We start from the raw sequence: 57671 nt of genomic DNA, 5'->3' as shown, positions 1-57671 counted from the left end.
AAAAGACCTTCTCGAGCGCCGCCTCGCTCGCGCCAACAGCGCGCGCCAGCAGGCCGAGCAGCTGCTGGAAGAAAAAAGCCTGGCGCTTTACGAAGAGGCGCAGCGCCGCGAGCAGGCTGTCGTCGATCTCCAGGAGAGCGAGGAGCGCTATCGCCTGCTGGTGCAGCTGTCGCCCGACGCGATCCTGATCGAGTCGGGGGGCGAGATCGTCTATGCGAACCCCGCTGCCTGCCGGATGTTCATCGGCTGTGCCGAGGAAAGCGGCTGGCCGCACGGCAAGGACATCGTGTCGCTGGCCACGCCGGATTACCGCACGCGGGCGCAGGTCGCGATGGCGCTGCTCGACGACGGCGAAACGGTCATCGGCGGCGAAGAGGAGGTCAGCGGACACGACGGCAGGATCATCGACGTGGCAGTGACGCGCATCGCCTTCAGCTACCGCGGCAAGGCTGCGATACAGATGGTGGCGCGCGACATCTCGCATCGCAAGGAGCTGGAGAACAAACTGCTCGACCAGGCCACGCACGACGCGCTGACCCGTCTGCCGAACCGTACGCTCTTGCGCGAGCGTCTGGCCGCGGAGGTCGCGACCGCCCGGCGACACGGCCACGCGGTGTGGGTGGTGTTCATCGACCTCGACCGGTTCAAGTTCATCAACGACAGCCTCGGCCACGGCGTCGGCGACATGGTGCTGAAGCTCGTCGCCGACCGGCTGAGCGCCGCGACCGGGCCGAAAGATACGGTCGCGCGGCTCGGCGGCGACGAGTTCGTGCTGGTCGTGCCGGACCGCAATCACGATTCCGATCCGGGCCGGTTCCTCGACTGCGTCATGGCGCAGCTGGTGCGTCCGATGGATGTCGCGGGCCGCACGCTGTCGCTCACTTCCAGCGTCGGAATGTCGCGTTTTCCGGACGACAGCAGCGTGCTCGAAGACCTGGTGGAGAAAGCCGACATCGCGATGTACCGTGCCAAGCAGCAGGGCCGCAACAACTGGCAGCTCTTCACTGCGGCGATGCAGGAAGAACTGCAAGACAGGGTCCAGGTGGAGACGGCGCTGCACACGGCACTGGCCCACAACGAAATGTTTCTGCATTTCCAGCCGCAATTCGACGGCAACGGAAGCAGCGTCGTGGGAGTGGAGGCGCTACTGCGCTGGCGGCATCCGAAGCTCGGCAACATCGTGCCCGACCGCTTCATCCCGCTGGCGGAGGAAAACGGCCTGATCGTGCCGATCGGCGCCTGGGTTCTGCGCACCGCATGCATGCAGTGCAAGGCCTGGCAGGAGTCCGGGTTCCCGACGCTGCGCCTTTCGGTCAACCTGTCGCCGCGCCAGTTCGCGCAGGCCGGCTTCGTCGATTCGGTGGCTGCGGTGCTTCGGGACAGCGGGCTGGACGCACGCTGGCTGACGCTCGAACTGACGGAAAACCTGGTGATGGCCGATGTGGAAGCCACCATCGTGAAGCTCGGCGAGCTGAAGCTGCTCGGCATCCAGCTCTCCATCGACGATTTCGGCACCGGCTATTCGGGCCTCTCCTACCTCAAGCGGTTCCCGATCGACGAGCTCAAGATCGACCGCTCTTTCGTGCGCGACATCGCGGCCGACGGCGAAAGCGAAGCCATCGTCCAGGCGATCCTCTCGCTCGGCCGCAACCTCAACCTGCGAGTCATCGCCGAGGGCGTCGAGACGGTGGAGCAGATGGCCTACCTCCAGGACAACGGCTGCGACGAACTGCAGGGCTACCTCTTCAGCCGCCCGCTGCCTGCACTGGAATGCAGGTCGTTCCTGGGTGTCGGCGCGCAGGCGGCGCAGCACGCGGCCGAAGCAGCCCGGCGTGCGCTGGACGACAGCTACGGGAAAGAGCTGATCCTGATTCCCGCCGTCGGGCTGCGCGACCCGGAGCGTCAGAGAACGCCGTCGGCCTTCAACGCCGACAGCTTTTCGTCGGACAGGCCGAGCAGCGACTTCAGCACCTCGTGATTGCCTTCGCCCAGAACCGGCGGAGCACTGCGCACCGGCAGGCGCTCGCCGTCGAACCGGTACGGAGGCGCAAGCACATCCACCGTGCCCGCCACCGGGTGCGGCTGCTTCGTGACCAGACCCGCGTCGGTCGCGCGTTTCGACTGCAGTGCTTCGAGCAGGCCAAGCACCTCCCCGCACGGAATGCCTGCCGCCGCAAGCCTAGATAGCAGCAGATCGCGCTTGCGCCGTCCGAGTTCGAGGTTGATCTCGACCATCAGCGCGACCCGGTTCGTCGCACGGGCCAGGTTGGTCGTGAAGCGCTCGTCGGCGGCCAGATCGGGCCGCTCGATGACCTCGGTGCAGAAGCGCGAGAACTGCTTGTTGTTGCCCACGGTGATGACCAGCGGCCCGTCTTCGGCATCGAATACGCCATACGGCACGATGGACGGATGCTCGTTGCCGTAACGCGGCGGATCGTCGTTCATCAGCAGCGCCTCGAGGCCGTAATAGGCGGTGATCATCAGCCCGCAGTCGAACAACGCCATCTCGATGTGGCGGCCGATGCCGGTCTTCTCGCGCTGGTAGAGCGCGGCCAGCACGGCCTGCGCCGAGTACATGCCGGTGAACAGGTCGACCACCGCGACGCCGAACTTCAGCGGCGGCTGCGTCTTTTCGCCGTTGATCGCCATCAGGCCGGCTTCGCCCTGCACCACCAGGTCGTAGCCGGGACGCGCGGCTTCGGGGCCGCTGCTGTCGTAGCCGGTGATGGAGCAATAGATGAGACCGGGCTGGTCCTTCTTCAGCTGTTCGTAGCCCAGGCCGAGCTTGTCGATGCCGCCGAACTTGAAGTTCTGGATCACGACGTCGCACTGCTTCGCGAGATCGCGCGCGATCTGCTGGCCTTCGGGCGTCTGCAGGTCGAGCGTGACCGAGCGCTTGTTGCGATTGACGCTGTTGAAGTAAGCGGTCTCGGTCTTGCCGACACGCAGACCCCAGTCGCGCGTGTCGTCGCCGCGGCCGGGATGCTCGACCTTGATGACTTCGGCACCCATGTCGGCCAGCACCATGCCGCACCAGGGGCCCGCCAGCACGCGGGACAGATCGAGGACGCGCACGCCGGCTAGCGGCAGCGCTGAATGGAACGAAGGCATTCGGGTTTCCTGTCGGGTCGATGAGAGAGCTTCAGGCAGAAGCGAGATGAAGATCGCGCAGTTCGCGCTTGAGCACTTTGCCGATCGCGCTGCGCGGCAGTTCGCCGAGCGTGCGCAGGTCGGCCAGCCGTTGCGTCTTGCCGGCGCGTGCGTTGTACCAGGCCATGATCTCCGGGGCGGTCTCTCCGGCGCCTTCATGCATCACGACATAAGCCACCGGCGTCTCGCCCCACTGTTCGGACGGCACGCCGATCACGGCCGCATCGTGCACCGCCGGATGCCCGCGCAACTCGGTCTCGATATCGCTCGGATAGATGTTGAAGCCGCCGCTGATGATCATGTCCTTGCGGCGGTCGATCAGCGTGAGGAAGCCGTCGGCGTCGAACACACCGACATCGCCGGTGCGGATGAAACGCTTGCCGTCGGCGTCGAACCATTCGGCTTCGCGCGTCTTCTCCGGCTGGTTGCGGTAGCCGGTCATCATGCCGGGCGAGTGGCCGACGACCTCGCCGACGACACCGGGCTCGCCGGCCAGTTCCCGGCCGTCTTCGTCGATCAGGCGGATGTCGCTGGTCGCTGCAGGCCGGCCGACGGTGTGCAGCTTGCCGGGAAATTCGTGCGCTTCGAGGATGCAGGTTCCCCCACCTTCGGTCATCCCGTAGAACTCGACGAGACCGCCCGGCCAGCGCGCGAGCACGTCGGCCTTGAGCGCGGCGCGGAACGGAGCGCTGGTGCAGAACTTGAACCGGAAGCTCGACAGGTCGAAGCCGTCGAACTGCGGACTCGCCATGATCCGCTGGTACTGCACCGGCACCAGCATCGTATGCGTGGCGCGTGCGCGTTCTGCGGCCTGCAGATAGCCGAGCGCGTCGAATTTCGGCATCAGCCAGACGCAGCCGCCCGCACCCATCGCCGGCACGAACGAGACGAGCGTTGTGTTCGAATAGAGCGGCGTCGCGAGCAGCATGACGCTGTCCGTTCCGTAGTCATAGGCCGCGCCGCGCAGGATGTGCGCCCAGCGCATGCCGTGCGATTGCACGATGCCCTTGGGCGTGCCGGTGGTGCCCGACGAATAGATGATGTTGAACGGATCCTCGGGTGCTATGGCGACAGGCATCGGGCTTGTGCCTTCAGGCACGAGCCAGTCGTCGAAGCGCTGCCCGGGCGATGCTTCGTCGAGCGCGATGCAGGTTGGTGCGTCCGGGCCTCCGGGCAGCAGGCCGTCCGCCGCGCCGTCGATGAAGAAGAGGCGCGCATCGGCGTCCTTCAGCATCGCCGCCATGCTCGTCGCGTTGGACGAAGGCGCAAGCGGCGCGGGCACGACACCGGCGCGCAACGCACCCAGGAAGATCGCCGCGTAGCGTGCCGACGGCACTGCACACATCGCGATCACGTCGCCGGACTTCAATCCGTCGCGCTGCAGGGAAGCGGCGATGCGGTCCATGAGTGCGTCGAGCGCGGCGTAGTCGAGGACTTCGGCGCTGCCGGCATCGCGCAGCGCAGCGGCGGTCGGCCGAAGCTGTGCGTGCTCGCGCACCAGATCGGGAAGCGTGCGGAACGTCGACATGGTCAGGCCGTCGCCGCTTTACCCAGCGCGATGTAGCGCTGCAGATGGTGGTCTTCGTCGCCGAACTGGTGATCGATCATCACCAGCCGCTTGGCATAGTGCGGCAGCGGAAGCTCCCAGGTCATGCCGATGCCGCCGTGCAGCTGGATGGTTTCCTCGGCGACCAGCGCACCGATGCGACCGATGCTGAACTTCGCGGCCGACAGCGCGCGCTCGCGCGTCGTGCGATCCGCGTCGATGGCGGCAGCGGCGTTGATGACGGCCGAGCGCGCCTGCTCGATCTCCAGCAGCAGATCGGCCATGCGGTGCTGCAGTGCCTGGAAGCTGCCGATCGGCAGGCCGAACTGCTTGCGCGTGCGCAGGTAGTCGAGCGTCGCTTCCTTGGCTGCTTCCATCGCGCCGAGCGCCTCGGCGCACAGTGCGAGCAGGCCACGGCCGACCGCGCGTTCGAGCGTGGCATGGCCCTCGCCTTCCGCACCGAGCAGTGCATCGGCGCCGAGCTTCACGCCGTCGAACGTGAGCTCCGCGACGCGGCCGCCGTCGATGGCCAGGCCACCGCGCACGGTAAGCCCCGGCGTACTCGCAGGCACCAGGAAGAGTGAGATGCCGGCTTCGTCTTCCATGTTGCCGGACGTGCGCGCCGACACCAGGAACAGGTCGGCCTGTTCGCCCTGCACGACGGCCACCTTGGCGCCGTTCAGCACCCAGCCGTCGCCAGCGCGCTCCGCCCTGGTCTGCACATGCGCCAGCTCGTAGAACGCTTCCGCCTCGTCGTGCGCGAGCGCCGCGACGACGGTGCCGCCGATGATGTCCGGGAGGGCTTCCTTCTGCATTTCGCTGCCGGCCGCGCAGAGCGCCTCGCCGACCGTCACGGCGCCGAGCAGCGGCTCGACGACCAGTCCGCGTCCCAGCGCCTCGAAGACGACGGCGATGTCGAAACCGCCGCCGCCGAAGCCGCCATCGGCTTCGGTGAACAGCGCGCCGATCACGCCGAGTTCGGCGAACTGCCGGAACATCTCCTTGCTGAATCCGTGGGCCGATTTCGCGATGCGGTCGCGCGCATCGAAGGCGTACTGCTCGGCGATGAAGCGGTTCAGGCTGTCGGCGAGCATGCGCCGGTCTTCGGTGTGTTCGAAGTTCATTGCATGTTTCCTCAGAGGCCCAGGATCATCTTGCTGATGATGTTCTTCTGGATTTCATTCGAGCCGCCGAAGATCGACAGCTTCCGGTTGTTGAAGTAGCGCGCCGCAGCGGAATTGGCGAAGGCGGGTCCGAAGGTCTCGCCTTCGAAGCCGTCCTGCAGCGCTTCGGCGACGAACGGTCGCGCATGGACGCCCGCCGCGCGACGTGTGAGCGACGAGATTTCCTGGCGGATCTCGGTGCCGCGAATCTTCAGCATCGAGCTCTCCGCGCCCGGCACGCCGCCGCCGGCCACCGCTGCGATCACGCGCAGATTGGTGGTCTTCATGTTCTCCAGATCGATCTCGACACGCGCCAGGCGTGCGGCGAAGCCCGGGTCTTCGGCCAGCGGCCTGCCGTGCCTGGTCCGCGTCGCGGCGATCTCTTTCAGCTGCTCCAGCGCGGCCACCGAGAAGCCGACGCCGGCGATGTTGGTGCGCTCATAGGTCAGCAGGTACTTGGCGCATGTCCAGCCCTTGTTCTCCTCGCCGACCAGGTTCCCGGCCGGCACGCGCACGTCGGAGAAGAACACCTCGTTGACCTCGTGCTCGCCGTCCAGCGTGATGATCGGGCGCACGTCGACGCCGGGCGACGTCATGTCGATCAGCAGGAAGCTGATGCCCTGCTGCTTCTTGGCTTCGCGGTCGGTGCGGACCAGGCAAAAGATCATGTTTGCATGCTGGCCGAGCGTGGTCCAGGTCTTCTGGCCGTTGACGATGTAGTGGTCGCCCTCGGCATCGACGCCGCGCACGGCCGATGTCTTGACCGCCGCCAGATCGGAGCCGGCACCCGGTTCCGAATAACCCTGGCACCACCAGTCGGCGCCGCTCAGGATGCGCGGCAGCCAGTGGTCTTTCTGCGCTTCGTTGCCGTACTTGATCAGCACCGGTCCGAGCATGTTCAGTCCGAAAGGCACGACGCGCGGCGCGAAAGCCAGAGCGCATTCGTGCTCGAAGATGAACTTTTCGACCGCAGTCCAGCCCGGCCCGCCGTACTGCTCGGGCCAGTGGTTGGCGAGCCAGCCGCGCTCGTTGACGATGGCGTGCCATTCCTCCATGTCGCCCTTGGCCAGAATCTGCCCGCCCCTGACTTTGCTGGAGAGCCGCAGCGGCAGCTTGTCGGCGAGGAAGGCGCGCACTTCGGCGCGGAAGGCTTCTTCTTCGGTAGTGAAATTCAGGTCCATGCGAAGGCTTTCTTATTCGGATCGATTGAGGCTGGCGAAATCGGCGCCGCGTTCGACCAGGTCGACCAGCAGAGGCGACGGTTGCCAGAACAGCGGGTCCTGCTTCGCGAACTCGCGGATGTCGGCCAGCACCTTCGGCAGCCCGACCGTGGCGGCGTACTTCATCGGCCCGCCGCGATGGCGCGGAAAACCGTAGCCGTAGAGGAAGGTCACGTCGACGTCGAGCGGTCGCAGCGCGATGCCCTGATGCACGACGTTCGCGCCTTCGTTGACCATCGCCGCCATGTAGCGGCGCACGATTTCCTCTTCGGTGAAGGTGCGCGGCACGATGCCGGCGCGTACGCGTTCCGCATCGACGATGGCCAGCACTTCCGGGTCGGGCACGCCGGTACGGGCGCCCTCGGGATACAGGTAGTAGCCGCGCTGCGTCTTCTGGCCAAACCAGCCGCGCTCGCAGAGGCGGTCGGCGATCTGCACGTAGCGCGTCTTCGGATCGCGCGTGGCCGACTTGCGCTTGCGCGTGGCCCAGCCGATATCGCCGCCGGCCAGGTCGGACACCTGGAACGGCCCCATCGGATAACCGAAGTTGCGCAGCGCGGCATCGATCTCGTACGGCGAAGCGCCGTCTTCCATCATGTGGTCGGCGGCCTGGCGGTACACGGCGAGGATACGGTTGCCGATGAAGCCGTCGCACACGCCTGCGCGTACCGGCACCTTCCTCAGCTTTTTCGCCAGCTCGAAGCCGGTCGCGACCACGTCGGCGTCGACCTTGGCCGGCACCACGATTTCCAGCAGCTTCATGATGTTGGCCGGCGAGAAGAAGTGCAGGCCGAGCACGTCGCCGGGGCGCGAGATACTGGCTGCGATCTCGTCGATGTCGAGGTACGAGGTATTGGTCGCGAGCACAGCGCCCTGCTTGCAGACGCGGTCGAGTTCGGCGAAGACGGCCTTCTTGACGCCCATCTCCTCGAACACCGCTTCCACCACGATGTCGACCGAAGCCAGTGCGTCGTACGAGGTGGCGCCGGTGAAGCGGGCCATCACGGCCGCTTTGGCTTCGGGCGTCATGCGACCTTTTGCGACGAGGCCGTCGTACACCTTTTCGACATGCGCACGGCCGCGCGCGAGGCTGGGCTCGTCGCGCTCGATCATGGTCACCGGCAGACCAGCGTCGAGCATCGCGACGGCAATGCCCGCGCCCATCGTTCCGCCGCCGACGATCCCGGCGGACGCCAGCGCGCGCGGCTTGGCGGCTTTGGTCTCAGGCGCCTTGAGCACTTCGCGCTCGGCGAAGAAGGCGTGGATCAGGCCGGCGCGCTGCGGGCTTTCCATGCACTGCAGGAACAGCTTTCGCTCCAGCGCCATGCCCTCGTCGAACGGCAGCGTAAGCGCGCCTTCGACGGCTTCGACGATCTTCATCGGCGAGAAAAGACCGCGGCTTTTCCTTGCGGTGTCGGCGCGCGCGGCTTCGAGCGCGGCGCGGCCGGCTTCGACATCTGCAAGCGCAACGGCTTCGCGCGTGCGGCGCACGGCCGCCTTGGCTGCGATCAGTTCTTCTGCGTAGGCGATGCCATCGGCGAGCGCGTCGGTACCGTCGCCGAGCTTGTCAACCAGTCCGATCGACAGCGCTTCTTTCGCGTCGACATGACGACCGCTCAGCATCAGTTCAAGCGCGGGCTTCACGCCGATCAACCGCGGCGTGCGCTGCGTGCCGCCCGCACCGGGCAGCAGGCCGAGCGTCACTTCGGGCAGACCCAGCTTCGCGGACGGCGCAGCCATTCGGTAATGCGCCGACATCGCGATCTCAAGCCCGCCACCCAGCGCAGCGCCCTGGATGGCGGCGACCACCGGTTTGCTGCAGTTCTCGATCCGCAGGCAGACATCGGGCAGCGATGGCGGCTGCGGCGGCTGGCCGAACTCGCGGATGTCGGCGCCCGCAACGAAGTTGCGGCCGGCGCCGACGATCAATACCGCAGCGGCATCGACATCCGCTTCGGCTGCTTCGATGGCAGCGACGAGACCGCGCCGGACATCGACGCCGAGCGCGTTGACGGGCGGGTTGTCGATCGTGACGACGAACACGCCGCCGGGCTGCGGCGATTTCCGGAACGTGACGGGACCGTCGGACCCATGAGCGGGTGTGGCGGGTGTGGCGTCTGTGGCCATGAATTTGTCTCCAATTCTTCTACAACCGAGCATTCTTGAGCCGCGTCGGCGCTTTGACAATTGCACAGCCGATTGACAGACTGTCAAAGAATTTTTGACAAAATCGACGGATGGACATTTCTTCGCTGACGCTGCTCGTCGAAATCCTCGATGCCGGCAACCTGAGCGCCGCCGCTCGCCGACTCAAGATGAGCCGCGCCAACGTCAGCTACCACCTGAACCAGCTCGAGCGCTCGGTCGGCGCGCAACTGGTGCGCCGCACCACCCGGCGGGCCGAGGCCACGGAGATCGGGCTACGGCTGTATCAGCATGGCGTCGCCATCCAGAGCGAATTGCTGGCCGCGCGCGAATCGGTCACGACGCTCGGCGAGGGCCTGCAGGGCCGCGTGCGCCTGAGCGTGCCCAGCGGCTACGGCCAGCTCGTGATGGCGGACTGGCTGATCGACTTCAAGCGGCTCTATCCGAAGATCGTGCTCGACGTGCTGTTCGAGAACCGCATCGCCGACCTGCTTCGCGAAGAAGTAGACATCGCGATCCGCGTGATGCCGGAACCGCCACAGAACCTGGTCGCGCGCGACCTCGGTCCGGTGCGCTACGTCGCCTGCGCATCGCGCGCCTATGCGCAGACACAGCCGTTGCCGGCGCAGCTCGACGAACTGCACGGCGCGCCGGTCGTGACTGCGGCGGTCATCGGGCGGCAGCTGCGGGTGTCGGCTTACCAAGGCGAGACACGCCGGGAAGTGGTTCTGGAGCCGACGCTGATCTCCGAGAACTTTCTGTTCCTGCGCCAGGCCATCCTCGCCGGACTGGGCATCGGACTGGTGCCGGATTACGTGGTGAACGCCGATATCCGGCGCGGCGACATCGTGACGACGCTCGACGACTGGCGGCTGTCGATCTTCGGAACGCAGATGTACATGCTGTACATGCCGAACCGGCTGCATACGGGGGCGATCCGGACGTTCATCGACTTCATCCTCGAGCGGGTACGGGGCCGCATGAACGAAAGCGTCGCAGCACCTTTCCCCACAGACGCTCACTTGTTCCGCTGACCGCCGGAGCGGCGGTTTGCACATACGATGCCTGCCGTTCGAAAACCGAGTCCGAGGCGCCGATGAATTCCACTTCTTCCAAACCAAACAGTTCCTTCAAACCGTTTTCCCGTCTCATCGACGGCGTGGAAAACTTCCGCAGCAAGCAGTTCAAGGAAAACCGCGAACTGTTCCAGCAACTGGCGACGCAGCAACAGCCGAAGACGCTGTTCATCTGCTGCGCCGACAGCCGCGTCGTGCCGGAGCTGATGACGCAGACCGATCCCGGCGAGCTTTTCCTTTGCCGGAACATCGGCAACGTGGTTCCCGCCTACGGCGAAATGATGGGCGGCGTTTCTGCCGTCGTCGAGTACGCCTGCACGGCGCTCGAAGTGACCGACGTGGTGGTCTGCGGCCATTCGGACTGCGGCGCGATGAAGGCGCTGCTCGATCCGAACGATCCGGTGTTGCGGAAGATGCCGACCGTGGCTTCCTGGCTGCGCAACGCCGAAGCCGCGCGCAGCGTCGTCGAGGCCACGCTTCCCGACCTGGAAGGCGCCGACAAGGTGGCCGCGCTCGTGGTGCAGAACGTGCGTACCCAGCTGGGGCACCTTCGCACCCATCCCGCCGTCGCCGCGCGACTCGCCACGCAGCAGCTCACGTTGCACGGCTGGGTGTATGACATCGAATCCGGCGACGTTCGGGCCGTCGATGAACTCAGCGGCGAACTGCGGCCGCTGCGCAACCTTCCGGATGCACTGGACACACTGTACAGCGCTGCCGAATGATCGTTCAGCGCAGTTTGAACGTGCGGCGGCTGTTGTCGGCCGTCGGGCCGCAGCTGCTCGTGCTCCTGATCTACGACATCGCGGTCACGTATCTGTATATGGTCGAGGGCTGGACGCGCATCGGGCAGGACAACCTGCCGTTGCCGCTGGTCGGCACCGCTGTCGCGCTCGTCGTGACGCTGCGCAACAACGCGGCTTACGCGCGTTGGTGGGAGGGCCGACTGCTGTGGGGCCAGATCGTCAACGATTCGCGCAGCTTCGTTCGCGGCCTGATCGCCATGACGCGCGACACGCAACTCCAGGTCCGCCTGACGCGGCATCAGGTCGCTTATACCCAGGCGTTGCGCCTGCATCTGCTGCGTGTGCAACCGTGGGACGACATCGAGCGTCTGCTTCCGCCCGAAACGCTGGAACGCGTCCGCGGACTTGCGAACGTGCCGCTGGCGCTGCAAACCGATATCGCGGACCGTCTGGGCGATGCGCGGGACGCTGGTCTTGTCGATGCGATCAGCCTGGCTGCGCTGAACGGCAGTCTTTCTGCGCTCGCCAGCGCTCAGGGTGGCTTGGAACGAATCAAGAACACGCCTTTGCCGAGGCAGTACAGCCAGTTTCCGCGCATCTTCGTGCGTGTTTTCTGCCTGTTGCTGCCGTTAGGGCTTGTGCATGACCTCGGTTATCTGACGCCGCTGGGCTCGGCGCTGGTGGGGTTCATGTTCCTCGCGCTCGATCAGGTCGGGATCGATCTGGAGGATCCGTTCGAAGGGAAACTGCACGATGTGCCGATGCAGGCCATCACGCGAGCGATCGAGCTTGATCTGCATCAGATGATCGGGCATCGGTCGAATCCGCCGCCGGTGGAGGTGAGGGACGGGGTTTTGAATTGAGATGACGTAAAAACGCCCCAGGGCCCGAAAAGGGCGCTGGGGCGCATGAATACTGGTGGCCTGGGTCGGAATCGAACCAACGACACGCGGATTTTCAATCGAAATCCGCGTGCGCAGCCAACTGCCGTCCAAACGCAATTCTCAACAAAATCAAGTGCTTAGAGCGCATTTGACAGAAGCCACTGTCTGTCAAAACGCAGTCATTCACACCCGTTCCCAATCATCATTGACAGAAAAACTGCCAGAGATTTGATGACGTCTGCATTGTAGTCACGAGCGCAAATTTCCGCCGCCCTGCGTCAGCCAAGACAACCACGACGGAGCACGGCGCCGTAGGCAGTTGGATGCATGCGCCGGCGGAAGTCAGTCATCCCTTATCCTTCGCTCATGGCGACTCAAGCACTCATCAACCCGGCGCAGTTGCGCTGGGCACGCGAGCGCGTGGGCTTGACGCTCGAGGACGCCGCGCAAGGCGCCAGCGTCAAGCCAGAGCAGCTTTCGGCGTGGGAGAGCGGAGATAGCCGGCCCACGTTCCGGCAGGCGCAGAATCTGGCGCACTCTTTCCACGCGCCGTTCGGCTACCTGTTTCTGAACGCGCCGCCTGAGGAGGCTCTCCCCCTGCCCGACCTGAGAACGGTCGCCGGCGCACCGGTCCCGCGGCCTAGCGTCGACCTCATGGAAACCGTGCGCATCGCGTTGCAACGGCAGGAGTGGTATCTCGAGTACCAACGAGACCACGGCCTCGAGCCCTTGCCATTCGTCGGTCGTTTCACCATTGCTGCGGACCCACGACGCGTCGCTGCGGATATCCGTTCGGTTCTCGCCGTCGAACTTGAGCAAGGTCAGCGGACGTGGGAGGTGTACTTCCGGGAACTCGTAGAGGCGGCGGAGCGAGTGGGCATTCTGGTGATGCGAAGCGGTGTTGTGGGGAACAACACCCATCGCAAACTGGATGTGAGCGAGTTCCGCGGATTTGCCATCAGCGACCCACTGGCACCCGTTGTGTTCATCAACTCCGCGGACGCCCCAGCCGCAAGACTATTTACGCTGCTCCATGAGTTGGCGCATATCTGGGTTGGTGCAAGCGGGATATCGAATGTCGCTCCGGGCAATAGCCGCCGCGAGGAAACGTTCTGCAACGCCGTCGCTGGTGAGTTCCTGGTTCCGGGCGAAGTGTTTCTGCGGCTCTGGAATGCAAGCAGTGCAGAGGTGGTAGCTCGCGTCGCCGAGCTGGCCACGCGTTTCCACGTCAGCCGCATTGTCATCATGCGTCGCGCACTGGATATGAATCTCGTCGACCGGGCCACGTACTCGGAGTACTACCTCGCGGCGCTGGCAGCTTTCAGAAATCAGGAGGGCGGCGGGGGCAACTTCTACCGAACCGCGGGGGCCAAGAACAGTTTGAGGTTTTCGCAAGCGGTGGTCACCGAAGCACTCAGCGGCCGTCTGCTACTGAGGGATGCCGGCCGGCTGCTGGGCGTCCAACCTGGCAAGATTCGTGAGTTTGCAGGGCAGTTGGGCATATGACGTATCTACTGGACGCCAACACGCTCATCGAAGCCAAAAATCGCTACTACCAAATGAGCTTCTGCCCAGGATACTGGACGTGGCTCACTCGAAACAAGCAGGACGGCCGGCTTGCCAGTGTCGAAAGCGTCGGCGCCGAGATTCGCAGAGGCACGGACGAGCTCGCGCAGTGGGCGATACAGCAAGCGGACCTGTTCCTGCCAGAGTCCGACGAGGACACTCAGACCGCGTTTGGAGAAGTTGCCAGTCACTTGGCAGGGCAGGCTGGAGGCATGAAGGCGGGGGCGCTCGGGGAGTTTCTCGGCGGAGCCGACCCGTGGCTGATTGCAAAGGCCAGAGTCCTAGGCCACACCATCGTGACCCATGAGCGGCTCAATACTGAGAATCGACGCAAGTTCTTGATACCGAACGTCTGCCAGCACTACGGCGTCGAGTGCATCAACACTTTTGAGATGCTGGACCGACTGGACGCCCGGTTTGTTCTTGAGGTCTGAGCACAAGTTCAACCTGCCGGGAAATCTGGGGTCAAAGCCTTCACTGTCGCGCCGATGACGTAGACCACGCTCTGCTACTTCCAGCTCTCCTGGCTGCGTGCGCTGAACCACCAAGGGGCAGTTTCAAGTGTTTGACTCCAGAAGGCCCAATGGAAGTGCCGACTTGGCCGACGGCACCGTTTAAAAGCCGTTGCTTCACGCTGGGCGAACACACCTTCGCCTTTGCGGCCCATCTTGGTCCACTCGTTACCTGCACTCGACCCGCTCATCTCGCAGAAAGGAGGGTCCGGCGAGAACAAGAAAGTACCTGACAAATCAAGTACTTACGAATTCTGCAGGTATCTTGTCCCGTCGTCTTTACTTGCTTCGCAGACGACGAAAACGGCAGCAAAGGCGCGAAAGAAAGCCTTGAAACCTGTACCTCTCACCTATTCCCAGTTGCTCGACGCCCAAGTCGTGCAGGTGGATTCTGGCAAGCTGAACCGCCAGACTGCGGCAAACCGCGCCACGGCGCTTCGAGCATTTCTGCAAGCAAACAACATCCCGGCGAACGATGTCGTCGGGTCTGAAATGCGTTTTGGCTATCTGGCTGCGACAGAGCGCTTGGCAAAAAAGCTTCGCGACGATGGCAAATCAGACCGCAGCATTTCGAACACCCGTGCCGCGCTGAAGCCTTGGCGCCTGGCAGTGACCGAAGATGACACGGCACGGGCACTGAGCAGTGGCGAAACGACGCCGTTCAAGAACGCAATCGCGAAGGTTTTCATTGGACATCCGTTCAAGCGCGTCGCGCGACAGGCTGGCGTTAGCAGCGATATGCTGTTTGGCTGGCTTCACGGGAAAATGCCGCGCGCGAGCAACGCCAAGGCTATCCGTCGGCTCGAAGCGTTCTTTTCCTTGGAGAAGGAGAGCTTGGTGACGCTCGCGGGCATCAAAGGAGATGCGCGACCGCGTGAGCAAGTGGGGCGTGCGCCGGAAAACGAGTACCGCTCCACACTGCTCGCGCGCACGTCGCAAAAGTTCTATCTCGTGCCACCCAGCGCGTCTCCTTTGCGCGCGCAGTGGCGCGCGCTCCTCGAGTACAAGACCGCCTTGGTTCCCGATTTGATGAGAAGCGGAAACAGCCGATGGACGTTTGCGCCGGTAGCCGTGCGCCAACAGACTGCGAGTAACTGGCCGTGGTTCTTGAACGGCGTCGAAGTGCCAAGCGCGAGTCCTGGCTGGGCGGCAGTTGGCAGCTACCTCGGATGGATGGCCTTGCCGAAGTCCGCAGGTGGTCTCGGCATCGCCGCTGATGAGTTGCAGACGCTCGCGTGGTTCGCTGTCCCTGGGCACATCGAACCATACCTCGCCTGGTGTCGTGAGCGCGCTGGGGGTAGGTACACCCGAAATGTCATGACTTTTCTCGGGACCGTGATTTGGCTCGTCCGACCAGAGAACGGCTACCTTTCGCAGCAGCCTCATATGCTCAACACGCTGCCGCGAGCCCTTCATTCCGAGAGCTGGGAGTCGCTATGCAGGAGGCAGTACAACTACTGCCTGAGACTCAAGCAGGCTCTGCAACCAGAAGTCGTCTGTGGCCGCGACCCATTCGCGCCAATGCGTTCGATTTTGGATTTGCCCGAGCCGATGGAAGCTCTGGCCGACATGATTCAGCGAATGCGGCTTGATAGACCGGTCGGCGGGTGTCCGCTCCGAGAGGCGGTCTGGGCCCGCGATTTGTTCCTCATGAAGTTGCTGGCGTCGAACCCGCTGCGCATGCGAAATCTGGCGACCTTGACTTGGACCTCGCTGAACTGCAACGGGTACCACCCGGACAATCAGGCAGCCCTTTACCAGCGAACGGGCGGAGCATGGTGGTTGTGGGTGCCGAAGACTCATCTCAAGAACCGGAGGGGAAGCAGCGCTGTCCGTAATTACGATGCGCCCGTCCATGAATCCGTGTGGAGAGACCTTGAGCGGTATCTGCACCGGCACAGAAGCCACCTCTTGCGATGGCCGAGTGAGCTCGTGTTCCTGCGCCGCGTTCGAGACCCTAAGCAAAAAGTCACCGTCCGTGGCCAACTGCCGCTCAAGCGGCTTGCCACTACAGCGCATCACCCAAACATGGAGATGAGTCGGCAGGTCATGGCGCTCACGAAGAAGTACCTGTGGAACTGCGATGGTATCGGTACGCATGCGTTCCGACACATGGTCGCGACATCCATCATCAAATGCGATGCCGGCACCATGAAGATTGCCGCACTGGTGTTGAATGACCAAGAGGCTACGGTCGCGAAGCACTACGCCTGGTTGCAAAGCGGCGATGGCGCTGAGCGGATGGGCGAGTTGCTAGGCAAGAGCTTGAATCGGATGTAAGAGGCGATGGAGCCGCGCGCCGCGCGGCTCCATCTTTATGCTGCCTCAACCGCCGAGGCCAAAATCAACCCTGCAAACTGACGCCGTCGGAAGTCCCGAATCCGACGTCTAACCGCTCGGTGGGCGGTCCGAAAGTTTTCGGGCATTGAGCATGCGCCTCGACCATGTCAGCGGCCGTCGGAAAGTGCTTCAGGAGCGATAGTGCTTTCTCACGCATGCGGCCGGGTACCCCAGGGGAAGCATCACCCTCGGCCAGCCTCATGAGGAATTGCCGCGTGCGCAGCACTGCGCGGGTACGTTCGTTCGGTCCGCTCATGGCATGGTGTGCCTTTCAGGCCCGGCAGGCTCGGCCCAAAAAATGGGAAGAGCGGCGGCGACCAGCCGCATATGTGAGCAGTCCGGGTAGTGCCGCGAGAGCCGAAGTGCTCGTTCGCGAATCTCTTGCAGCAACTGAGGAGATTCAGGAACGTTTTCAAGCCACAGCAAGAACCGCTCAGTCTCAACAACAGCCCTCGTGCGCTCTTCGGCCGTTGTCACGCGCCAAGCGCCACCAGTGCGACGGACTGCTCCTCGTAGACCGGGCACGCAAAAGTCTTGCACCAGAGAAAGGCAGTGGTTGCCAACCAGGGTTCTGATAGCCCGGTTAGAGGGTCGCACGGCAAAACGTTGTTGTTGACCAAGAGGTTTCGTTGCGGCGTGCTGTCGATGACCAACCATCTGTCGATGCCTTGCGCCGCGGCATGGACCCGGGCGGAATCCACAAGTGTGGTCCGTCCATTCAGAGTGCTGTGCGCAGCGAGCGGACTAGGGTGAATCTGACGACGAAGTACCTGTGGCGCGGCGGCAAGGTACTGCTCCAGCGCATCGGTATCCAGCACGAACGTGACGTCGTATCGACGTGCAATCTCAATCAGGGGCCAAGCCCACAGGAGCAGGTCGCTCGCAACAGGCGCATCTTGAAGCTCGATTCCGGGCGGATGAAGCACGCCTTGTGGGTTGAAAAAGCATACAGCTTCAACTCCAGCGTCAAGTCGCGCGTACAGCGCGGCGTCATCGAATTTTGAGAGAGATGGGGAGGTCAATTTCATAGGACGTTTGTGATGCCAAAGGGCCATCGTCCTAAACGACACGCGACACAGCAAGCATTTTCGATTACGAAATTCGATGCATGCGCATGAGCAGTGATGGCTACACGAAGTGCGGTTGGCAGGTCCCAACTCGCATGAAAGGCCATCATGAAGAGGAAAAAGTGCAACAGCCGCGATTCGGCGCGCGGGCGTCCTGGCGTGCAGCTTGAGGATGTGCGCGACGCCGCTGTCCGGCTGCTTCGCGAGAAGCGGTTCGTCGGGCCTGTCAACATCAGGCTCGAGCTGGGGACAGGGAGCTACACAACAATTCAACGACATCTGCGACAGCTAGGTCTGGCCCCGACGCTGGGGCGCAAGACGTCGCGCAGGAAGTAAGTTCCAGGCGGCCCTTGGGCCGCCTTCTCCTATTGCCGGTCGAGCTATCGGGCTTCGATTCAACAGTGATCTAAAGATGAACTAAAGCATGGTCAAGGCGCAGCTGTTCGATAGGCTGGGGGTCCCTGGTGCCGGCCGACGCTGCAGACCTCTCTGACCGCGCCGTATAAATCCCAGGGCTACATGCATGAGTTGGAGGAGGGGGCTGAATACACCGCGACCAACACAACGCATCAGCGGACGTTCAGATGCAACCCTGGGAGCACACTTAGAGGGGAACGGCGGGGCAGACAGGTCTCGAAAGACTGAGTGAGTGACGGCGGCTATCTCCGACCTTCATGTTCGTGCGACGAGGCTGGCTCCAGCATCCATATCGTTTCGAACAATGCTCGCCTCCCGGCGCGGTCGGGTTGGGGGAGCTTTGTTCGAATTCTAAGACTCCACCAACATCCATTCTTCGAAGTCCATCATTCGGTGAGCTTCTACCATCAACTATCGAAATCGCCTTATCGTCGTGACGCAAGAGCACCAGACGGACTTCCCAGCCGGTCGCGGTGACTGGAAAAATGGACACGGAGCGCCGAAGTACGTACTCGCCACGACGTGCCTACGGAAACTGCCTCCTCTCAGTCCGCTAAACTTTTCAGCAGTGCATCCCGGCCATCTTGGTAAAACTCGATGTCGAGCTTTGTCGCCATCTCATCAGACAAATCAAAAAGCTGGCGACGGCATGAAACGGGCAAGAGCAGCGACTTGGCCCCTTTTTCTACTGCCAACTCGGCGAGGGTCACTGCGTTATGAACTGGCTCGATGGTGCCACCCAACGTGACCTCACCGACCACCACCAATCCTCCCCGGACCGACTTCTTGAGCAGCGCGCTGGACAACGCGATGAGTGCCGCGATGCCGGTCTTTGCGCCGGATTTAGCCGAGTCAAATCCTCGTAGTTGCACTGAGAACTCGTGTGAGCGCGGGTCACGGTCTCCTACAAGTTGAAGCGCCCGCGCATAGAGATTCTGCTCAGCGCAGCGAATCGACTCCTTGAACGGCGCTGGAACAGGGTTGTTCAGCACCCGCACGCCGCTCCCCGGCCCCTCGGTCGCTTCCAAGCGAAACAGTCCAGGATGTTCGTCTTGCCCTCCCGGGCTTAGCGTCCAAATCTGTCCGCACTCGAGGGGTTCATCGCCAATGCCACCCTGGCTCTGAAGCTCGGGCGTCGACACGAACTTTTCGACGCCTTCTGCGCCAAGTGTGTAGCTGAAGTGAGTATTGCGGAACTCGGCTGCACCAATGCGCTTCTGCTGCTCCTTCACGCGACGTCGCACCTCCAAAGCAAGCCGCACCGCCCACTCAAGGTCTTCTTCGCCGACCTGCGCTTGCGCATCTGGATAGATGAGCTTAAGCAGCCCACTCACCGTCTTGTTCACGCCGTTGATGTCCCGTCCGCTCAGTGCACCGCCCCAGTAGACGCGTCCCTGCATGGCCGCCACGCGGCTTTGGCCACGCAGTTGGGTGAAGCACTCGGACAGGAAGTCACTCACAAGGCCGAAGTGCTCGGTGAAGAGCCCGGGGTTCAGCTTGGGCACTTCCCAGCCCGGAAGGAAGCAATGGATGCGGTCCATGAACGCGGTGTCGTCACGCATCTCGGGCGGCAGCGGGCCGAACAGATGACCAACGCGCTGCTGATGCTCCACGTCAACATCGAAGTTGCCCACGAGAACGATGGAGCCGTCAGCGCGGATGCTCTCCTTACCGCGTGAGAACTCTCCGCTCTCCATGTAGCCCTTCATGATGTTGACGCCATCCTTCTGGTCGAAAGAGACGCCCGACACCTCGTCGAAACACACCACGTCGTACTGGCACACGAGGCCACGTTGACCGCTCGAGTTGTTGACGAACATTCGCGCAACCGTGGCCTTGCCGCCCGAAATAAGGTGGGCATACGGCGAGACCTGCTGAAACAGATGCGACTTGCCGGTGCCGCGAGGGCCGAGCTCGACCATGTTGTAGTTGCGCTCGACGAACGGCACCATCCGCAGCAGCAACGCATCCTTGGCCCGCTCGGACAGCGTTCCCGGCTCGAAGCCCACGCTGCGCAGCAGAAGGTCCCGCCACTCGGCGGTCGAGAAGCTCGCTCGTCCTTTGGCCAGAACGTCCAATACCTCGCGTTTGGAAAGCTGGATAGCTCTCAAGGCTTCGACCCCGAAAGGTCGCCCACCCTTCTCCTGAGCAATCGAAGCGTCGTAGCCCAGCGTCACCTCGGCGTAGAAGCCGCCCGTCAGCATCCGCTCGTTGTCCTTGACCATTTCCGGGGTCAGCCGCACATCGTTCAAGCGCAAGCTAGGCAAGGTCGCCACATACGAATCCGTCTTGGAGTCGAGCCGCACCGTGATGATGTCGATGATTTTCACGGAGCCCGACTCGCGGGCCCTGGCTTTGAACAGCTCTTCCTCGCCGGCTTTGACCGTGCGAGAACCCAGCTGCCGCTGCACGATGTCCAGACCCTCCTGGATTTCTAATTCGTCCGTGGTGGCACAGTAGCGGCCAAGCAGGAATTCCACGACGTAGGTCGGCACGGGGAACTGGCGGCTGAAGGTGCGCACCAAGTCCTTGCGCACAACATAGCCTTCAAATGCGTGCGTGGCCTTGCGGTCCAGGTCGTCGAGTTGCATGTCTAGTTTTCTCCCACCGCGGTCGCCCGCTTCTGCAGAACCTCACCGTCGGCGCTGAGCACCACCACCACGGCCGCTGCGCCCATGTGGTCATCGTCTGCCACCGCCAGACTGGCCTTGCCGCCGTCGAGAGCCTTGGTGCTAGACGCGAGCGAGCTGGAAGCCAATGCAGCCTTGGTCCGAATGTCCACACGCTGGCCCGGTGCAGTTCCTTCCACGACGACAGAACAGCGAAGCCCCTTCCACGCCACAGACCGAATCGTGACCAATGCAGCCTCGCTGCTGGCTCCGGCGACCTGAAGTTGCAGCATTGGTACCAGGCACTCCTGAAGGCTGATGCCACCGTGGGCGTACTCGGTGCCGGCGCTGAAGCACGCAACCCCCGGTGCATACGCCACCTGCACATCCTTGCACCAGTCCCAGCCAAACGTCAGCGGGGTGCCGTGCGCGCTGTCCTTCAGCACTGCGCAGCGACCCCAGCGGGTTCCGGCTTGGTGCTTCGGCAGCTCGGTTTTCGGCAACCCACCTGGCATTAGCAGCCAGCCGTGGTCGGTGACGATGCGAACGCTGTTCCAGCCGGCCTCTATCAGTTCTTCGACACGCTCGACCACTTGGTCCAGCTGGGTGACAAGGTCACGGGCCAGGCGCACGCCGTGCTCGTGGCCATAGTGGTCCAGGTCGCCGGCTTCGGTCCAGGCCTTGCCGAGCGGGTCACCCTTGTCATGCTTGTCCAAGGGCTGCACACCATGCTCGGCCAGCAGCTTTCGGAAGCTGTAGCCGGAGATTGGCTCGAAGTCGACACCGTCCGCCGAGCCCACGACGTGGTTGGACACCGGTGAGCACCAGGGCTTTCCTGAGGCCGTCACCGACGGCAGGCTTGTCCAGTGCGCCGACACGTCGACCTTGCCAAGGGCCGCAAGTCGCTGACTCAGCCGCACCGCCACGTCGTACCGCAGGCCGTCGACGAAGACTGTGCAGGCACCAGCAACAGGCCCGTCGGCCAGCTTGGCGAGCGGGGGCAGGCCTCCTACAGCCTTAGCGGCCTCCTGCAGGCGACGTGCGGCCTCCTCCAACCACGGCAGGTAGACCGCTCGCAAAGTTGCCTTAACTGCGTCCGAATCCGCCTTGGCATGAACGGAGCCCATCGCGTTAAGCGCCGCCTCATCCACCTCCCAGCCACTGTGTTGGTAGCTGCTGGCCAGTTCGGCAGGTGACTGGCCGGTCGGTGCAAGGGCGCTGCGCTCGGCCACCTTAGCCAGATGCGCCAAGGCCGTCACCAAAGGTGAGCACCCCATCCGGGCCCATAGCCATCCACGGCGCATGCCGTGCTCATGCTCGGCCGCCAACACGGCCGTGCGGGCTTGGGGTGCGTCCATGCCGGCGCAAGCTGACAAGGCGTAGCGCAGCGCAGCTTCGCTTTGCTCGTTGACCTGCGGATAGCCCGCCAACTGGCTTTGGTCGGGGAATAAACCCAACTGGGGCAGCTGCACCTTAGCAAGCAGCCCGAAGACGTTGGGAAAGCTGCTGAACGAATCCTGATAGAGCTGAGAGACCGCAGACCACTTGCCTTCTGCCTTGGCAAGCCGTTCGGCCGCCACCAGCGCGCCGTCGGCGATGGGGTCGAAGCCGAAGTCGGCCTTGCAGCGTTTGGCAAAAACGTCCCACAGCACGTCACCCCACAGGCGGCGGGTCGCTTCGGCGTCGTTCAACCACAGCAGCAGGTCACGCGTCGGGTTGGGCGCCATCAAACCCAGCAACCACTCGGCGTTGATGGCCCTGTCTTTGAGTTCGTCCACGCCGTGTGACAGCAGCACACCGGCTTGCAGTGCCTGACCCAGAGCCTCCTGGGTTGCCTTGTCCTGTGCCACGTCCAGACCCAGGCCACCGTTCTTGGAGGCCAGGAAGGCGCCAGGAGTCCAGTCTTTGGCGTTGGACTGGCTCCAAAACACGCCGCGGTACTGCAACTCAGCCAGCGGCTGAAGGGCGCGCGGACAGCTTTCGATGGCGCGCAACTCGGCGCGACTGACGCCTGGCAGGTAGACCACCGGCACGCCCTCGAGTTTGACCTCGGGCAACAGCCCGGCGATGGCACATTTGAGCCAGATGGCCGGGCCGCTGCGCTGTGCCGGCGCGTATGCGCCGAGCATGTACAGGTTAGGCAACAGCTTGCTCAGCGCTGGCATTGCGGCAAGCCAATGGCCCTCCTTGTCGGGCCACAGAATTGCCGCGGCAGGTGTTGCGGCGTGAGAGTTGCCCTTGGCTGCGGACCGCACCACCGTCGCAAGCGCGCTACCCACTGAATCAGTCGATGGCGAACCTTGAGGCGCCGCGCTCATTTCAAGTCCCAGGAATTGGAGAGAACGTCCAACAGGTCCCGTTGACGTTGCTCGACAACTGCCGGGGTCCAACTCGGCGTATTGAGCACCTGAGTGGTCAGTACATATGACGAGACGCCCTGTTTTCCGCCGAAGTAGGCCTTCTTCTTGCGCTCGAAATCATGGTTCTGCGCTTGCGAATTGCGTCGCTGGGTCAGGGGGACCAGGTTGGCCAAGCGATGCAGCCAAAGTAACTGGTCAGTGACGTTTGGCCACTGCGTTGCCCACGCCGACCCCGTCGCTACCGTCTGAGGCAAGACATGCTCGATGGTGAGCACCGCAGGGTTGTACGTGGCTGCGCCGTCCGAAAGAAATGAGTCCAAACGCAGGATGAGATAGTTCCTGCGCCGAGCTGCCATCAGGTAGACCTCACTCTGGAGGTGTTGCAAAAACGTCTGCTTCTCCATGTCGCTCAGCTCAACTGCCGTCACCGGCTGGGCCATGGAGTGGGGCTTCTCGAGTGCATGCAACACCCTAGCGTATCGCTCGATGCGACCGTTTACATCGTGCCCACACACATGCATGAACGCCGCGAGCCGCTCAAGGCGTTTGATGAACCAGCAAACATACGCTGCGTCCGAGTCGTGTTCGGCCAAGAACCGCATGGCGCTTGGCAGCCAATCCGAGTTGTCGATGCGGTTCAGCCAATGAAGCAGTGTGTTCACCTCGGCTGCATTGGCTGTCGAGACAAACTGTGCATGCTTGGCTACCAAATAAGCCTGCGCGTAAGGCTCGATGACCTTCGTCACCAATTCTTCGGCGGATGGCACTTTTTCAATCACGCGTTCGCGGAACTCTTCGAGCAAGGCACGACGAGCCTTGTCTTTCGCGTAAATCATGCGGATATGGCCAAACACCTCGGCGAAGCCATCGCGGCCGGTCTCGACCTCCAGCTCCTCCCAGGTGTCGTTGTACTCGTCGCGTAGGGCCGGCTTCACCTTGCCGATGACGTCGGACTTGATGATGTCAGTAGGCAGCAAGTCCAGCCCACGGCTGTTGAGCACCGAGAACACACGGAAGGCAGACTGCTGACTGGGCGTCGACACAGCTACCAAAAAACAGCGCTGCACCAGGAAGCCGCCGAACTGCGTGGCCGCCTGGGCGTCCGTGCCAAACGCCGCCTCCAGCCGCTGCAGGAAAAGCCTTGCATTGGCTTGGATATTCCGTTGGGACTCGTTGTCCAGTTGCGCCGGGTCCAGGCCCAGCAGCTCGTCCAGTGCAACATCCTGCACGTAACGTTTGAAGAACGCCCGGTCCCGCTCGCGAAGCGTCAAGCGGGGCTTTTGCGCAAGGCCTTCCAGCACATTGCCGGGCTCGCACAGGTAGCGGTGAAACGAATCGCGAATCTGACCCGTGGCCCGATTCGTCAAAGCTGCCAGCAGAACCGTCAACGTGGTCAACCGCTGCTGGCCGTCAATGACCTCGGATTGCGGCTTGCCCTCGTCCTTGATGAGCACAACGCTTCCCAGAAAATAGGTGTCCTCCTTGTCCTCCTTCAAGTAGAAGTCGTAGAGGTCAGAAAAAAGCTCGCCCGCCTGTACGGGTGTCCAAGCATAGGGACGCTGATAGCTCGGAATGACGTAGTCGAAATCCGAACTGAAGATTTTGGCTAGCGGGAACTCCGCTCCGCTGATTTTCTTGGTCATGGTTATCCTTGTTCTGCCTGGCTGCCGTGCCGTCAGAAGTGGTATTTTTCACTGCGCTGCTTGAAGGCTTGCTCCGAGCCCTCCATGATGTCCAGCACGGCCTCGGCAACACCCTTTCGGTCCAAGCCACCTTGGGCGCGGAGCTTGCCTCGACCGTCGCGTGCTTCAAGGGCATAAATCTGCTCAGCGTCCGCGTTGACGGGCAGGTTGGCGTTGTGTGTGGCAACTATCAACTGCCGCTTGCTTTTCGTAGCCCGGAGGTCACGGACCAGGGTTCGATAGATGAAGCTCGAGTCCAACTCGTCCTCAGGCTGGTCAATCACGATGGGGCCTTCACCTCGGGCCAGCATCAGGTTCAACAGAACCGTGTTTCGCTGTCCTTCTGACAGCGCACCGCTCATGGAGCCGGCAACAGTACGGTCCTCGCGCAAGAGTTCGACGTCAATGCCATCGCTCACTCTGGAGATGCGAACGTCCTCCCACAGGGCACGAACGTTTTCGCTGTCGAGATGCACGAACAGCGGTTGATGAAGAGCTTCCAGCTGCGGTATTTCCAGCAACATCGTGTTCGCTCTCGCGACCTCAAGCGTCTCCCATACCGACGCATCAGCACGCTTTGCCCAGGTTTGAAAGAGCTCTTCGCCGATGTCGTCCCAGCGGCGGGCCAACTTTCCTCGCTTGTCGGCCGGAGCCAACCTCCCCCATCCAGCCCTGAACGAGGATTCGTCAGACATGAACGAGGTGCTCAGGCGCACGGTCCGTGAAGCCACGGCCTCCTCGATGGCCTGTGCCGTTGCACGCCGTGCATCGAACTGGGCTCGCCACACACCATGCAGTTCTTCGAGCACCTGGGGAAACTTGTCGGCCTCGCTCTGCACGTCAGCCAGTCGCTTCTGCCGCTCCTCGACCAGCTTCAACTTTTCCTGGCGCTTCTCCTCCAAGTCTTGCATCCGCGCGACGTCATCTTCTTGAATGCCGCTCGCCACGCAAGCACCGCGGAAACGCTCCTGCACCGCAGCTATAGCCTCTTCGGCTTCCCGCGTGGCATCGTCCCCAACGCACGCGGCCATCACCTGCCGATACTCATCAACCGCCTTGCCGATGGCGGAGGCCAACTCGGCGCGCCCCTGCTCCATGCGCGTGACGGTGCTCTTGAACCAGTCGGCCTTGGGCCACCGCTCCGCATTGGCTGCCAATGCCTCCAGTGGCGTACCCAGGCTCTTCAACACGGCGTCCACCGATTCCAGCATCGGCGCGTCTGCAGACTTCATGCGCCCGAGATGGCGCCGAGCCTCCAGCGCCAGTTGGTTCAGCTGCGAGTCCTCTTGAACAGCATCTCGCGCCTTCAGCTGACGCTCCAGTTCAACCGCCTCTTGCTGCGCCTCGGCAACCTCGGCCCGCAGCCTGGCGGCGTCGCGCGTGCTTTGAAAAAGCGACTTGAGACGGGCCTTGAGTTCGCGCTCGGACGCCTTGAGCTCCAGCAACGGTGCCCCGCCTGCGGTGTCAATCAGGGACAGAACTTGCGCCTGCCCCTGCGCACCGTTGGTCATGCGACTGAGTTCTCCCTGGCTGAAGAACTGCAGTTGAAGTTGCCTCAGAACAGTGTTCAGGTCTGCAACCTCGCGCCCGTCCAACCATCGTTGCTGCCCTGCCGGCTTTCCAGGCGCATAAACCAAGGTGTCCGAGACCCCATTGCCCACTTCGAAGCTGACCCGCAACTCTGACCCGGCAGTGAGCGAATCCTTCAGCTGCTTTCGTTTGCGCTGGAGCGACAGGTCATCCTCTTCACCTTTGGCCGCAGGCTCATCGAGGCTAACGGCGAATCGCACGTACTCCAACAAGGAGGACTTGCCACTGCCTCGACCACCGATGACGCAGTTGAGGCCCTCTGAGAAACAGACCTCTTGGTCCTCCAGGAACTTCGCACCCTGCACCGCAATCTTGGTGATGCGGGGATGAACCAGCGCGTCGCTCGGCCGTCCGCCCATCAATTGAATGCGAGACAGCGGGTCCAGAAACGCCTGCCGAAGCGACTCGATGGAAGGCTTCGACATCTTGAGCCAGCTGTGCCTGTAGCCCAACGAATTGGCGATGGGCTGCCCCTGCGCATCCTTGCTGAGCGACTTGGCGTCCGAGGACATCACATAAGCGGGGTGGCATTCTTGCCGAGACCAAGCGCGATTGCGCCCTTTAACGATTTCAAGCACTCGCGGAGATGGTGGGTTGGCGGTCACCTCCAGCGCCATGAGCTTTTTGTTCTTGTAGTCCTCAATGTGCCGAGCGTCGTTCAAAAGGCCATCGTTCTGGTCTGAGTGTGCAGCAATGACGATGCCCTTGTGCTCGTCCTGCACCAGCTCAACCAGTTCCTTCAGGCTCACGGTCACGTTGTTCCGCCTGAGCGGCATGAGCCGTCCCTGTCGAACGCGTTCGTTTTCATCCAGGCCTAATTTGCACAACAACCGGTTCACCCGCCAGACATGGCTGGCTTTCTTGGCCGGCTCGAACAAACACAGTACGTGGTAGCCAATGTCCACCTCGAACCCTGGAAGGATGTGCAACGGCGGTCGACCCAACTCTCGAGCCACGGACTTGTTCTGCTCAACCAAGTGTGTCAGGAACCAGTCGCGCGGGTCGGTCTTCTGCGAAAAGTTGTGGTCCGTGACGCCCATCACTTCCAGGCCGACTTCGTGGCACCGATGCAGGTAGGCCCGAGCCACCTCCTGCAAGCGACGTTCGTCAGGCTTGGCTGGGCCGACGTTTCCCTGAGCGTCCGGGTCGGGCGTAACCATGGGCCGGCGCGGCTCCGGCAGCCTCGTGTCGGCATCGCCCCAGTGCGCGGCGTCCTCGGGCGTCTGCACCTGGAAGTCGCACTTGAACCATCGCATACCTTCGTAGTCAGCCAGGGTGCGCCTCACGTGCTGCCTTCTTCTGCGCCAGCGTTAAATGATGGTCATTGATACGCTCACCACCAAACACCTTGAACCAAGGCGCACTCTCGACATCCTTGCCGCGGTCCTTATCCCAGGTGATGTTGAGCTTGGGCTTCTTGTTGTGGCGCAGCACTTCGGCGTTCATGAAGGGGCGGATGTTCAGGCGCACGCCATCGTTTAACTCGGGGTTCCAGCCGATTGGCTGTTCGGCCAGCGAACTCCAGCGCACGAAGATGTCATGGGGTGGCTCGCCTTCGAGGATGAGTTCCAGACGGCGCTTCAGGGCCTGGGCTGCGGCCAGGCGCTGCTGCGCGTCGTCGATACCGTCACGCACGCCAGCTTCCTGCAGGCTTATCCAGTCGCCCAGGTAGGTGTGAATGAGGCGCTCCAGCTTTTTGCGGTCGAGCTGGTGGTAGTTCACCAGCGCGGCAAAGCCGCCCTTCAGACCGTCCCACACATGCCAGATGAAGGGGCGGTGATGAAAGCGCTTGGCATGCTGCTCGAAAAACTTCTCGCGCAGCCATACGTCCAGTCCCTTGCCGGCGCAGTCGGCATCACCCAGCAGCTTGTCGAGCACGGCAGGCTTCCAACTGCCGGGCTGCACGGTCTCCCATGCGTCGATGAGCAAGTTAAGCAGGCGCTTATGGGCGGGGTCCTCTTGCCGCACCGAGGGCAAGCAAACGATGCCGTCGTCGTCGGTGTGCTGGGTCAGCTTGTCGCAGCGGGCAAGCCAGGTGCGGGCCTCGTCAGCCAGCTCCATCGCCGTGTCGGTCTCGGCGGGCCAGCGGTAGCCCACCAAGCGGGCGACGGCGACTTGCAGCGGGTCGGCAGCGGGCTGTGGGTGGCCGTGGAACAGCCACTGTGTTGGGTCGTCGGAATACGGCTTGGGCAGCCCGTTGGGGTACCGCTCAGCTGCGACTTGCTGCCAACGGGCAAGGTCGAAGGGGACCTTTAGCAAAGTCTGATTCGTAATCTTTAACGTTGTGTCTAGGCTCTTTACATGCTCCGCGAATTCGTCGCTGGCCAGGAAGCACCAAATCGCCCCTAACGCAGTCTCGCTCTTTGGAACGACGACGGCCACATTGTTGTCAAAACGCTCTCCCTGGTAGAGGGCAACACGGAGACCACGCATGCGATTGATGGCGACTCCATACTTGCTCCACGCACGATTTCCGCTTTCGTGCATGTCGTGCAAGCGGTCCCGCGACGCAGTTGCATAAGAGGCGAGTTGCCCTCGACCAGATTCCCAGAGAATTGCGTGATGCACGCCCTCAAGCGCTGTGTTGCTTACATCGACGGTTGTTCGAAACGCCGCCCATCCATTGGCGGCGAGCTCCTCATGCTCCCAGAAAGTGGTGACGAATCTCTCCAGGTCGCCGGTAACCAGGCCCTGATAGCTTTCGCCGTGGCGCGCCAAGAGCTCGGAGTGGTTCTGAAGCACCTGCAAGCTGACTCGGGCATCCGGATTAGCCAGTTGACCTTTAAGACTGACTGATGCCACCGTGCCGCTGCGAAGCGTGGCAGCCTTTTCCTGCGCCCCTCTCGGGGAGCTTGCATCAATGCCGCGAAGCTGAAACCCCTCGGCAGCGGGAGCATTAGTCTGAGTAAGCAGAACTGCCTGGACAACCTCACCGCTGATAGTCTCAAACGCTCCAGGGCCGAGACGTGCCAACAGGTTCCATTGCACGGTTTGCAGTAATGATTCACGCTGCTTCTTGTAGCCTGTGAGGAACAGCCAGTTCTGAGGCATCACGATTTGCACGACGCCAGCCCCCTGCTCTCTGCTCAGTTCCAAACAGCGTTCGAGGAACACGTTGGCCAAATCGTTCTTTGCCAGCGGATAGTGCGCCTCGCAGTAACTCATCAGCGTAGCGTGTTGCCTGCCGCGGGCCAGATACGGCACGTTGGTCACCACCAAGTGGTAACGCTCATCCAGCAGCCGAGCGGCATCCAGCAAACCCTTGGCGGTGAACGCCAAGTCCCAGCTATCGTCATGCAGCTCGCTGGCCTGCCCCCACAGCGTGGCCGGGCGCTCGGTGGCCAGCGCGCGACCCAGTAGCTCGCGCAGGGTGTCGAAGCTGGAGGTGACCAGGTCGTTCTTCAGACTGCGCGCCGAGTCCAGCAGGCTGCCGAGCAAGGGAGCCTGTGCGAAGCTGGCGTGCAGAAGGCGTAGCTCCTGCCGCAGATAGGCGGCATTGGCGGCGTCATCCGGCACCAGGGCCACCCAGTCCTCGGGCTTGGCGGCGACCTTCAGGCCGCAACAGGCGACCCGCGGCGCGGGCATGTCGCCGCGCACGCCCAACGGGTCACCGTTCTCGTCGGGGAAACGCCAGGCCGCCAGGGCCAGCGCGAAGACCGCAATCTCCACGCAGCGGGCGTCCAGTTCCAGGCCGTGCAGGTTGTCGGCCAGCACGGTATCCACCGCGGCCATCGCACTTAGGCCTTCCGCCGCCATGCGCATGGGCACCAGCAGCAGGAATGCCGCCACCAGGAAGTGGCCCGAACCACAGCAGGGGTCCAGTAGCTTGAACTCGTCCAGCCTGTCCGGCCAGCCTTCGAACTTGCCGGCTGCCGGATTGCCGTCGTCCAGCGTGCGCAGGTAGGTCAAAGACACGGGGCAGGTCTTGCCGGGGTGGCGAGTCACCCACCAGGCGCCCAACGAGTTGTGAAGCAGGAAGTCCACCATGTAGGGCTCGGTGAAGAGCTGGGTGACGGCGGGCAGCTCGTCGGCGCCAATCTTCACCTCCGAGGCGTTGACCTCGTCCTTGCGCTTGGCCTGCCAGAACTGGTAAACCCAGCCCAGACTGTCACTGGCCTTGAACACCTCGGGCGACAGCGCGGCCAACAGGCGCTCCAGCTCGCGCTGGTGCTCGGGCGCAAAGCCCAACTCAAACACCGGGCTTTGCGGCTTGAACACCTGCGGCAACATGCGGGCGGCCAGCTTGCCAGCCAGTTCCCATTTTGTCTTGGCGCCGAGGTTCATTGCCGGTTCGGCTTCCTGCACCAGCGCCTCGCAGTCGTCCAGCGACACTGCCGCGCCCGGCTCCCACAGCAGCAGGCCGTTCTCGGCAAGGAAGCGGGCGAACAGCATGCGGTGCCAGTGCTCGTAGGCCACTTCCCAGACCAGGTGCCGCAGGCATTGCGTGTCGTCGGTCGCCTTGGCATCGCCAAGGGCGCGGCCATGAGCGCGTAGTCGGCGACGCATAGCCTTAAGCTCCGCATTCAGGTAGTCAGGGGCCTTGGCTTCGGCCACGGCCAACTGGCTGAGGGCGGCGCGGGCGCCTTTCTCCGCCACGTCGCGGGCGGCCTTGACGGCGTTCTCCAGTTGGCTGCGTAGAAGCTTGGCCAGCGGCTGATTGCTTGCATTCATTCTTTTTAGCTCCCCATGTTCTTTGCGGGCACGAACGACAGAGGTTCATCGTCCTTGTGCCAAAGCATCAGGTCGTCCAAGAGGTCGTTTCCGGCGTAGTTCTGTACATGAACAGAGACCGGCTTCCCAACTCTTGGCTTGCGACGTTTCGCCGTATTGAGTTCTGGCTGTAGTGCGTAAATTAGGACAGATTCAACGCAATCCAATAGCACAGCAGAGAGCTCTTCTGGCTCTACCCATTCCAGCGCGACGTACTCATCATGAAGGTCCATCAAGACCGAGCAGCGATAAACCTGCTTCGCTAGTCTGGCAAACTGTGGGTCATGCAGCTTCAGGGCGACATGATGGCCATTCGTGAAGCGCCGAGATGAGCTGGTCTTCCCAACGTACACCACCCTCTCTTCGCTGCCAGCACCGACCGTTACCAAGTAAATCGGCAGGCAGAAAAGAGGTTGCTCACCAAGTTCTGTTCGGACAAGGTCTTGCTCCTCCTTGTCCAGCCTGCCTTCCCACAGCCCGTCGATGAGTGCGTCTGCCTTCTGCAGATATTCGCGAGTTAGCTTCCGTGTCTCGGCCATGCTGTGCCACTTGGCCATCGCAATCCCATGCAACGGAATCACCTCATCGAGGGCAACCGAAACTGCCCACTCCTCAGATTGGGTATCAGGCGTACAGGACGCACCGTCTTCCCCGTGGAAGCGCCGAGGAAGCAACTGAAGCCCGTTGGCCCAGCCAAAAAGAGGTGAACTGACCATGCGAAGGCTCAGTCAGAGCGCCACCGGCCCTTGTTTGAGCTTGGCGGTCAACATAGCCTCCACCTCGGCCAACCAAGCCTTCAACTCTGCGTCGTCGTTCAGAGTGCGCTTGGGCAGCGCAACATGAACGACGTTTGGCTTCAAGAAGTGCACCGCGGCATGACGCGCAACTTCAAAGCGACTGGGCAGTGCTTGAGCCTTTGACACCCAGTGGTCCAGGTCGCAGTCGTCAAGTGCATCTTGCAGTAACTCAGCCGTGCCCAACGCCACAGTAGGAGGCGCGGCCAGATGGTGCGCTTCGGACAGGGCCGCGCGTTGGGCATCTGTGAGCTCGGCCCAATCGGCGTCCGCATCGAGGAGGGCACGTTGCTGAGCATGGGTCTGCGCGAACACGTCGAGCTTGGCCTTGAGTGCCTGTCGCAACAGGTCGACGGCCTTGTCGAGCAATGGGCGCACCGGGTCTGGCTCGGCAAGCAGGCTACGTTGCGCTTCGATGGCGTCCCGCTCGGCTTTCAATGCGGCGTAGGGACCAAGTGCCTTGGCCTGGCGCAGCAACTTGTCGAGCTGATGCCACACCGGGAGACGCTTGGCGATGGCATCGGCTGTTTGCGTCCAAGCCTTGGACAGCGCGACGATTTCATCAAAGCGGGTAAACAGCTCAAGCAGTTGCGCATTGCCGGACTGGCCCTCGATGGCTTCGATGAGCGCGAGCTTGGGTTGCTCGGGCGCAGGGGTGACACCGCCGGCCTTGGCGGCCTGGTCGCGCAACTTGGCGAGAAGCAGGGGCACTTTGGCAAGCTCTTCCTTCGGCTGACAGGGCACGCCCACATTGCTGAACAGGGAGCGAATCTTGATGAACTGCAGCGGCGCGATGTTGACACTCTCACGCTGGAAGTGGGCCTGGGTGAGGCGGGCTCGGTCCAGACTCTTGGCATCGACAGGTTTCGAGGCGGCATCGCTGGCCTTGAGATGCCCGGCAGCCAGCAGGGCGTAGAGCGCACCGTCGATGGCATCGCGCGGCCAGCCGAAGGGTGGAGCCTCAAACTGCTCGCGCACTTCGGCGCCCTTTTTCCCCGGGCCGATATAGGCCAGCAGCTTCTGGCAAACGGGGTGCTTGTCGGCCTCCTGACTGTGGCCCACGACCTTGAGCGCCTCGAGGTTGCCCTTGCGGGCTTCGTCAAGCACCTTGCTCCACTGGTCGTGGTCGGCGGCGTCGAACTGGCTGTACAGCCGGATGGCGGAAGACTTGGCGGCGCGGTTGATGCGGTCGGCCAGGTCGTTGCCATCTTGTGCTTCCTGGCCACCAGCCTGGAACACGCGCACGGTGCCGAACAGTTGCTCCAACAGTTCGGTCAACTCTTTCTCTGCGGTGCGCTGGCGGCTCTCCATTGAACGCTGCGCGTCACGGCCTTCTTCGGTGGAGGGGCTGCCCCTCTTTTGCAGCGTGGTGCGGGCCGCCTCGAGTGCCACGATGGCATTGGTGAGTTCGGTCTTGTGCTGCGCCGGCAAGAAGGCGAACAGCGTCGGGTTGTCGGCCGGTTTGCCATTAGCTTCGGCGATGACGGATTTCTCTTCGGTTTGCCACCCGTCCTGAATCCACAAGTACAGGGTCTGGGCGTGGTCCTTGGGCAGGGTGTCATCGTAGGTCGGTGCCAGCCGACGCTCGACGTTGTCCTTGCCTTGCACTACCCGTACTTTCTTGAGCACCTCGGCGAAGCGGGCCTTCAGCAGGTCTGCGCGCTTTTGTTCGACGCGCTGCGGCGCAGCTTTCAGCTCGGCATCCTGGGCGCGGAACTCGTCGTACCAGGCGCTGGATTCACGGGTCTGCAGTCGGTATTCGGTGCCACTGCCGCCGACGAGTGCCATGACAAGGCGGTCCTTGTTCTGCAGTTCCTCAAGCAAGGCCGGTAGCTTCTTGCGCAGTTCGGCTGAACCCGCCGAGAGGTCGGTCACCAGCAGGTCAGCCAGTGCGTCTTCGGTGGCCTTCAGGCCGATGTCCAGCGCGGCGTCACTCGGCAGCTTGTTGATGAGGTAAACGAGCTTGAGCAGCTTGGCCTTGAGCTGGCCGTTCGCATCGCCCGCAGCGAAACGCTGGACGTTCTCGAATACTTCCTTCGGCAGTTGGGCAGTGGAGACCAGGTTTGCGGCAATCTGGTCGTAGAGAAAGTCGCCCGAGACGACGTGGCCCAGAGGGGCGTCAGCCGTGGCCAGCACAGCCTCGTGCACCACCCGCAACTGACTGCGCAGCTGCGACACGGTGCCGGTGGTGTCGATGGTCCGAAGCACGCGTTCCCAGAAGCGGCGACGTACCGGTAGCAGCGGGTAGTCCGAGGTCATCACGTTTTCGTCTTCGGTAACGTGCTCGAGCTTGGTGCCACGCAAATGCCGGGAGATTTCGCCAAGGTTGGCACGCCAGACATGTTCGACGTCGGGCATGGCCGTCGGCTTCTTGGCCAGTATGATTTGACGGGTGACGTTCTCGACATCCCAGTCGCCCAGCATCACCTGGACCGGGAAGCGACCCATGAGACGCTGCAGATTGGGCATGCCTGAGAGCGCCGACTGGCCAGTGCCCACGAAAAGCAGCTTGCCGTTGAAGTGCTTGGACAGGGTCTCGGTGACCTCCTGAACCTGGAAAGCCTTTTCGGCGTCCGCACCGATGTACTGCTGGACTTCGTCCAACACCACTAGGGTGAGCGGGAAGTGCCCATCGACCGTCAGCGCGTCGGCGATGGCCGTGGTCATCTGGTCACTGGTGACGTCGGTGACCTGGGGGAACTGCTCCTTGAGCAGTTTGCGAACGTCGGCCTCGGTGTGAGCCAGGTCGGGCCTGGCTTTGAGCAGCGCCTTAGCCAAGTGGCTGGACACGTACATGTGCGGCAGCTCCTGCGCCAGAGAGCGGCCTGCGGCCTGCAGCTCTGCTTCCACCTGGGCCAACAGCCCTTCTCGCGTCAGCCACAGAACGAACTGGGCCTGGTTGTATTGCTCAGGCAAGCCCTTGGACTTGAAGATGATGCCTAGGAGGGCCAGTCGCACCTTGTCGCCCGCGCCGGCGCCCAGCTTGCCCGCGGCAGCGTGCAGCGCGCCGTAGCGCTTGCCTTGAGTGCTGAGTTCTTTCAGATGCTCGAACACGCCCGTAGAAAGCTTGGCCAAGCTGCGGGCCGTAGCTCCATCAGCGAACTGGTAGTCGGTCCACAGCGTGCGAAGCATCTTCGCCAAGTGCGACTTGCCACTGCCGTAAAAGCCCGAAATCCACACCCCCGGTTGCTCGCTGCCAGCGTCCAGGTTCAGCAGGAACTTGTCGAGGATGGTCTCCAAGCCTTTTTTATACTGGCCGTCGCAGACGAAAGACTCCAGCTCGTAGCGCAGGATTGCCTGCGCAGCCTCCGAATGGTCCTCGGAAACCTCGGCCACGCCATTGTTGACGAGACGATTTTCTTTGGGGGCCTTGTTGTAGATGTCTCGGTTCAGCACGGTTGTCCTTGCTTGGTTCTTGGATAGGGTTGGGTCATTCCGCGGCCAGCAAAGGCACGGCAAGGTAGTTCCAGCCATCGCGAGCGTCCAGCAGGCGATAGGCATGGTTTTCGGGATGGTGTTCGCCGGGGAAGAACACCAACAGTCGGCCTTGCACGACCTCCTTGACGCCCTCGACCAGGGAGGACACTCGAGCCAGCCCGAACATCGTGCCCACCCCCATGAGGGCCACGACCGTGTCTGGGCCTGCCTCGGCGCTAATGCGTGCCTTGAGCTTGGTGGTCAAGTCGGCTACGAACTCGGTCAGTTCGCCGGTTTGGTAACCAGCGAGGTCCTCAGGCGCTTCGAAGTAGGCGTCGCGATACTCCTGCTCTGCCATCCACTGCGGAAACGAGTTGGTTACATCCAGAAGTAGCCACTGCTTTCCGGACTGCTGAGTGGCAAGCTCAAACTCTCCGATATTGGCGCGAAGACGCAGTTCGTCTGCCTTGTCGTAGACCGCGAAGATGACCCGCTGAATGGCAGCGAGCCCCGCCTGCCAAGGGACGGACAGATGTCGGCGGTACGCGGTGACCAGCTTGGTGACCTTAGACGACATGCGAGACCTCCTGTCGGATTCGTTCTTCTTCGGTGGACAGGTAGCCGGGGAAACGCACCTCCTTGACGCCACCGGCGTTCAGAAATACCAGCAGCCCTCTATGAGACGCCGACTTTGCAAGTACTTCGAGCTCATCAGGCGAATCGCCCAACAAAGCCAGCCAGTCCGATGTGAAAAGCCGCTGGCCTGTCCGGCCTTCTAGATAACCCAGGAACAGCAAGAACGCGAGGGATTCGGGATGAGGCTCAATGAGACCACGTGTTTTTCGCACCTTCCCCTGGAGTGCGCCTGCCGCGGTCCACGTGCCGGCCACGTTTTGCGCAAACGACTTCAGCGAAGCGGCACTGAATCGGTCGTGGTAGGCGCCACCGAGAAAAGTCTCAATCGCCTCCCGTCTAACCGCCCCGCCAACCGGCTGTTCCAAAACGAATGACTGTGTGGCTCGCAAAAGTGGGTCCCGTGCCAATGCTGTCGCCAGCGCGAGCAAAGGCTGCGCCGCCGGGTCAAGCGGCCAAAGTCGTCGTAGCGCGCGAAATATGGGGCTTGCCAGATTAAGTGCGTACAGCGTTGAGAGATGCCGCAACGCGAGTTCGCGAGCCTTACGAGTCGCCTTCCCCAGTGCGTTTCCCTCTACGACCGCCGCTCGATAGTCAGCGAGCGTGGCCTTTGGCGACGTATGCGCCAGCAGAAGGCGCAGGTCGTCCAACATCATCGTTCGCGCTGCATGCGGTCCGTTGATGCCGAAGCGAAATCCCAAACTTATCAAAAGCGGTTGGCAGTCCTCCCTCACGCAGCGCGTCCTCGCGGCTTTGCGTTAGGCAATGTCTGGTCGGGAACACCCTGAAGCGGAAAGCCCTGGGCGCGGCAGTACGCGACAACCATGACCTCGACCATGTTGGCTAAGCTGCGCATTTCACGCTCGGCGGCCGACTGCAAAGCCGCCTTGATATGCGGTTCGACGCGGACACTGACAACTTCCGATTTGATGAGAGCCATCAGAGCCCCTGTGAGTAAAACGCTAGCATCACGCAATCATAGTGAAGCGCCGTTGTAGCATAAAGTAACAGGAAAAAGGCGTTTCTTTGAGGTGAGGGCCCCCCTCCGCGCCAGCGATTGCCAGCCGTGCACGGCTTAAAGCAAAACGGCTTGTTTAGGAAATTGGCGGTGGCTACACGTTGCTCACAGTCCTCAACCGAGGGCGGTTCGCCTATTCAGACTAAGCCAACATGCAAGCGCCCACACATCCATCGCCCACCTTCGCCATCACGAGCGCACTCCTCACCAAACAAGAGCTCGCAAAGCGACTTGGCCTTTCAGCCCGCACTGTCGAAAACTTGGTCCGTGCCGGCGGCCTTCCCGAGGGCGTGCGCGTCGGGCGCTTTCTGTACTGGACGGACGCTGTGGTCGATGCATGGCAACGACGGCTCTTCGCCTCTCAAAATTCTTGGGCACCAGACGCCGACTGAGCAACGGCTGCGTATCGCGCAGCAACTTCCTGCCGCGGGGCCTACCTTCAAATTTCGCCAACGCGGCAGACTCACCTCGCAAAGACCAACGTCGCAACGTGCCTTCGCGCCATGCCGGCAACAGACCTTCTCCGCACGCGCGGTTCTAAAGCACAGGAATTGGGTCTCGCTTGCCTGCCTGCGGCAAGACGAGCGTCAACTCGGCGCCGCTGCACCGCTGCAGAAATCCGCTTGAACGAAACCTGTGGGCCTCAAGTCCGCCAATGTGGTACCTGACCCGACACGCACAGAGACGACCGCACCTCGTACAGCAAGGGCTCCTGTCGTCGGAAGGATGCGAAGTGCAAACCGTGGAGGGGCGCATCCGCCGTGATGAGCCGCGACACGCGACCATCAATGACCGATGCAAAAAGGCCAGCGCACCGAACGGTGACTGGCCCTTCGAGATTGAAGAACTACGCAGCCCGTGGCCAAGCGAGGATGTTCTCCGCCTGCTGCGCTTTCAGGCGAGCTCCCGATGACTCCACGGTGCGGGTGCCCTGCTGAACACCTGTAGCCACAGCCTGCGCGATGAGTTGGCTCATGTGCTCTGCCGTCAGGCTTAACATGGGCGCCGTTTGAGCGGCCATTGCATCGCCAGCGTCCACCGGTTCGGCCTTCTGAAACTCGTCCGGCGCGTGCAGCACGGCCAGCAGGTCCTGAGGGCCGACATTGACATACCGCTCCACCATCTTGAGCGTCTTGTGCCCTGTAAAAGCCTGCACCAAAAAGATGTTCCCGGTCTTCAAAGCCAAACGGGTCGCGCCTGTTCGACGCAGGTCATGGATACGCAAATTCTCGATACCCGCCTTCTTGCAGACACGGCCCCAGGACGCGCGTAGCGCTTCATAAGTGATTTCAGCAATGAGCTCCTCTGGCTCACCCGGCCCAAGTTTGCGCAGCACATCCAGTGCCACAGGCGACAGGGCCACGTCGCGAGGACCAGCCTTCGCGTCGTTCAGCTTCAGCATCTTCCCGTCCCAATCGACGTGTTTCCAGCAGACACCCTTCAAAGGCTCTGTTGCGCGCATGCCAGTTTCACGGAGCAACGTCATGACCAAGGGCGCCGTCTGGTTGTAGCTCTCGGACATGGCTTCGTCGAGCAGCCGCTGCTCCTCTTGCGTCATGACTCGTTTGCGCACGTTGTCGACCTGCGGCATCGCCAAATCCGTCGCGGGGTTGTCGGTTAGCGCACGCCAGTTCCACTTGGTGCGAGCGAAATTGAACAACCTGCGCAGCAGCGCTCTTTCAAGCTGAATGGTGGCCGGTGCCATGCCGTCCTTGCGCAATGCATTCATAAAGGCTTGAACATGATGACGCTGTATGTCCGCCATCTTAATTGTCGCGATGTGTGCGCGATGCTTATCACTGTCTGCCGTCTTGCTAAGGAGTTCCCGCCTGTGGGTGGTCAGGCCGTTCGGAATCTGGTGCTCGGCGCCCGCTTTCAACAGGGCAATTCTGTAGAACGCACCACCCCGCTGAGGGTCGGACACCAGTTCGATGGACAGCTCACGCAGACCTGCCGAACGCAGATATTTGTTGTAGCGTCGAACGTCTTGCGGCGCCCCCTTCAAGAAGCCGAGTTGTTGAATGCCATATTGCTGCAAGGCCTGAGCGAGGGAGGTCGCATTGGGCCCCTTACCTTGAGGGCTGCCATAGCTGCGACGCCGCGCGACCTCTTCGTGCAAGGCGTCGAGCGCCGCCTTCTTTGTAGGGTAGCCCGAGACGTAGATGTCATGGCCATCCTGACGGACGCGTGCCGCGAAGCCCCGGCCTTCCTGAAATGCCTTAGCCATGGAGCGACTCCAAGACGGTGCAGCTCACCACAGATGCAATGGGGAAATAGACGGAAACCGCGTCGACGGCATGCGGGCCTGCGGCGGTACGGAAGAGGTCAAAGAGCGAGTTCAAAGCAGTTCCATGTAGGTGGATGGAACTGCGTCTAGCGACGGACCCTGCGAACCGAGGCGCCTAAACCGTTGAGGCTCGTGCGCCGCGCTCGCGAAGGCCCATGTCGGTGCTACCAGGTCGACGATGACAGACTGACAGGTACACCCGTCAGACCGCAATCATGCGCACTGAAGCGCACTCGAACCCTGCCTTTTCGCAGCCTGTCACAACTAGCATTGACAGAAACTGCGCCAGAAAAACAAAAAAGCGACCTTTTTGAGGGGTCGCTTTGTTGAGTTTCTTTCCTAACCTGTTGATTAGAAAAGAGAATTTCTGGTGGCCTGGGACGGAATCGAACCATCGACACGCGGATTTTCAATCCGCTGCTCTACCAACTGAGCTACCGGGCCATTGCACTTGACAGTGCAGCCAATGATTATACAGCGCTTCTCCGCCCTCGCGACAAATCCACGCCAAGTTGCTTGAGTTTTCGATAGAGATGCGTCCGCTCGAGCCCGGTCTTCTCAGCCACGCGGGTCATCGAGCCGTTCTCCATCGCCAGGTGAAACTCGAAATACGCCTTCTCGAACCCGTCGCGTGCATCGCGCAGCGGCCGGTCGAGGTCGAAGCTCTGCCTCGACTGCGGACCTGGATCGGGTACCGCTGCAACCAGCATCGGCGCTGCCATCAACGTGTTCTCGCTGCCGTTCGTCGTGACGATCGCGGCGAAGCCGGTCGCGGCCGGCACCACGCTTGCGGCAGCGCGACGGGCACTTTCGCGAGCGAGCCCCTGCTCGACCGCCTTGAGCAGCTTCTGCAGCGTGATGGGTTTTTCAAGAAACGCGAACGCACCGATGCGGGTGGCATCGACGGCGGTGTCGATGGTGGCATGACCGCTCATCATGATCACCGGCATGCTGAGCAGGCCGGCTGCCGACCACTCCTTCAGCAGCGTGACGCCATCGGTGTCGGGCATCCAGATGTCCAGCAGCACCAGATCGGGCCTGGCACGCTGACGCGCCGCGCGCGCTTCGGCTGCGTTTTCGGCGAGTTCCACATGGTGGCCTTCGTCGTTGAGAATTTCGAAAAGCAGGTCACGGATGCCCAGCTCGTCATCTACCACGAGGATGTTTGCCATGAAAGCTGTTGCTGGCTGCCCGAGGCGCCAACGTCGTCGTTGCGTGCGCTCAGGCGGCGGATGGTTTGGAATCTTCTACGTGAGCGACCGCTCCCAGCGGCTCGCTTGCCAATGCGAATGATAACGAGACTTGCGCACCCACTACAACGCCGTCGACAAGGCGGTTGGAAAGCTCGATCCGCGCGCCGTGTTCGTCGGCGATTTTCTTGACGACGGCAAGCCCGAGTCCGGTGCCTTTCGTCTTCGTAGTGACATACGGTTCGAACGCGCGTTTAAGGATGTTTTCGGCAAATCCGGGGCCGCTGTCCTGCACGGTCAATCGCGCGCGCTGACCGGAATCGCCCAGGCGGGTACGCACCACGACTTCGCCGACGCGCCCCGTGCTGGCCGCGCCCGACTCGGCCGCGTCCTGCGCGTTCTGCAGCAGGTTGTGGATGACCTGGCGGATCTGCTGTGCATCGCCGCGGACCCACGGGCAGCGATCGTCGAGTTCGCAACGCAGCGCGATCGGCATGCTGTCTGCGCTGTAGAGATGCAGCACGTCGTTGACCAGCGCGTTGAGGTCGACCGGTTTCAGATCGGCCGCCGGCAGGCGCGCGTAGTCGCGGAATTCGTTGACCAGCCGTTTCATCGCATCGACCTGATCGACGATGGTCTTGACCGACTTGGTCAGCAGCGCCTGCTCGACCGGCGCCACCTTGCCGGTCAGCTTCATCTCGAGCCGCTCCGCCGACAGCTGGATCGGCGTCAGCGGATTCTTGATTTCGTGTGCGAGCCGACGCGCCACTTCGCCCCAGGCTTGCGCACGTTGTGCGGAGGCGATTTCGGAGATGTCGTCGAACACCAGCAGGCGCTCTTCCGACGGCAGTTCGGCACCGCGTGCGACGAGGCTGATCGCGGCATCCTGGCCCATGCCGGCGTTGTTGCCGCGCAATTCGAATGCGTGCTGCCAGTGGTCGAGTCCGTGCTGCACGCGTTCGACGTGGAATTCGTCGAACTGCTGCTGAACGCTCTGCGCGAAGTCAGCCAGCCCCGGGACTTCGCCGAGCGGACGGCCTTCGTAGGCGGCGAGCGGTGCGCGCAGCACGCGGGTGGCGCCGGGGTTGGTCGACAGCATGATGCCGGCGGCGTCGAGCACGATCACGCCCGATGTCAGGTTGTCGAGAATGGTCTGCAGATTGCCGCGCGCGGCGTCGAGCGCGCCGACGGTTCGCTCGACGGCGGCGCGTGCATCGGCGAGCTGCTGCGTCATGACGGCGAACGAACGCGTGAGGCCTTCGAGCTCGTCCTTGCCCTGTAGCACGGCTGTAGGTCGCAGGTCGCCGGCGGCCACCTGCCGCACGCCGTCTGCCAGCACGAGCAGCGGCCGTGCAAGTCCGTTGCCGAACAGCACGGCCAACAGCACCGCGCCGAAAACGGCGAGAAACAGACACAGCGTCAACGTGCCGATGTACATACGGCGAAGGCCGTCGCGTGCCAGCGAACGCTCTTGGTATTCGCGATTGGCCTCCTGCACTGCGAGCGCATTGGCCACCACCGCCGGCGGCAGCGGCTGCGTCACCTGCAGAAAGCGCGGCTCGGTGCTGAAGTCGAAACCTGGCCGCTGAACAAGCACCAGTGCACGCACTACAGCCGCCTGCGGTGTCCCCTGCGTTGTGGTTTCGTCCAGCCCCTCGATATGCGCGACCGGATGATCGGCGCGAACCTCGCGGAACTGCCGCTGCGTCGGTCTTTCGGGGTTCAGCTGGAAGCGCGAGGTGCCCGCGCCGGCGATCAGCTGGCCGGCGCCGGTCCACAGCACGGCATCGCTCGCCCCGAGTTGATCGCGGATGCGCTCGAGCGCCAGACCGGCGCTGGCATCCGGCACTTCGGCAAGTTGGCGGCTTGCCGTTCGGGCCTTGCTGGCCAGATCCTGCGACAGCGAATCGAGCGTCGCGCGCCCGAGGTTGAGGCCGGCATCAAGTGCTCCCTCGACCTTGACGTCGAACCAGCTCTCGATCGAGCGAGATACGAACTGATAGGAGACGAAGTAGACCAATACACCAGGAACTACGCCAACCAGCGCGAAGATCGCCGCCAGCTTGATCAACAGCCGGCTGCCGAACTTGCCTTCTCTCAGACGTCGCAAAAGCCTGTAGACAGCCCAGCCCAGCACCAGAAGCAGCAGCGATGCAACCACGACGTTGATGCCGAACAGCCGGGCGTAATTCTGCTCGTAGAGCACGCGGTTGTTGGTAGCGACCGCCAGCAGAAACATCAGTACCAGCCCGATGGCCGTCACCATCGCCGCGACGACGCCGATCACCCATCGCATCGCGCGCGCGCGCCGCGCCGCACGCGATGCCGGATCCTGGCGGCGCTCGGCTTTCATTTGGTGTGCTCGACCGCGAGTCGTGCGACGCGCTCCACGGCGATGTCCCAATCGGCCAGGCCGGCGACACCGATCTGGAACGGCCGCGGCAGCTGCGTCGTGTCGAGCCGGAAACGGAACGTCACCGGATGCACCACCTCGTCGCTGATCTCGGCCGCATCGCCAAGACGCATGCGACCTATGCGCTTGACCGTTTCCAGCGCCTCGTCGAGGCTGTCGAAATTCTGGTTGAGCAGCACGCCGAAGCCAGCCGATCCGGTGATCGGGACCGGCGCGACATTGAGACGCCAGCGGCGTGTCAACGGCTGATAGGCAAGTCGCATGTAGCGTGAGACCTGTGCCATCTTGCGGTCGGACCAGTACCAGCGCTGCCGGTACAGCTCCGCCTCGGCCACGAAATGGATGGCGATGCCCTTGTCGAGCACGTCGAGGACCAGCGTCGGAAGCTCGAAGTCGACCGCCGTCGTCAGATAGACGCCATCGTCGCCCTGCTCCAGCCGCATCTGCGTCACGGTGGCCGCATGCGATTGCGCCAGCACGGTCGCCGGCAGCACGCCACCGATGCCGCCGACGCATGCCGCGGCAACGATCGACAGGAACACGCGACGCCCGACCCCGCGCGGTTCAGCGGGATTGTTTTTCGAGCAGTGCGTAGAAGAAGCCGTCGTGGTCACCCAGGGGATTGTCCGGGACGCCACGGGCGTTGACCCCGAATTGGGGGAGCAAATGGCCGGGAGACGGTCGCAAACGCGCGTCGGTGTTGTGCTGAAGGAACGCCTCGATCTGGTGCGAGCCTTCTTCCCGGAAAACCGAGCAGGTGCAATACAGCAGGCGACCGCCCGGACGCACCAGTGGCCACAGCGAAGCCAGCAGCGCCGCCTGCAGCACCGCAAGTTGCGGCGTATCGCTCTCGCGCCGCAGCCACCGAACGTCGGGATGACGGCGGACGATGCCCGATGCGGTGCAGGGCGCGTCGAGCAGGATGGCGTCATAGGGCGTTCCGTCCCACCATTCTGACGGCCGGGCGGCATCGGCGATCAGTACCTTCGCATCGACGCCGATGCGCGCCAGCGTCTCGCCGATACGGCGGCTGCGCAATGCGTCGATTTCCAGCGCGGTAACCTCGATCGGCAGGTCGCCGCTGGCTTCGAGCAGATGCGCGGTCTTGCCGCCCGGCGCCGCGCAGGCGTCGAGCACGCGCAGCGGACCGGCATGTCCACCCTCACCCTGCTGTCTGATCAGGCCCTGCATCAGCAATGGCGCAGCGAGTTGGGCTGCTGCATCCTGAACGGAACATTCGCCGTTGGCAAAGCCCGGCAGCTGATTCACCGGCTTCGCCTGCGCGAGCTGGATGCCGCTGGCGCCGACCGCGCGCCCGCTGAGGCCGACCGCGTTCAACGCCTGCAGGTACGCCGCGACCGTCGTCTTGCGCAGGTTCACGCGCAGCGTCATCGGCGCCTGCGTGTTGTCGGCCGACAGCACACGTTGCCAGTCGCGCGGATGGTCGCGGCGCAGGCGTTCGATCCACCAGCGCGGATGGTTCCATTGCGCGACCGGCTCATGCTCGGTGGCCTCGACAAGTTCGTCGCGCTCGCGCAGGAATCGGCGCAGGCAGGCATTGATGAAACTCGCCTGTGCGCGCGTTGCCGGATTGCGCTTGGCGGCCTCGACGGCCTGGTCGACCAGTGTGAAAGGCTCGTACGGCGACGATTCCGGATCCCATGCGAGCGCCAGCGCGGCGCACAGCAGCGCATCGGCGGGCGGCGGCGGCGTGCGTTTGGCCAGGTGCCGGCGCAGTGCCTCGGCACGGCCCAGGCGACGCAGCACCTGGAAGCCGAGCGACTGCACGCCGGGGCGCAAGGCCGGTTCGACCGCTTCGAAGGCGACCGACCCGGACACGCCACTGCGGATGGCCGCAAGCGCGCCAGCCGTCAATTGCAGTTGTCGCCAGAGCGGCGGTTGCATCGTCGGGGATGCGGGAGAGTGATCGGTTTGGTCTTGGGACAAGTTGTGTCGATGGTAAATGGCGATAGGTGGCACGTGATCGGACTTGCCGTCAGGCGAGCGGTGTCAGCGGCGCGGCGTGACGCAGTTGCATCACCCGTGCCACCAGCAGCGCGGGAAACTGCGCGATCGCGGCGTTGTAGGCAGCGACGGCGGAATTGAATTGCTGGCGCGCGATCTCCGCAGCGGGAGACGGCTCGGGCCAGGCGATGGGTACCTCGGCATCCGGCGCGGGCGGATCGTCACTCTTGAGGCCGATCGGTACGGGCCGGGACAGCGTGCCGTCGGCGCCGAAACTCAGCACGGCATAGGGATGCAGACGCTCCCAGGACGCGAGCATCACATGCAGTGCGGTGGCGAGCGCGGCGATAGAAGCCGGATCGAGCGGGTGCAGGCGCGTGGCGCCGAGCAATGTCGACAGCTGGGCCGTCGTTGCGAGCAATGACGACTGCGCCGAAGCATCCACAGCTCCCGCGCCTTCGATAGGAACCGATTCTGGCTGCACCCGCGACTGCACGAAGTCGAGCTGACGCACCAGCGCCGCATCGAGCGTCGCATAAGACTGCAACGCGGTCGTGCGCAGCCGCATCAGCCGGTTGTACGCGCCGACGAACCAGAAAAGCAGAAGCGCCACACCGATCCAGTAGCCGAGCGATTCGGGCAAATGGATCATGAGCGGCACCTCGAGCACCTCAAGCAGTTCGGAATGAAAAACGCCCCCTGTCCGCGAGCGGAAAGGAGGCGTGTTCGAGCAAAAAGCACGGCGGGCCGATTACTCGGTTGCTGCACCTTCGCTGGCGTCGACCGTCGCGGTCGTGCCGATGGCTTCGTCATCGCTCGACGAACCGGCCAGCTCGGCAGCTTCGGAGTCGGCGATGGCGCGGCGCTCGGCCTCGTCCATCAGGTCCTTGGCCTTGCGTGCCTGGTGGTACGCCATGCCGGTGCCGGCCGGGATCAGGCGACCCACGATGACGTTTTCCTTCAGGCCGCGCAGCTCGTCGCGCTTGCCCATGATCGCGGCTTCGGTCAGCACGCGCGTCGTTTCCTGGAACGATGCAGCGGAGATGAACGAGTCGGTCGACAGCGATGCCTTGGTGATACCCAGCAGCAGGTTGGTGAACGTCGCGGGGATCTTGCCGTCGGCGCGCAGGGCGTCGTTGGTGTTGAGCATTTCGCTGCGTTCGACCTGTTCGCCGGAGATGTAGCCGGTGTCGCCGATGTTGTCGACCACGACGCGACGCAGCATCTGGCGAACGATCACCTCGATGTGCTTGTCGTTGATCTTCACGCCTTGCAGGCGGTACACATCCTGCACTTCGTCCACGATGTAGCGCGCGAGTTCTTCCGAACCCAGCAGGCGCAGGATGTCCTGCGGATCCGCCGGACCGTCGACCACGGACTCACCCTTATTCACGACCTGGCCTTCGTGCACCAGAAAGTTCTTCTCCTTCGGCACGAGATCTTCCCAGACCGTGCCTTCCGGATCGGTGATCTGCAGGCGCAGCTTGCCCTTGGTTTCCTTGCCGAACGACACGGTACCGGTCATTTCGGCGAGCATGCCCTTGTCCTTCGGCGAACGGGCTTCGAACAGCTCGGCCACACGCGGCAGACCACCGGTGATGTCGCGCGTCTTCTGGCCTTCGACCGGAATACGCGCCAGCACTTCGCCCGGGCCCACGTCCTGGCCGTCGCGGATCTGGACCAGCGAGCCGATCGGGAAGCCGATCGTCACCGAATGGTCGGTGCCGGGGATCTTCACTTCCTGGCCTTGGGCGTCGATCAGCTTGACCTGCGGACGGATGACCTTCGCAGCGCCGCGGCGCTTCGGGTCGATCACCACCAGCGTGGACAAGCCGGTCACTTCGTCGACCTGCTTGGCGACAGTGAGGCCTTCCTCGACGTTCTCGAACTGCGCCTTGCCGGCGAACTCGGTAATGATCGGGCGGGTCAGCGGGTCCCAGTTGGCCAGGATCAGGCCGGCCTTGACCTGCTGATCGGCCTTGATCGCCAGGATGGCGCCGTACGGCACCTTGTGGCGTTCGCGCTCGCGACCATGCTCGTCGTGGATGATGATTTCGCCCGAACGCGAAATCACGACCAGCTCGCTCTTGCTGTTGGTCACGTAACGCATCGTGGCGTTGAAGCCGATCGAACCGTTCGACTTGGCTTCCACGCTGGAGGCGATGGCTGCACGCGATGCCGCACCGCCGATGTGGAAGGTCCGCATCGTCAGCTGCGTGCCGGGCTCGCCGATCGACTGCGCCGCGATCACGCCGACGGCTTCGCCGATGTTGATCAGGCCGCCGCGACCCAGATCTCGGCCGTAGCAGGTCGCGCAGATGCCGAAGCGGGTTTCGCAGGTCAGCGCGGTGCGAACCTTGACTTCGTCGACGCCCTGGATTTCCAGTGCTTCGATGTTGTCTTCGTCGAACATCTCGCCGGCCTTGAGCAGCACCGAACGGTTTTCCGGGTGCAGCACGTCTTCGGCTGCCGAGCGGCCGAGGATTCGGTCGCGCAGCGATTCGATGACTTCGCCGCCTTCGACGATGGCACGCATCAGATAGCCGCCATGCGTACCGCAGTCCTGCTCGATCACGACCAGATCCTGCGTCACGTCGACCAGACGACGCGTCAGGTAACCCGAGTTCGCGGTCTTGAGCGCGGTGTCGGCCAGACCCTTTCGGGCACCGTGGGTGGAGATGAAGTACTCCAGCACGTTAAGGCCTTCGCGGAAGTTCGCGGTGATGGGCGTTTCGATGATCGAGCCGTCCGGCTTGGCCATCAGACCCCGCATGCCGGCGACCTGACGGATCTGCGCGGCAGAACCGCGCGCACCGGAGTCGGCCATCATGTAGATGGAGTTGAAGGATTCCTGCTCGACGTCGTTGCCGTGGCGATCGATGACGCGCTGCTTCGACAGCTTGGACATCATGACCTTCGACACTTCGTCGCCGGCCTTGCCCCAGATGTCCACCACCTTGTTGTAGCGTTCGCCGGAGGTCACGAGACCGGAGACGTACTGCTGCTCGATCTCCTTCACTTCCTTGGCGGAGCGCTCGATGATGCCGTGCTTCTCGGCCGGCACCAGCATGTCGTCGATGGCGATCGAGATGCCGGCCTTCGTCGCGAGACGGAAACCGTTCTGCAGCAACTTGTCGGCGAACACCACGGTCTCTTTCAGACCGCACTTGCGGAACGAGACGTTGATGAGCTTGGAGATTTCCTTCTTCTTCAGCGCCTTGTTGATGTTCGAGAACGGCAGGCCCTTCGGCAGGATCTCGGACAGCAGCGCGCGGCCCACGGTCGTATCGACGAGAGAGGTCGACGGCGTGAATTCGCCGGTTTCCTTGTTCTTCGTGTACTCGGTGATCCGCACGGCCACCTTGGCGGTCAGCTCGACCACTTCGGCGTCGAGCGCGCGCTGGACTTCGCCGATGTCGGAGAAGACCAGGCCCTCGCCCTTGGCGTTGATGCGGTCGCGGGTCGTGTAGTACAGACCCAGCACCACGTCCTGCGAAGGAACGATCGACGGTTCGCCCGAAGCCGGGAACAGCACGTTGTTGGAGGCCAGCATCAGCGTGCGGGCTTCCATCTGCGCTTCGACCGACAGCGGCACGTGGACGGCCATCTGGTCACCGTCGAAGTCGGCATTGAATGCCGCGCAGACGAGCGGGTGCAGCTGGATCGCCTTGCCTTCGATCAGGATGGGCTCGAAGGCCTGGATGCCCAACCGATGCAGCGTAGGCGCACGGTTCAGCATGACCGGGTGCTCTTTGATGACCTCTTCGAGGATGTCCCAGACCACCGGCGTACCGGATTCGACTTCCTTCTTGGCAGCCTTGATCGTCGTCGCGATGCCCATGGCTTCGAGGCGCGAGAAGATGAACGGCTTGAAGAGTTCGAGCGCCATCAGCTTCGGCAGGCCGCACTGATGCAGCTTGAGCGTCGGGCCCACCACGATGACCGAACGGCCTGAATAGTCGACGCGCTTGCCCAGCAAGTTCTGGCGGAAACGACCCGACTTGCCCTTGATCATGTCGGCCAGCGACTTGAGCGCGCGCTTGTTGGCACCCGTCATGGCCTTGCCGCGACGGCCGTTGTCCAGCAGCGAATCGACCGCTTCCTGGAGCATCCGCTTCTCGTTGCGCGCGATGATTTCCGGCGCCTTCAGCTCCAGCAGGCGGCGCAGACGCGAGTTGCGGTTGATGACGCGGCGATACAGGTCGTTCAGGTCGGAGGTCGCGAAACGACCGCCGTCCAGCGGCACCAGCGGACGCAGGTCCGGTGGCAGAACCGGCAGCACGTCGAGCACCATCCACTGCGGCTTGATGCCGGACTTGCGGAAGGCCTCGAGCACCTTGAGGCGCTTGGAGTTCTTCTTGACCTTGACTTCGGAACCGGTCAGATCGCCGCGAAGGCGCTCGATCTCGCTGTCGAGTTCGATGCTTTCGAGCAGATCCTTGATGCCTTCGGCGCCCATCTTGGCGACGAATTCATCGCCGAATTCCTTGCGCTTCGTGTCGTAGTCGTCCTCGGACATGATGCTGAACTTCTTCAGCGGCGTCATGCCGGGGTCGGTCACCACATACGCTTCGAAATACAGCACGCGTTCGATGTCGCGCAGCGTCATGTCGAGCACCAGGCCCAGACGCGACGGCAGCGACTTCAGGAACCAGATGTGCGCGCAAGGAGCGGCCAGGTCGATATGACCCATGCGTTCACGGCGAACCTTGGTCTGCGTGACTTCGACGCCGCACTTCTCGCAGATCACGCCGCGATGCTTCAGGCGCTTGTACTTGCCGCACAGGCACTCGTAGTCCTTGATGGGGCCGAAGATCTTGGCGCAGAACAAGCCGTCGCGCTCGGGCTTGAAGGTGCGGTAGTTGATCGTTTCCGGCTTCTTCACTTCGCCGAAAGACCACGAACGGATCTTCTCTGGCGAAGCCATGCCGATCTTGATGGCATCGAAATGCTCATCCGGCGTGAATTGCTTGAACAGGTCGAGTAATGACTTCATGTGACTCTTTCCTTTTCTGCTTATGAACGTTCGAGTTCGATGTCCAGGCCAAGGGAACGGATTTCCTTGACCAGCACATTGAACGATTCCGGCATGCCGGCTTCGATGGAGTGTTCGCCCTTGACGATCGACTCGTACACCTTGGTACGGCCCACCACGTCGTCGGACTTCACCGTCAGCATTTCCTGCAGCACGTAAGCGGCGCCATAGGCTTCCAGTGCCCACACTTCCATTTCGCCGAAACGCTGGCCACCGAACTGGGCCTTGCCGCCCAGCGGTTGCTGCGTGACCAGCGAATACGGGCCGGTCGAGCGGGCATGCATCTTGTCGTCCACCAGATGGTGAAGCTTCAAGAAGTGCATGTAGCCGACGGTAACCGGACGCTCGAACTGGTCGCCGGTGCGGCCGTCGTACAGGTAGGCCTGCGTGCGGGTCTCGGTGAGACCCTTGATCTTGGCGATCTCTTCCGGATAGGCGAGATGCAGCATGCCGCGGATCTCTTCTTCCGAGGCGCCGTCGAACACCGGCGTCGCGAAGGTCACGCCGCTCGACAGATTGGCCGCCATGTCCAGCAGCTGCGAGTCGCTGAGCTTGCTCAGGTCTTCCTTGCGGCCGGAACCGTTGTAGAGCTTGTCCAGGAACGCGCGCAGCTCTGCAATCTTGGCTTCGGCCTGCAGCAGGTCGCCGATGCGCTGGCCGATGCCCTTGCCGGCCCAGCCCAGATGCACTTCCAGCACCTGGCCCACGTTCATCCGCGAAGGCACGCCCAGCGGATTCAGGCAGATGTCGCACGGCGTGCCGTCGGCCATGTGCGGCATGTCCTCGACTGGAACGATCTTGGAAACCACACCCTTGTTGCCGTGACGGCCGGCCATCTTGTCGCCGGGTTGCAGGCGGCGCTTCACAGCCAGGTAGACCTTGACCATCTTCAGCACGCCGGCCGGCAGCTCGTCGCCCTGCGTGAGCTTCTTGCGCTTTTCTTCGAATGCGAGGTCGAAGCTGTGGCGTGTCTGCTCAAGCGAGTTCTTGATGGATTCGAGCTGCGAAGCCACTTCGTCGTCCGCCGGACGGATGTCGAACCAGTGGAACTTCTCGATCGACGTCAGGTACGCCTTGTCGAGCTTGGTGCCCTTGGCCAGCTTGTTCGGTCCACCGTTGGCAGCCTTGCCGGTCAGTAGCTTCTCGATCCGGTCGAACGCGTCGGCTTCGACGATGCGAAGCTGGTCGTTCAGGTCGAGGCGGAAGCGCTTGAGTTCGTCGTCGATGATCTGCTGGGCACGCTTGTCGCGCGTGATGCCTTCACGGGTGAACACCTGCACGTCGATCACGGTGCCTTGCGAGCCCTGGTCCACGCGCAGCGAGGTGTCCTTCACGTCGGATGCCTTCTCGCCGAAGATGGCGCGAAGCAGCTTCTCTTCAGGCGTCAGCGTGGTCTCGCCCTTCGGCGTGACCTTGCCCACCAGAGTGTCGCCGGGCTGCACTTCGGCGCCGACATAAATAATGCCGGATTCGTCGAGGCGGTTGAGCTGCTGCTCGGCCAGGTTCGGAATGTCGCGCGTGATTTCTTCGGCGCCCAGCTTCGTGTCGCGGGCCATCACCACCAGTTCCTCGATGTGGATCGAGGTGTAGCGGTCTTCGGCGACGACGCGTTCGGAGATCAGGATCGAGTCTTCGAAGTTGTAGCCGTTCCAGGGCATGAAGCCGATCAGCATGTTCTGGCCGAGAGCCAGTTCACCCAAGTCGGTCGATGCGCCGTCTGCCACCACGTCGCCCTTGGCGATATGGTCGCCGCGCTTGACGATCGGACGCTGATGGATGTTGGTGTTCTGGTTCGAACGCTGATACTTGATCAGGTTGTAGATGTCCACACCGACTTCGCCGGCAGCCGCTTCGGCGTCGTTCACGCGCACGACCACACGGGTCGCATCGACGTAATCGACGATGCCGCCACGAGTCGCGGTCACGACGGTGCCGGAGTCGACCGCGGAAACGCGCTCGATGCCGGTGCCGACGAACGGCTTCTCGGGACGCAGCACAGGCACGGCCTGACGCTGCATGTTGGCGCCCATCAGCGCGCGGTTCGCATCGTCGTGCTCGAGGAACGGCACGAGCGAAGCAGCCACCGACACGATCTGCGCAGGCGACACGTCCATGTACTGGACGCGCTCGGCACCCACCAGAATCGATTCGCCGGCTTCACGCGCGGAAACCAGGTCGCCGGTCAGCACGCCGTCCTTGTCCAGCGCCGCATTGGCCTGGGCGATGACGTACTTGCCTTCCTCGATGGCCGACAGATAGTCGATGTCCATCGTCACCTTGCTGTCGACCACGCGACGGTACGGCGTCTCGATGAAGCCGTATTCGTTCAGGCGGGCATACAGAGCCAGCGAGTTGATCAGACCGATGTTCGGGCCTTCAGGCGTTTCGATCGGGCAGACGCGACCGTAATGGGTCACGTGCACGTCGCGCACTTCGAAGCCTGCACGTTCACGCGTCAGACCGCCCGGGCCAAGAGCCGAAACCCGGCGCTTGTGGGTGATTTCGGACAGCGGATTCGTCTGGTCCATGAACTGCGACAGCTGCGACGCGCCGAAGAACTCCTTCAGCGCAGCCGAGATCGGCTTGCTGTTGATCAGGTCGTGCGGCATCAACGGCTCTTGCTCGGCCTGACCCAGACGTTCCTTCACGGCCTTCTCGATGCGGGCCAGACCGGTGCGGTACTGGTTTTCGGCCAGTTCGCCGACGCAACGCACACGGCGATTGCCGAGATGGTCGATGTCGTCGACTTCGCCATTGCCGTTGCGCAGATCGACCAGGATCTTGACCACGTGAAGGATGTCTTCGTTGGTCAGGACCATCGGTCCGGTCGACTCGTCGCGGCCGACCTTGGCGTTGAACTTCATGCGGCCCACACGCGACAGGTCGTACGTGTCCGGGTTGTAGAACAGACGCTGGAACAGGGCCTGGACCGCGTCCTCCGTCGGCGGCTCGCCGGGACGCATCATGCGGTAGATGGCCACGCGTGCAGCGAACTCGTCAACCGTTTCGTCGATGCGCAGGGTCTGTGAGATGTAGGCGCCCTGGTCCAGCTCGTTCGTGTAGATGACCTGGATGTCCTGCACGCCAGACGTACGCAGCTTCTTCAGCAGCGCTTCCGTCAGCTCGTCGTTGGCCTTGGCCAGAATCTCGCCCGAATCTTCTTCGACGATGTTGCGGGCGATGACGCGACCGACCAGGAAGTCTTCCGGCACGCTGATGTGCGTGGTTTCCGACTGCTCCAGCTCACGCGTGTGGCGGGCGGTGACGCGCTTGTCCTTCGCGACCACGACCTTGCCGGCCTTGTCGGTGATGTCGAAACGCGCGACTTCGCCACGCAGGCGTTCGGCGACGAACTCCATCTGCGCACCGCTGTCCATCAGGCGGAAGTTATCGTTCACGAAGAAGTTCGCGAGGATCGATTCCGGGTTCAGGCCGATGGCCTTCAGCAGGATCGTGACCGGCATCTTGCGGCGACGGTCGACGCGGAAGTACAGCATGTCCTTCGGGTCGAACTCGAAGTCGAGCCACGAACCGCGGTAGGGAATCACGCGGGCCGAGAACAGCAGCTTGCCGCTGGAATGGGTCTTGCCCTTGTCGTGCTCGAAGAATACGCCAGGCGAACGGTGGAGCTGCGACACGATGACGCGCTCGGTGCCGTTGATGATGAACGAGCCCTTCTCGGTCATGAGCGGCACTTCGCCCATGTACACCTCTTGCTCCTTCACTTCCTTGACCACCTTCGACTGCGACGTCGACGACTCGCGGTCATAAATGATCAGCTGAACCTTCGCGCGCACGGCCGACGCGAAGGTCAGGCCACGGGTCTGGCATTCGCGCACGTCGAACGCCGGCTTCGCCAGGTTGTACTCGAGGAACTTCATCTCGACGAAACCGTTGTGCGAGACGATCGGGAAGGCAGCGGTGAACGCGGCTTGCAGGCCGTCGATCGTGCGCTTGGTCGGGGCAATGCCGGCTTGCAGGAACGCGGTGTACGCATCCTTCTGCATTTGCAGCAAATAGGGGATTTCAACGACGCTGTCGCGATTACCGAAATTCTTTCGGATGCGCTTGCGTTCGGTGTAGCTGTAGGTGGACGTTTGGGCCATGCGAGCTCCGGAGCTTGATATCTTCAGCGACTTGTCAGCGGTGCTTTCGCACTGCTGCTTGGCGGCTGGCCACTACCAGCCGTTGGCGGACGGTGATGCATTGCACATCACCCGAACCAAGGGGTCTTCTGCAGTCGGGGTCAGAAGACACTCAAAATCTGTTTTGATTGAACAGATTTTGGGTGCACTCTGAAAGCGGCAAAGGCTGGAGGGCCTTTTCAGGCACCTCCAGCCCTTTAGAGGGACTGAATTACTTCAGTTCCACCTTGGCGCCGGCATCTTCCAGCTTCTTCTTGGCGACTTCAGCGTCAGCCTTCGACAGGCCTTCCTTGACGGCCTTGGGAGCGGCTTCCACCAGATCCTTGGCTTCCTTGAGGCCCAGGCCGGTGATTTCGCGCACGGCCTTGATCGCCGAAACCTTGTTCGCGCCAGCTTCCATCAGCATGACGTTGAATTCGGTCTGCTCTTCAGCAACTGCGGCTGGGCCGGCAGCAGCGGCAGGGCCTGCCATTGCAGCAGCGCTCACGCCAAACTTCTCTTCGATGGCTTTCACCAGTTCGTTGAGTTCCAGGACCGTCATGCTGTCGAGCGCGGTCAGAAATGCGTCTTTATCGAATGCCATTTTTGTTTCCTAACAATTGGGTTGAAATGTCCAAACGCAAGCCGGCTTACGCGGACTGCGCTTCGGCTTCTGCCGGTGCATCGGTTGCGGTTTCGCCTTCGCCGCGCTTCGCCGCCAACGCCGCGAGAACGCGAGCGGTACGGGAAATGGGCGATTGCATCAGGCCCAGCAACTGGGCCAGCAACACTTCCTTGGAAGGGATGTTGGCCAGTTGCTTCACGCCGTCCACGTCCAGGGTCTTGCCACCAAACGCACCGCCGCGAATCACCAACTTGTCGTTGGTCTTCGCGAAATCGGCCACCACTTTTGCGGCAGCCACGGCGTCGACGGAAAAACCGTAGATCAGCGGACCGGTCATCTGGTCACCGAGGATCTCAAACGAGCTTCCCGCGACAGCACGGCGGGCCAGCGTGTTCTTCAACACGCTGAGCGTCACGCCCTGGCTGCGCGCGGTATTGCGCAATTTGGTCATATCGGCAACCGTGATGCCACGGTATTCCGCCAGAACGAGCGTTTGAGCTTTGGCGGCGAGGCTGGTCACGTCGGAAATGACCGCTTCTTTCTCACTGCGATTCAGACTCAAGGTCTACTCCTTTTAATGTGTTCTTCAGCCGGAGCTTCGGAACACGCTTCATGCAGCGACCAACTGTTTCGGAAACTTGATTCCTTGCAGCGGGATCGCCATCTGCGCTGGTGATTTCCGGAGAAATCGATTAAGTGCAGCGAACTGCACGCCAGCGGTCTTGGATGGCCCAGAGCGACTGCCCGTCCGAGGACGTCGCCGCTCTGGCCCACCACATCGCCACCCCTCGAAAGGCGTGGCAAATTCTTCACTTCAGACTTGGGCGATCGTCTGGGTGTCGACGCGCACGCCCAGACCCATCGTCGAAGACACAGCCACCTTGCGCAGGTACACACCCTTGCTGGTAGCCGGCTTGGCCTTGACCAGCGCATCGATGAGCGCAGCCAGGTTGCCCTGAAGCTTGTCGGTATCGAACGAACGACGACCGATGGTGCCGTGAACGATACCGGCCTTGTCGACACGGAACTGAACCTGGCCGGCCTTCGCGTTGCGAACGGCTTGAGCGACGTCGGGCGTAACGGTGCCGACCTTCGGGTTAGGCATCAAACCGCGCGGGCCGAGAATCTGACCGAGCGTACCGACGACGCGCATGGCATCCGGTGCAGCGATCACGACGTCGAAAGGCATGTCGCCAGCCTTGACCATTGCAGCCAGATCGTCCATGCCGACGATATCGGCGCCGGCAGCCTTGGCTTCTTCAGCCTTGGCGCCTTGGGCGAACACGGCGACGCGCTTGGTCTTGCCGGTGCCGTTTGGCAGCACGACAGCACCGCGCACGACCTGGTCCGACTTCTTCGCGTCGATGCCGAGTTGCACGGCCACGTCGATGGACTCATCGAACTTGGCAGTGGCGGCTTCTTTCACGAGACCGATGGCATCGACCAGTGCGTACAGCTTGTTGCTGTCGACCTTGCCGACGGAGGCTTTTTGTTTTTTGGTGAGCTTGGACATTTACACGCCTTCCACAGTCACGCCCATCGAACGGGCAGAGCCGGCGATGGTGCGAACGGCGGCATCCAGATCGGCTGCCGTCAGGTCTTTCATCTTGGCCTTGGCGATCTCTTCGAGCTGAGCGCGCGTGATCTTGCCGACCTTGGTGGTGTGCGGCGTAGCCGAACCCTTGTCCAGCTTGATGGCCTTCTTGATCAAGGTGACCGCAGGCGGCGTCTTGATGATGAAGGTGAAGCTCTTGTCCGCGAAGGCGGTGATCACCACCGGCAGCGGCAGACCCGGCTCGACGCCTTGGGTCTGGGCGTTGAACGCCTTGCAGAACTCCATGATGTTCAGACCACGCTGGCCCAGTGCAGGACCGATGGGTGGTGACGGGTTGGCCTTACCAGCTGGCACTTGCAGCTTGATGAAGCCGACGATTTTTTTCGCCATTTTTTGCTCCTTGCGGGTGATAACGCCGGGCCCTTGGGCCACGGCTCCCCGGGGTTGACGACTCTTCGATCAAGGCCGCGCACCGAGTCGGGTAGCGCACAGCCGAAATTTGGCGGGCCTTACGACCCTGACGTCAGGTCTTCTCGACCTGGCTGAACTCGAGTTCGACCGGCGTGGCACGACCGAAGATCATGACCGACACACGAACCTTGCTCTTTTCGTAATTGACTTCCTCGACAGTGCCGTTGAAGTCGGTGAACGGGCCTTCCTTGACGCGCACGAACTCGCCGGCCATGAATTCGACCTTGTGACGCGGCTTCTCGGTGCCCTGCTGCATCTGGCTGACGATGTCTTCGACTTCCTTCTGCGAAATCGGAGCGGGACGGTTCTTCGCGCCACCGACGAAGCCGGTCACCTTGTTGGTGTGCTTCACCAGATGCCAGCTCTCGTCGTTCATGATCATTTCGACCAGAACGTAGCCGGGAAAGAAACGACGCTCTGTCGTGCGCTTCTGGCCGTTCTTGATTTCAACGACTTCTTCAGTCGGCACAAGAATGCGCCCGAACTTGTCCTGCATGCCTGCGCGATTGATGCGTTCGGCGATGTTGCGCTCGACTGCCTTCTCCATTCCGGAGTAGGCATGCACCACATACCAGCGCAGATCCGGGTTGACCGGAGGCGCGAGAATCGCTTCGGCGGCGGTCATTTCGACCGGAGCGCTCTCCGGTGTCGTTTCAACGGCGTCGTTCATTATTTTCTCCATCCCAGAATGAGGTCGAAGAACACCCATTCGAGTGTCTTGTCCGTGGTCCAAAGGAAGATGGACATGATCGCCACGAAAGCGAACACATAAGCCGTCATCTGCATGGCCTCCTTGCGGGCCGGCCAAACGACTTTCTTGACTTCACGCCATGCATCGCGACCGAACGCCAGCAACTGGCGACCATTTTCGGAACTTGCAAAAACTCCGACTGCCGCAGCCAGACCGACAAGCAAGGCAGCCCACTGCGCCAGCGAGCCCTGACGCGCCAGCAGGTAATACGCGACGATGGCGCCCACGGCGAGCAATACCGACGCAGCCAGCTTGGCCTTGTCAGCACTCGTGCTCACAGTTTCGATTTGAGATGTAGCCATCTTCGGCAAGTTCCTGCGGCTGTTACAGCCTTCAATTCGTTGCGTCTCTTGAGACGCCGAAGCCCGTCGGGTTACGACGGGCCTTTTTTCGCCACCTTCAGGTGGCAGGGGCAGTAGGAATCGAACCTACAACCTTCGGTTTTGGAGACCGACGCTCTGCCAATTGAGCTATACCCCTTCAGTCAAACTATTTAAGCGAGAACCTTGGCCACGACGCCGGAGCCGACGGTCTTGCCGCCTTCGCGGATGGCGAAGCGCAGGCCTTCTTCCATGGCGATCGGGTTGATCAGCTTCACGGTGATGCTGAC

42 protein-coding genes and 2 tRNA genes (1 of these 44 running past the window's edge) are annotated in these 57671 nt (G+C 62.5%); 9 read left to right on the top strand and 35 right to left on the bottom strand.

Annotated features, from left to right (window positions below):
- On the top strand, positions 1–1978 hold the 3' portion of the coding sequence (locus tag ACSFA3_RS08640) for a putative bifunctional diguanylate cyclase/phosphodiesterase (protein WP_435505038.1). 17 nt of this gene lie to the left of the window's left edge; 1978 of the gene's 1995 nt are visible here — the last part of the coding sequence; its start codon lies beyond the left edge, outside the window; the stop codon is at positions 1976–1978.
- Here ACSFA3_RS08640 and ACSFA3_RS08635 read toward each other — a convergent pair.
- Genes ACSFA3_RS08635 through ACSFA3_RS08615 form a run of 5 tightly spaced genes read right to left on the bottom strand, consistent with a single transcriptional unit; the run spans position 1903 to position 9206 of the window.
- Positions 1903–3111, bottom strand: coding sequence for a CaiB/BaiF CoA transferase family protein (locus ACSFA3_RS08635; protein ID WP_435505037.1), 1209 nt, complete (start codon positions 3109–3111; stop codon positions 1903–1905). The genes ACSFA3_RS08640 and ACSFA3_RS08635 overlap by 76 nt on opposite strands.
- A gap of 31 nt (positions 3112–3142) precedes the next feature.
- Positions 3143–4678 carry a class I adenylate-forming enzyme family protein gene (locus ACSFA3_RS08630; protein WP_435505036.1) on the bottom strand — a complete coding sequence of 512 codons (1536 nt, stop codon included), beginning with the start codon at positions 4676–4678 and terminating at the stop codon, positions 3143–3145.
- A gap of 2 nt (positions 4679–4680) precedes the next feature.
- On the bottom strand, positions 4681–5820 hold the full coding sequence (locus ACSFA3_RS08625) for an acyl-CoA dehydrogenase family protein (RefSeq protein ID WP_435505035.1): 1140 nt from the start codon (positions 5818–5820) through the stop codon (positions 4681–4683).
- Between the two features lie 11 nt (positions 5821–5831).
- The gene (locus ACSFA3_RS08620; RefSeq protein WP_435505034.1) at positions 5832–7040 is read right to left on the bottom strand and encodes an acyl-CoA dehydrogenase family protein; all 1209 of its coding nucleotides are present in this window, start codon (positions 7038–7040) and stop codon (positions 5832–5834) included.
- A gap of 12 nt (positions 7041–7052) precedes the next feature.
- Entirely contained in the window at positions 7053–9206 is a 2154-nt protein-coding gene (locus ACSFA3_RS08615) for a 3-hydroxyacyl-CoA dehydrogenase NAD-binding domain-containing protein (protein ID WP_435505033.1), read from the bottom strand.
- A gap of 110 nt (positions 9207–9316) precedes the next feature.
- Between ACSFA3_RS08615 and ACSFA3_RS08610 the strand changes: the two genes are divergently transcribed.
- The 6 genes from ACSFA3_RS08610 to ACSFA3_RS08585 all read left to right on the top strand — a co-directional run bounded on the left by ACSFA3_RS08610 (position 9317) and on the right by ACSFA3_RS08585 (position 16288).
- Positions 9317–10258, top strand: coding sequence for a LysR family transcriptional regulator (locus ACSFA3_RS08610; RefSeq protein WP_435505032.1), 942 nt, complete (start codon positions 9317–9319; stop codon positions 10256–10258).
- 62 nt (positions 10259–10320) lie between these two features.
- Positions 10321–11025 (top strand): carbonic anhydrase, encoded by a 705-nt coding sequence (locus ACSFA3_RS08605; RefSeq protein ID WP_435505031.1) that lies wholly within the window; start codon positions 10321–10323, stop codon positions 11023–11025.
- Positions 11022–11909 carry a bestrophin family protein gene (locus ACSFA3_RS08600; RefSeq protein WP_435505030.1) on the top strand — a complete coding sequence of 296 codons (888 nt, stop codon included), beginning with the start codon at positions 11022–11024 and terminating at the stop codon, positions 11907–11909. Before ACSFA3_RS08605 ends, ACSFA3_RS08600 begins: the two co-directional genes overlap by 4 nt.
- Positions 11910–12296: 387 nt before the next feature.
- A complete protein-coding gene (locus ACSFA3_RS08595) occupies positions 12297–13436 on the top strand; it encodes a helix-turn-helix domain-containing protein (protein WP_435505029.1) in 1140 nt (379 codons plus the stop codon).
- Positions 13433–13930 (top strand): DUF4411 family protein, encoded by a 498-nt coding sequence (locus ACSFA3_RS08590; RefSeq protein ID WP_435505028.1) that lies wholly within the window; start codon positions 13433–13435, stop codon positions 13928–13930. Before ACSFA3_RS08595 ends, ACSFA3_RS08590 begins: the two co-directional genes overlap by 4 nt.
- Positions 13931–14338: 408 nt before the next feature.
- On the top strand, positions 14339–16288 hold the full coding sequence (locus ACSFA3_RS08585; RefSeq protein ID WP_435505027.1) for a hypothetical protein: 1950 nt from the start codon (positions 14339–14341) through the stop codon (positions 16286–16288).
- Between the two features lie 64 nt (positions 16289–16352).
- Here the strand turns inward: ACSFA3_RS08585 and ACSFA3_RS08580 are convergent, their stop codons facing one another.
- The 3 genes from ACSFA3_RS08580 to ACSFA3_RS08570 are packed head-to-tail and all read right to left on the bottom strand — an operon-like array spanning position 16353 to position 17376.
- Positions 16353–16604, bottom strand: a complete 252-nt coding sequence (locus ACSFA3_RS08580) for a BPSL0761 family protein (protein WP_435505026.1) — start codon at positions 16602–16604, stop codon at positions 16353–16355.
- Positions 16601–16825 carry a BPSL0761 family protein gene (locus ACSFA3_RS08575; protein WP_435505025.1) on the bottom strand — a complete coding sequence of 75 codons (225 nt, stop codon included), beginning with the start codon at positions 16823–16825 and terminating at the stop codon, positions 16601–16603. The genes ACSFA3_RS08580 and ACSFA3_RS08575 overlap by 4 nt, the downstream gene beginning before the upstream one ends.
- On the bottom strand, positions 16822–17376 hold the full coding sequence (locus tag ACSFA3_RS08570; RefSeq protein ID WP_435505024.1) for a hypothetical protein: 555 nt from the start codon (positions 17374–17376) through the stop codon (positions 16822–16824). The genes ACSFA3_RS08575 and ACSFA3_RS08570 overlap by 4 nt, the downstream gene beginning before the upstream one ends.
- A gap of 147 nt (positions 17377–17523) precedes the next feature.
- Here ACSFA3_RS08570 and ACSFA3_RS08565 point away from each other — a divergent pair, with 147 nt between their 5' ends.
- Positions 17524–17751, top strand: coding sequence for a DNA-binding protein (locus ACSFA3_RS08565; protein ID WP_435505023.1), 228 nt, complete (start codon positions 17524–17526; stop codon positions 17749–17751).
- 626 nt (positions 17752–18377) lie between these two features.
- Here ACSFA3_RS08565 and brxL read toward each other — a convergent pair.
- The 10 genes from brxL to ACSFA3_RS08515 form a co-directional block, all read right to left on the bottom strand.
- A complete protein-coding gene (brxL, locus tag ACSFA3_RS08560; protein WP_435505022.1) occupies positions 18378–20423 on the bottom strand; it encodes a protease Lon-related BREX system protein BrxL in 2046 nt (681 codons plus the stop codon).
- 2 nt (positions 20424–20425) lie between these two features.
- Positions 20426–22759 carry a BREX-1 system phosphatase PglZ type B gene (gene pglZ / locus ACSFA3_RS08555; RefSeq protein WP_435505021.1) on the bottom strand — a complete coding sequence of 778 codons (2334 nt, stop codon included), beginning with the start codon at positions 22757–22759 and terminating at the stop codon, positions 20426–20428.
- Positions 22756–24444: a DUF262 domain-containing protein gene (locus tag ACSFA3_RS08550; RefSeq protein ID WP_435505020.1), complete on the bottom strand. Its 1689-nt coding sequence runs from the start codon at positions 24442–24444 to the stop codon at positions 22756–22758. Before ACSFA3_RS08550 ends, pglZ begins: the two co-directional genes overlap by 4 nt.
- 32 nt (positions 24445–24476) lie before the next feature.
- Positions 24477–27359, bottom strand: coding sequence for a TrlF family AAA-like ATPase (locus ACSFA3_RS08545; protein WP_435505019.1), 2883 nt, complete (start codon positions 27357–27359; stop codon positions 24477–24479).
- Positions 27340–30744: an Eco57I restriction-modification methylase domain-containing protein gene (locus tag ACSFA3_RS08540; RefSeq protein ID WP_435505018.1), complete on the bottom strand. Its 3405-nt coding sequence runs from the start codon at positions 30742–30744 to the stop codon at positions 27340–27342. The genes ACSFA3_RS08545 and ACSFA3_RS08540 overlap by 20 nt, the downstream gene beginning before the upstream one ends.
- Positions 30745–30749: 5 nt before the next feature.
- A complete protein-coding gene (locus ACSFA3_RS08535) occupies positions 30750–31499 on the bottom strand; it encodes a hypothetical protein (RefSeq protein WP_435505017.1) in 750 nt (249 codons plus the stop codon).
- Between the two features lie 12 nt (positions 31500–31511).
- Complete coding sequence (gene brxC, locus ACSFA3_RS08530) at positions 31512–34973, bottom strand: BREX system P-loop protein BrxC (protein WP_435505016.1); 3462 nt, start codon at positions 34971–34973, stop codon at positions 31512–31514.
- A gap of 34 nt (positions 34974–35007) precedes the next feature.
- Positions 35008–35571 (bottom strand): BREX protein BrxB domain-containing protein, encoded by a 564-nt coding sequence (locus ACSFA3_RS08525; RefSeq protein WP_435505015.1) that lies wholly within the window; start codon positions 35569–35571, stop codon positions 35008–35010.
- Positions 35561–36283, bottom strand: coding sequence for a hypothetical protein (locus ACSFA3_RS08520; RefSeq protein ID WP_435505014.1), 723 nt, complete (start codon positions 36281–36283; stop codon positions 35561–35563). Before ACSFA3_RS08520 ends, ACSFA3_RS08525 begins: the two co-directional genes overlap by 11 nt.
- Positions 36284–36357: 74 nt before the next feature.
- Positions 36358–36567: a hypothetical protein gene (locus ACSFA3_RS08515; RefSeq protein WP_435505013.1), complete on the bottom strand. Its 210-nt coding sequence runs from the start codon at positions 36565–36567 to the stop codon at positions 36358–36360.
- 230 nt (positions 36568–36797) lie between these two features.
- On the opposite strand from ACSFA3_RS08515, the gene ACSFA3_RS08510 reads away from it, so the two are divergent.
- Complete coding sequence (locus tag ACSFA3_RS08510) at positions 36798–37037, top strand: helix-turn-helix transcriptional regulator (protein WP_435505012.1); 240 nt, start codon at positions 36798–36800, stop codon at positions 37035–37037.
- Between the two features lie 455 nt (positions 37038–37492).
- Here the strand turns inward: ACSFA3_RS08510 and ACSFA3_RS08505 are convergent, their stop codons facing one another.
- From ACSFA3_RS08505 to ACSFA3_RS08425, 17 genes are all read right to left on the bottom strand, one after another.
- A complete protein-coding gene (locus ACSFA3_RS08505; protein ID WP_435505011.1) occupies positions 37493–38872 on the bottom strand; it encodes a tyrosine-type recombinase/integrase in 1380 nt (459 codons plus the stop codon).
- Between the two features lie 428 nt (positions 38873–39300).
- Positions 39301–39376, bottom strand: a tRNA-Phe gene (locus tag ACSFA3_RS08500).
- Between the two features lie 26 nt (positions 39377–39402).
- Complete coding sequence (locus tag ACSFA3_RS08495) at positions 39403–40104, bottom strand: response regulator (RefSeq protein WP_435505010.1); 702 nt, start codon at positions 40102–40104, stop codon at positions 39403–39405.
- 49 nt (positions 40105–40153) lie between these two features.
- Positions 40154–42475, bottom strand: coding sequence for a sensor histidine kinase (locus tag ACSFA3_RS08490; RefSeq protein WP_435505009.1), 2322 nt, complete (start codon positions 42473–42475; stop codon positions 40154–40156).
- Positions 42472–43029 carry a DUF4390 domain-containing protein gene (locus ACSFA3_RS08485; protein WP_435506184.1) on the bottom strand — a complete coding sequence of 186 codons (558 nt, stop codon included), beginning with the start codon at positions 43027–43029 and terminating at the stop codon, positions 42472–42474. The genes ACSFA3_RS08490 and ACSFA3_RS08485 overlap by 4 nt, the downstream gene beginning before the upstream one ends.
- A 70-nt stretch (positions 43030–43099) precedes the next feature.
- Positions 43100–44440 (bottom strand): 16S rRNA (cytosine(967)-C(5))-methyltransferase RsmB, encoded by a 1341-nt coding sequence (rsmB, locus tag ACSFA3_RS08480; protein WP_435505008.1) that lies wholly within the window; start codon positions 44438–44440, stop codon positions 43100–43102.
- A gap of 91 nt (positions 44441–44531) precedes the next feature.
- Positions 44532–45152, bottom strand: a complete 621-nt coding sequence (locus ACSFA3_RS08475) for a lema family protein (protein ID WP_435505007.1) — start codon at positions 45150–45152, stop codon at positions 44532–44534.
- A 99-nt stretch (positions 45153–45251) separates the two neighbouring features.
- Positions 45252–49496, bottom strand: coding sequence for a DNA-directed RNA polymerase subunit beta' (gene rpoC / locus ACSFA3_RS08470; RefSeq protein ID WP_435505006.1), 4245 nt, complete (start codon positions 49494–49496; stop codon positions 45252–45254).
- A 20-nt stretch (positions 49497–49516) separates the two neighbouring features.
- The gene (rpoB, locus tag ACSFA3_RS08465; protein ID WP_435505005.1) at positions 49517–53641 is read right to left on the bottom strand and encodes a DNA-directed RNA polymerase subunit beta; all 4125 of its coding nucleotides are present in this window, start codon (positions 53639–53641) and stop codon (positions 49517–49519) included.
- A 250-nt stretch (positions 53642–53891) separates the two neighbouring features.
- On the bottom strand, positions 53892–54263 hold the full coding sequence (gene rplL, locus ACSFA3_RS08460) for a 50S ribosomal protein L7/L12 (RefSeq protein WP_435505004.1): 372 nt from the start codon (positions 54261–54263) through the stop codon (positions 53892–53894).
- A gap of 46 nt (positions 54264–54309) precedes the next feature.
- Entirely contained in the window at positions 54310–54846 is a 537-nt protein-coding gene (gene rplJ / locus ACSFA3_RS08455) for a 50S ribosomal protein L10 (protein ID WP_435505003.1), read from the bottom strand.
- Positions 54847–55098: 252 nt separating this feature from the next.
- Positions 55099–55797 carry a 50S ribosomal protein L1 gene (gene rplA / locus ACSFA3_RS08450; RefSeq protein WP_435505002.1) on the bottom strand — a complete coding sequence of 233 codons (699 nt, stop codon included), beginning with the start codon at positions 55795–55797 and terminating at the stop codon, positions 55099–55101.
- Positions 55798–56229 carry a 50S ribosomal protein L11 gene (gene rplK / locus ACSFA3_RS08445; protein WP_219211526.1) on the bottom strand — a complete coding sequence of 144 codons (432 nt, stop codon included), beginning with the start codon at positions 56227–56229 and terminating at the stop codon, positions 55798–55800. It abuts the gene before it with no gap.
- Between the two features lie 133 nt (positions 56230–56362).
- Positions 56363–56980 (bottom strand): transcription termination/antitermination protein NusG, encoded by a 618-nt coding sequence (nusG, locus tag ACSFA3_RS08440; protein WP_435505001.1) that lies wholly within the window; start codon positions 56978–56980, stop codon positions 56363–56365.
- Positions 56980–57363, bottom strand: a complete 384-nt coding sequence (gene secE, locus ACSFA3_RS08435) for a preprotein translocase subunit SecE (RefSeq protein WP_435506183.1) — start codon at positions 57361–57363, stop codon at positions 56980–56982. Before secE ends, nusG begins: the two co-directional genes overlap by 1 nt.
- Positions 57364–57465: 102 nt before the next feature.
- Positions 57466–57541: transfer RNA gene (locus tag ACSFA3_RS08430), tRNA-Trp, on the bottom strand.
- Between the two features lie 13 nt (positions 57542–57554).
- Positions 57555–57671, bottom strand: a 117-nt coding sequence (locus ACSFA3_RS08425) for an EF-Tu C-terminal domain-related protein (RefSeq protein WP_296314640.1), incomplete at its 5' end; no start/stop codon positions are given.

Source organism: Variovorax glucosi (assembly GCF_051216695.1).
GTDB lineage: Bacteria > Pseudomonadota > Gammaproteobacteria > Burkholderiales > Burkholderiaceae_C > Variovorax.
The sequence above is the reverse complement of the archived record's forward strand: the minus strand, read 5'-3'. Positions and strand labels throughout refer to the sequence as shown.

Coding starts and splice junctions, on each gene's coding strand:
- ACSFA3_RS08635 (WP_435505037.1), bottom strand. CDS start 3,111: ATGCCTTCGTTCCATTCAGCGCTGCCGCTAGCCGGCGTGCGCGTCCTC.
- ACSFA3_RS08630 (WP_435505036.1), bottom strand. CDS start 4,678: ATGTCGACGTTCCGCACGCTTCCCGATCTGGTGCGCGAGCACGCACAG.
- ACSFA3_RS08625 (WP_435505035.1), bottom strand. CDS start 5,820: ATGAACTTCGAACACACCGAAGACCGGCGCATGCTCGCCGACAGCCTG.
- ACSFA3_RS08620 (WP_435505034.1), bottom strand. CDS start 7,040: ATGGACCTGAATTTCACTACCGAAGAAGAAGCCTTCCGCGCCGAAGTG.
- ACSFA3_RS08615 (WP_435505033.1), bottom strand. CDS start 9,206: ATGGCCACAGACGCCACACCCGCCACACCCGCTCATGGGTCCGACGGT.
- ACSFA3_RS08610 (WP_435505032.1), top strand. CDS start 9,317: ATGGACATTTCTTCGCTGACGCTGCTCGTCGAAATCCTCGATGCCGGC.
- ACSFA3_RS08605 (WP_435505031.1), top strand. CDS start 10,321: ATGAATTCCACTTCTTCCAAACCAAACAGTTCCTTCAAACCGTTTTCC.
- ACSFA3_RS08600 (WP_435505030.1), top strand. CDS start 11,022: ATGATCGTTCAGCGCAGTTTGAACGTGCGGCGGCTGTTGTCGGCCGTC.
- ACSFA3_RS08595 (WP_435505029.1), top strand. CDS start 12,297: ATGGCGACTCAAGCACTCATCAACCCGGCGCAGTTGCGCTGGGCACGC.
- ACSFA3_RS08590 (WP_435505028.1), top strand. CDS start 13,433: ATGACGTATCTACTGGACGCCAACACGCTCATCGAAGCCAAAAATCGC.
- ACSFA3_RS08580 (WP_435505026.1), bottom strand. CDS start 16,604: ATGAGCGGACCGAACGAACGTACCCGCGCAGTGCTGCGCACGCGGCAA.
- ACSFA3_RS08570 (WP_435505024.1), bottom strand. CDS start 17,376: ATGAAATTGACCTCCCCATCTCTCTCAAAATTCGATGACGCCGCGCTG.
- ACSFA3_RS08565 (WP_435505023.1), top strand. CDS start 17,524: ATGAAGAGGAAAAAGTGCAACAGCCGCGATTCGGCGCGCGGGCGTCCT.
- brxL (WP_435505022.1), bottom strand. CDS start 20,423: ATGCAACTCGACGACCTGGACCGCAAGGCCACGCACGCATTTGAAGGC.
- pglZ (WP_435505021.1), bottom strand. CDS start 22,759: ATGAGCGCGGCGCCTCAAGGTTCGCCATCGACTGATTCAGTGGGTAGC.
- ACSFA3_RS08550 (WP_435505020.1), bottom strand. CDS start 24,444: ATGACCAAGAAAATCAGCGGAGCGGAGTTCCCGCTAGCCAAAATCTTC.
- ACSFA3_RS08540 (WP_435505018.1), bottom strand. CDS start 30,744: ATGAATGCAAGCAATCAGCCGCTGGCCAAGCTTCTACGCAGCCAACTG.
- ACSFA3_RS08535 (WP_435505017.1), bottom strand. CDS start 31,499: ATGGTCAGTTCACCTCTTTTTGGCTGGGCCAACGGGCTTCAGTTGCTT.
- ACSFA3_RS08525 (WP_435505015.1), bottom strand. CDS start 35,571: ATGTCGTCTAAGGTCACCAAGCTGGTCACCGCGTACCGCCGACATCTG.
- ACSFA3_RS08520 (WP_435505014.1), bottom strand. CDS start 36,283: ATGATGTTGGACGACCTGCGCCTTCTGCTGGCGCATACGTCGCCAAAG.
- ACSFA3_RS08515 (WP_435505013.1), bottom strand. CDS start 36,567: ATGGCTCTCATCAAATCGGAAGTTGTCAGTGTCCGCGTCGAACCGCAT.
- ACSFA3_RS08510 (WP_435505012.1), top strand. CDS start 36,798: ATGCAAGCGCCCACACATCCATCGCCCACCTTCGCCATCACGAGCGCA.
- ACSFA3_RS08505 (WP_435505011.1), bottom strand. CDS start 38,872: ATGGCTAAGGCATTTCAGGAAGGCCGGGGCTTCGCGGCACGCGTCCGT.
- ACSFA3_RS08495 (WP_435505010.1), bottom strand. CDS start 40,104: ATGGCAAACATCCTCGTGGTAGATGACGAGCTGGGCATCCGTGACCTG.
- ACSFA3_RS08490 (WP_435505009.1), bottom strand. CDS start 42,475: ATGAAAGCCGAGCGCCGCCAGGATCCGGCATCGCGTGCGGCGCGGCGC.
- rsmB (WP_435505008.1), bottom strand. CDS start 44,440: ATGCAACCGCCGCTCTGGCGACAACTGCAATTGACGGCTGGCGCGCTT.
- ACSFA3_RS08475 (WP_435505007.1), bottom strand. CDS start 45,152: ATGATCCATTTGCCCGAATCGCTCGGCTACTGGATCGGTGTGGCGCTT.
- rpoC (WP_435505006.1), bottom strand. CDS start 49,496: ATGAAGTCATTACTCGACCTGTTCAAGCAATTCACGCCGGATGAGCAT.
- rpoB (WP_435505005.1), bottom strand. CDS start 53,641: ATGGCCCAAACGTCCACCTACAGCTACACCGAACGCAAGCGCATCCGA.
- rplL (WP_435505004.1), bottom strand. CDS start 54,263: ATGGCATTCGATAAAGACGCATTTCTGACCGCGCTCGACAGCATGACG.
- rplA (WP_435505002.1), bottom strand. CDS start 55,797: ATGTCCAAGCTCACCAAAAAACAAAAAGCCTCCGTCGGCAAGGTCGAC.
- rplK (WP_219211526.1), bottom strand. CDS start 56,229: ATGGCGAAAAAAATCGTCGGCTTCATCAAGCTGCAAGTGCCAGCTGGT.
- nusG (WP_435505001.1), bottom strand. CDS start 56,980: ATGAACGACGCCGTTGAAACGACACCGGAGAGCGCTCCGGTCGAAATG.
- secE (WP_435506183.1), bottom strand. CDS start 57,363: ATGGCTACATCTCAAATCGAAACTGTGAGCACGAGTGCTGACAAGGCC.